General features: G+C 52.0%; 56 protein-coding genes, 1 tRNA gene, 1 other RNA gene, 1 pseudogene, 2 riboswitches and 2 other annotated features (1 of these 63 running past the window's edge). Of the genes and pseudogenes, 43 read left to right on the top strand and 16 right to left on the bottom strand.

The window, feature by feature from the left end; all coding sequences use genetic code 11:
- Both OCV31_RS05115 and OCV31_RS05110 read left to right on the top strand, forming a co-directional pair.
- Window positions 1–140, top strand: the 3' end of a protein-coding gene (locus OCV31_RS05115; RefSeq protein ID WP_267303820.1) for a phosphoglycerate dehydrogenase. The gene continues 1,039 nt to the left of window position 1, outside the view; only the last 140 of its 1,179 coding nucleotides appear in the window; the start codon falls outside the window, past its left edge; it ends in the stop codon at window positions 138–140.
- Window positions 141–148: 8 nt separating this feature from the next.
- Entirely contained in the window at window positions 149–1,378 is a 1,230-nt protein-coding gene (locus tag OCV31_RS05110; protein WP_148473204.1) for a DUF1015 domain-containing protein, read from the top strand.
- Between the two features lie 105 nt (window positions 1,379–1,483).
- Here OCV31_RS05110 and OCV31_RS05105 read toward each other — a convergent pair whose 3' ends face one another.
- From OCV31_RS05105 to OCV31_RS05080, 6 genes are all read right to left on the bottom strand, one after another.
- On the bottom strand, window positions 1,484–2,575 hold the full coding sequence (locus tag OCV31_RS05105) for an AI-2E family transporter (protein ID WP_148473202.1): 1,092 nt from the start codon (window positions 2,573–2,575) through the stop codon (window positions 1,484–1,486).
- A complete protein-coding gene (locus tag OCV31_RS05100) occupies window positions 2,562–3,404 on the bottom strand; it encodes a hydrolase (protein WP_317246789.1) in 843 nt (280 codons plus the stop codon). Before OCV31_RS05100 ends, OCV31_RS05105 begins: the two co-directional genes overlap by 14 nt.
- Window positions 3,405–3,525: 121 nt before the next feature.
- Window positions 3,526–4,404, bottom strand: coding sequence for a MetQ/NlpA family ABC transporter substrate-binding protein (locus tag OCV31_RS05095; protein ID WP_148473200.1), 879 nt, complete (start codon window positions 4,402–4,404; stop codon window positions 3,526–3,528).
- Between the two features lie 157 nt (window positions 4,405–4,561).
- On the bottom strand, window positions 4,562–5,500 hold the full coding sequence (locus tag OCV31_RS05090; RefSeq protein WP_148473197.1) for a MetQ/NlpA family ABC transporter substrate-binding protein: 939 nt from the start codon (window positions 5,498–5,500) through the stop codon (window positions 4,562–4,564).
- Between the two features lie 29 nt (window positions 5,501–5,529).
- The gene (locus OCV31_RS05085; RefSeq protein WP_148473195.1) at window positions 5,530–6,195 is read right to left on the bottom strand and encodes a methionine ABC transporter permease; all 666 of its coding nucleotides are present in this window, start codon (window positions 6,193–6,195) and stop codon (window positions 5,530–5,532) included.
- Window positions 6,195–7,235, bottom strand: coding sequence for a methionine ABC transporter ATP-binding protein (locus OCV31_RS05080; RefSeq protein ID WP_148473193.1), 1,041 nt, complete (start codon window positions 7,233–7,235; stop codon window positions 6,195–6,197). Before OCV31_RS05080 ends, OCV31_RS05085 begins: the two co-directional genes overlap by 1 nt.
- A 56-nt stretch (window positions 7,236–7,291) precedes the next feature.
- Window positions 7,292–7,523: a binding site (T-box leader), on the bottom strand.
- A 111-nt stretch (window positions 7,524–7,634) separates the two neighbouring features.
- Between OCV31_RS05080 and murB the strand changes: the two genes are divergently transcribed.
- From murB to OCV31_RS05015, 13 genes are all read left to right on the top strand, one after another.
- Window positions 7,635–8,522: a UDP-N-acetylmuramate dehydrogenase gene (gene murB / locus OCV31_RS05075; protein WP_148473190.1), complete on the top strand. Its 888-nt coding sequence runs from the start codon at window positions 7,635–7,637 to the stop codon at window positions 8,520–8,522.
- The gene (gene rapZ / locus OCV31_RS05070; protein ID WP_108831764.1) at window positions 8,519–9,355 is read left to right on the top strand and encodes an RNase adapter RapZ; all 837 of its coding nucleotides are present in this window, start codon (window positions 8,519–8,521) and stop codon (window positions 9,353–9,355) included. The genes murB and rapZ overlap by 4 nt, the downstream gene beginning before the upstream one ends.
- A 1-nt stretch (window position 9,356) precedes the next feature.
- The gene (locus OCV31_RS05065) at window positions 9,357–10,367 is read left to right on the top strand and encodes a gluconeogenesis factor YvcK family protein (protein WP_148473188.1); all 1,011 of its coding nucleotides are present in this window, start codon (window positions 9,357–9,359) and stop codon (window positions 10,365–10,367) included.
- 27 nt (window positions 10,368–10,394) lie between these two features.
- Entirely contained in the window at window positions 10,395–11,339 is a 945-nt protein-coding gene (gene whiA, locus OCV31_RS05060) for a DNA-binding protein WhiA (protein ID WP_148473186.1), read from the top strand.
- A 1-nt stretch (window position 11,340) separates the two neighbouring features.
- Window positions 11,341–11,601 carry an HPr family phosphocarrier protein gene (locus tag OCV31_RS05055; protein ID WP_148473183.1) on the top strand — a complete coding sequence of 87 codons (261 nt, stop codon included), beginning with the start codon at window positions 11,341–11,343 and terminating at the stop codon, window positions 11,599–11,601.
- A 48-nt stretch (window positions 11,602–11,649) separates the two neighbouring features.
- Window positions 11,650–15,084 carry a DNA polymerase III subunit alpha gene (locus tag OCV31_RS05050; protein ID WP_148473181.1) on the top strand — a complete coding sequence of 1,145 codons (3,435 nt, stop codon included), beginning with the start codon at window positions 11,650–11,652 and terminating at the stop codon, window positions 15,082–15,084.
- Between the two features lie 3 nt (window positions 15,085–15,087).
- A complete protein-coding gene (locus tag OCV31_RS05045; protein ID WP_148473179.1) occupies window positions 15,088–16,047 on the top strand; it encodes an ATP-dependent 6-phosphofructokinase in 960 nt (319 codons plus the stop codon).
- Window positions 16,048–16,055: 8 nt separating this feature from the next.
- Window positions 16,056–17,801, top strand: coding sequence for a pyruvate kinase (gene pyk / locus OCV31_RS05040; protein ID WP_148473177.1), 1,746 nt, complete (start codon window positions 16,056–16,058; stop codon window positions 17,799–17,801).
- A 40-nt stretch (window positions 17,802–17,841) separates the two neighbouring features.
- A riboswitch (THF riboswitch) is annotated at window positions 17,842–17,937 on the top strand.
- 28 nt (window positions 17,938–17,965) lie between these two features.
- Window positions 17,966–18,478, top strand: a complete 513-nt coding sequence (locus tag OCV31_RS05035) for a folate family ECF transporter S component (protein WP_148473175.1) — start codon at window positions 17,966–17,968, stop codon at window positions 18,476–18,478.
- Window positions 18,479–18,602: 124 nt separating this feature from the next.
- Entirely contained in the window at window positions 18,603–19,397 is a 795-nt protein-coding gene (gene zupT, locus OCV31_RS05030) for a zinc transporter ZupT (protein WP_148473173.1), read from the top strand.
- Between the two features lie 65 nt (window positions 19,398–19,462).
- Window positions 19,463–19,634, top strand: a riboswitch (Lysine riboswitch).
- Window positions 19,635–19,722: 88 nt separating this feature from the next.
- Window positions 19,723–21,336: a Na+/H+ antiporter NhaC family protein gene (locus tag OCV31_RS05025; protein WP_148473171.1), complete on the top strand. Its 1,614-nt coding sequence runs from the start codon at window positions 19,723–19,725 to the stop codon at window positions 21,334–21,336.
- A gap of 127 nt (window positions 21,337–21,463) precedes the next feature.
- Entirely contained in the window at window positions 21,464–21,829 is a 366-nt protein-coding gene (locus OCV31_RS05020) for a metallopeptidase family protein (protein WP_267303819.1), read from the top strand.
- A complete protein-coding gene (locus OCV31_RS05015; protein ID WP_267303818.1) occupies window positions 21,822–22,610 on the top strand; it encodes a J domain-containing protein in 789 nt (262 codons plus the stop codon). Before OCV31_RS05020 ends, OCV31_RS05015 begins: the two co-directional genes overlap by 8 nt.
- A gap of 68 nt (window positions 22,611–22,678) precedes the next feature.
- Here the strand turns inward: OCV31_RS05015 and OCV31_RS05010 are convergent, their stop codons facing one another.
- The gene (locus OCV31_RS05010) at window positions 22,679–23,479 is read right to left on the bottom strand and encodes an NAD(+)/NADH kinase (RefSeq protein ID WP_148473165.1); all 801 of its coding nucleotides are present in this window, start codon (window positions 23,477–23,479) and stop codon (window positions 22,679–22,681) included.
- A gap of 58 nt (window positions 23,480–23,537) precedes the next feature.
- Between OCV31_RS05010 and OCV31_RS05005 the strand changes: the two genes are divergently transcribed.
- Window positions 23,538–24,386: an RluA family pseudouridine synthase gene (locus tag OCV31_RS05005; RefSeq protein WP_148473163.1), complete on the top strand. Its 849-nt coding sequence runs from the start codon at window positions 23,538–23,540 to the stop codon at window positions 24,384–24,386.
- A gap of 61 nt (window positions 24,387–24,447) precedes the next feature.
- A non-coding RNA gene (gene ssrS / locus OCV31_RS05000) (6S RNA) lies at window positions 24,448–24,627 on the top strand.
- A gap of 165 nt (window positions 24,628–24,792) precedes the next feature.
- On the opposite strand, the gene OCV31_RS04995 is transcribed toward ssrS, so the two are convergent.
- The 7 genes from OCV31_RS04995 to OCV31_RS04965 form a co-directional block, all read right to left on the bottom strand.
- Window positions 24,793–26,181: an ABC transporter ATP-binding protein gene (locus OCV31_RS04995; RefSeq protein ID WP_148473161.1), complete on the bottom strand. Its 1,389-nt coding sequence runs from the start codon at window positions 26,179–26,181 to the stop codon at window positions 24,793–24,795.
- Entirely contained in the window at window positions 26,169–26,858 is a 690-nt protein-coding gene (locus OCV31_RS04990) for an energy-coupling factor transporter transmembrane component T (RefSeq protein WP_148473159.1), read from the bottom strand. Before OCV31_RS04990 ends, OCV31_RS04995 begins: the two co-directional genes overlap by 13 nt.
- Window positions 26,858–27,439 carry an MptD family putative ECF transporter S component gene (locus OCV31_RS04985; RefSeq protein WP_148473157.1) on the bottom strand — a complete coding sequence of 194 codons (582 nt, stop codon included), beginning with the start codon at window positions 27,437–27,439 and terminating at the stop codon, window positions 26,858–26,860. The genes OCV31_RS04990 and OCV31_RS04985 overlap by 1 nt, the downstream gene beginning before the upstream one ends.
- Before the next feature lie 8 nt (window positions 27,440–27,447).
- Window positions 27,448–29,166 (bottom strand): ABC transporter ATP-binding protein, encoded by a 1,719-nt coding sequence (locus OCV31_RS04980; protein ID WP_148473155.1) that lies wholly within the window; start codon window positions 29,164–29,166, stop codon window positions 27,448–27,450.
- Window positions 29,150–30,907 (bottom strand): ABC transporter ATP-binding protein, encoded by a 1,758-nt coding sequence (locus OCV31_RS04975; RefSeq protein ID WP_148473153.1) that lies wholly within the window; start codon window positions 30,905–30,907, stop codon window positions 29,150–29,152. Before OCV31_RS04975 ends, OCV31_RS04980 begins: the two co-directional genes overlap by 17 nt.
- A 60-nt stretch (window positions 30,908–30,967) precedes the next feature.
- Window positions 30,968–31,552: a TetR/AcrR family transcriptional regulator gene (locus OCV31_RS04970; protein ID WP_148473151.1), complete on the bottom strand. Its 585-nt coding sequence runs from the start codon at window positions 31,550–31,552 to the stop codon at window positions 30,968–30,970.
- Window positions 31,553–31,760: 208 nt separating this feature from the next.
- The gene (locus tag OCV31_RS04965) at window positions 31,761–32,789 is read right to left on the bottom strand and encodes an endonuclease/exonuclease/phosphatase family protein (protein WP_267303817.1); all 1,029 of its coding nucleotides are present in this window, start codon (window positions 32,787–32,789) and stop codon (window positions 31,761–31,763) included.
- Between the two features lie 270 nt (window positions 32,790–33,059).
- Here OCV31_RS04965 and OCV31_RS04960 point away from each other — a divergent pair, with 270 nt between their 5' ends.
- The 23 genes from OCV31_RS04960 to OCV31_RS04850 all read left to right on the top strand — a co-directional run bounded on the left by OCV31_RS04960 (window position 33,060) and on the right by OCV31_RS04850 (window position 54,299).
- Window positions 33,060–33,719 (top strand): hypothetical protein, encoded by a 660-nt coding sequence (locus tag OCV31_RS04960; RefSeq protein ID WP_148473147.1) that lies wholly within the window; start codon window positions 33,060–33,062, stop codon window positions 33,717–33,719.
- Between the two features lie 222 nt (window positions 33,720–33,941).
- Entirely contained in the window at window positions 33,942–34,862 is a 921-nt protein-coding gene (gene pyrB / locus OCV31_RS04955; protein ID WP_267303816.1) for an aspartate carbamoyltransferase, read from the top strand.
- Window positions 34,846–35,523, top strand: coding sequence for an iron-sulfur cluster-binding protein (locus OCV31_RS04950; protein WP_148473221.1), 678 nt, complete (start codon window positions 34,846–34,848; stop codon window positions 35,521–35,523). Before pyrB ends, OCV31_RS04950 begins: the two co-directional genes overlap by 17 nt.
- On the top strand, window positions 35,516–36,412 hold the full coding sequence (locus OCV31_RS04945; RefSeq protein WP_148473145.1) for a dihydroorotate dehydrogenase: 897 nt from the start codon (window positions 35,516–35,518) through the stop codon (window positions 36,410–36,412). Before OCV31_RS04950 ends, OCV31_RS04945 begins: the two co-directional genes overlap by 8 nt.
- 10 nt (window positions 36,413–36,422) lie before the next feature.
- Window positions 36,423–37,463 carry a carbamoyl phosphate synthase small subunit gene (locus OCV31_RS04940; RefSeq protein WP_148473143.1) on the top strand — a complete coding sequence of 347 codons (1,041 nt, stop codon included), beginning with the start codon at window positions 36,423–36,425 and terminating at the stop codon, window positions 37,461–37,463.
- A gap of 8 nt (window positions 37,464–37,471) precedes the next feature.
- Window positions 37,472–40,696: a carbamoyl-phosphate synthase large subunit gene (carB, locus tag OCV31_RS04935; RefSeq protein ID WP_148473141.1), complete on the top strand. Its 3,225-nt coding sequence runs from the start codon at window positions 37,472–37,474 to the stop codon at window positions 40,694–40,696.
- 47 nt (window positions 40,697–40,743) lie between these two features.
- Complete coding sequence (locus OCV31_RS04930; RefSeq protein ID WP_148473139.1) at window positions 40,744–42,030, top strand: D-alanine--D-alanine ligase family protein; 1,287 nt, start codon at window positions 40,744–40,746, stop codon at window positions 42,028–42,030.
- A 63-nt stretch (window positions 42,031–42,093) separates the two neighbouring features.
- A complete protein-coding gene (locus OCV31_RS04925) occupies window positions 42,094–42,336 on the top strand; it encodes a glutaredoxin domain-containing protein (protein WP_148473137.1) in 243 nt (80 codons plus the stop codon).
- The gene (thiW, locus tag OCV31_RS04920) at window positions 42,329–42,823 is read left to right on the top strand and encodes an energy coupling factor transporter S component ThiW (protein WP_148473135.1); all 495 of its coding nucleotides are present in this window, start codon (window positions 42,329–42,331) and stop codon (window positions 42,821–42,823) included. The genes OCV31_RS04925 and thiW overlap by 8 nt, the downstream gene beginning before the upstream one ends.
- A 55-nt stretch (window positions 42,824–42,878) precedes the next feature.
- Window positions 42,879–43,108 (top strand) — a binding site (T-box leader).
- A gap of 39 nt (window positions 43,109–43,147) precedes the next feature.
- Window positions 43,148–43,654: a tryptophan transporter gene (locus tag OCV31_RS04915; protein WP_148473133.1), complete on the top strand. Its 507-nt coding sequence runs from the start codon at window positions 43,148–43,150 to the stop codon at window positions 43,652–43,654.
- A 119-nt stretch (window positions 43,655–43,773) separates the two neighbouring features.
- Window positions 43,774–44,607: an energy-coupling factor transporter ATPase gene (locus tag OCV31_RS04910; protein ID WP_148473131.1), complete on the top strand. Its 834-nt coding sequence runs from the start codon at window positions 43,774–43,776 to the stop codon at window positions 44,605–44,607.
- Window positions 44,580–45,440, top strand: coding sequence for an energy-coupling factor transporter ATPase (locus tag OCV31_RS04905; protein ID WP_148473129.1), 861 nt, complete (start codon window positions 44,580–44,582; stop codon window positions 45,438–45,440). Before OCV31_RS04910 ends, OCV31_RS04905 begins: the two co-directional genes overlap by 28 nt.
- A complete protein-coding gene (locus tag OCV31_RS04900) occupies window positions 45,433–46,245 on the top strand; it encodes an energy-coupling factor transporter transmembrane component T family protein (RefSeq protein ID WP_148473127.1) in 813 nt (270 codons plus the stop codon). The genes OCV31_RS04905 and OCV31_RS04900 overlap by 8 nt, the downstream gene beginning before the upstream one ends.
- A complete protein-coding gene (gene truA, locus OCV31_RS04895) occupies window positions 46,242–46,985 on the top strand; it encodes a tRNA pseudouridine(38-40) synthase TruA (RefSeq protein WP_148473125.1) in 744 nt (247 codons plus the stop codon). Before OCV31_RS04900 ends, truA begins: the two co-directional genes overlap by 4 nt.
- An 80-nt stretch (window positions 46,986–47,065) precedes the next feature.
- Window positions 47,066–47,923 carry an EamA family transporter RarD gene (gene rarD / locus OCV31_RS04890; protein ID WP_148473124.1) on the top strand — a complete coding sequence of 286 codons (858 nt, stop codon included), beginning with the start codon at window positions 47,066–47,068 and terminating at the stop codon, window positions 47,921–47,923.
- A 114-nt stretch (window positions 47,924–48,037) separates the two neighbouring features.
- Window positions 48,038–48,745, top strand: coding sequence for a lantibiotic protection ABC transporter ATP-binding protein (locus OCV31_RS04885; RefSeq protein ID WP_148473122.1), 708 nt, complete (start codon window positions 48,038–48,040; stop codon window positions 48,743–48,745).
- A complete protein-coding gene (locus tag OCV31_RS04880; protein WP_148473120.1) occupies window positions 48,742–49,482 on the top strand; it encodes a lantibiotic immunity ABC transporter MutE/EpiE family permease subunit in 741 nt (246 codons plus the stop codon). The genes OCV31_RS04885 and OCV31_RS04880 overlap by 4 nt, the downstream gene beginning before the upstream one ends.
- Window positions 49,479–50,219, top strand: coding sequence for a lantibiotic immunity ABC transporter MutG family permease subunit (locus OCV31_RS04875; RefSeq protein ID WP_267303815.1), 741 nt, complete (start codon window positions 49,479–49,481; stop codon window positions 50,217–50,219). The genes OCV31_RS04880 and OCV31_RS04875 overlap by 4 nt, the downstream gene beginning before the upstream one ends.
- 59 nt (window positions 50,220–50,278) lie before the next feature.
- On the top strand, window positions 50,279–50,938 hold the full coding sequence (locus OCV31_RS04870; RefSeq protein WP_148473118.1) for a response regulator transcription factor: 660 nt from the start codon (window positions 50,279–50,281) through the stop codon (window positions 50,936–50,938).
- Between the two features lie 113 nt (window positions 50,939–51,051).
- Complete coding sequence (locus OCV31_RS04865) at window positions 51,052–52,305, top strand: sensor histidine kinase (protein WP_267303814.1); 1,254 nt, start codon at window positions 51,052–51,054, stop codon at window positions 52,303–52,305.
- Window positions 52,306–52,415: 110 nt separating this feature from the next.
- A complete protein-coding gene (locus tag OCV31_RS04860; protein ID WP_267303813.1) occupies window positions 52,416–52,790 on the top strand; it encodes a GntR family transcriptional regulator in 375 nt (124 codons plus the stop codon).
- A complete protein-coding gene (locus tag OCV31_RS04855; RefSeq protein WP_148473112.1) occupies window positions 52,790–53,644 on the top strand; it encodes an ABC transporter ATP-binding protein in 855 nt (284 codons plus the stop codon). The genes OCV31_RS04860 and OCV31_RS04855 overlap by 1 nt, the downstream gene beginning before the upstream one ends.
- A complete protein-coding gene (locus OCV31_RS04850; RefSeq protein ID WP_148473110.1) occupies window positions 53,631–54,299 on the top strand; it encodes an ABC-2 transporter permease in 669 nt (222 codons plus the stop codon). The genes OCV31_RS04855 and OCV31_RS04850 overlap by 14 nt, the downstream gene beginning before the upstream one ends.
- A gap of 47 nt (window positions 54,300–54,346) precedes the next feature.
- On the opposite strand, the gene OCV31_RS04845 is transcribed toward OCV31_RS04850, so the two are convergent.
- Window positions 54,347–54,422: transfer RNA gene (locus tag OCV31_RS04845), tRNA-Thr, on the bottom strand.
- A 168-nt stretch (window positions 54,423–54,590) separates the two neighbouring features.
- Here OCV31_RS04845 and OCV31_RS04840 point away from each other — a divergent pair.
- The 3 genes from OCV31_RS04840 to OCV31_RS04830 all read left to right on the top strand — a co-directional run bounded on the left by OCV31_RS04840 (window position 54,591) and on the right by OCV31_RS04830 (window position 57,456).
- Window positions 54,591–55,409 (top strand): tRNA 2-thiocytidine biosynthesis TtcA family protein, encoded by an 819-nt coding sequence (locus OCV31_RS04840; RefSeq protein ID WP_267303812.1) that lies wholly within the window; start codon window positions 54,591–54,593, stop codon window positions 55,407–55,409.
- Window position 55,410: 1 nt separating this feature from the next.
- Window positions 55,411–56,166 carry an exodeoxyribonuclease III gene (locus OCV31_RS04835; RefSeq protein WP_148473106.1) on the top strand — a complete coding sequence of 252 codons (756 nt, stop codon included), beginning with the start codon at window positions 55,411–55,413 and terminating at the stop codon, window positions 56,164–56,166.
- Window positions 56,167–56,247: 81 nt separating this feature from the next.
- Window positions 56,248–57,456 (top strand): FprA family A-type flavoprotein, encoded by a 1,209-nt coding sequence (locus tag OCV31_RS04830; protein ID WP_148473104.1) that lies wholly within the window; start codon window positions 56,248–56,250, stop codon window positions 57,454–57,456.
- Window positions 57,457–57,548: 92 nt separating this feature from the next.
- On the opposite strand, the pseudogene OCV31_RS04825 reads toward OCV31_RS04830, so the two are convergent.
- A pseudogene (locus OCV31_RS04825) lies at window positions 57,549–57,671 on the bottom strand (IS30 family transposase); the annotation flags it as partial.

Below are 57,671 nucleotides of genomic sequence, written 5' to 3'. Positions count from 1 at the left end.
AAATCAACATCGCCAATCTCCTGAACCGCCACCGGGTGGACTGGGCCTACACCATGATCGACATCGACTCCCCCGTTCACGAAGGCCTTCGGGAAAAGATTTTAAACATCGACGGCGTGGTCCGCGTGCGGTTTTTCTAGGAGCTACTATGGTTACCATTAAAGATTTCAAGGCCCTGCGGCCGAAAAATAATTTCGCAAAAGACGTGGCGGCCCTGCCTTACGACGTGTACTCCACGAAAGAAGCGGCGGAGGAAATAAAAAAACACCCTCGCTCCTTTCTGCAGGTGGATCTGCCTGCCGCCACGGCGGAGGCATTCGACGGGCCCATAAACGATGTGGCGGCGAAAAATTTCGAAGCCATGAAGGCGGCGGGGATTTTCGAGCGGGACGATGCGCGGAATATGTACGTCTACGAGCTGGACGACGGCATGCGCAAACAGCGGGGCCTTATGTGCCTCGCCTCCGTGGACGATTATCTGGGGGACCGCATTAAAAAGCACGAAAAGACCCGCCGGGAAAAAGAAGAAGACAGGGTGGATCACATCGACCGCCTCAATGCCCAGACAGGGCCGATCTTTCTCACCTATCGCGACGACGAAGCCATCGCCGATTTGATTGCAAAGGGCACGGCGGGGGAACCGGAGCTGGATTTCACCACCGACGACAACATGACCCACCGGGTGTGGACTCTCTCCGATCGGGAGATCGTGGACGGGCTTGTGGAAGCATTTAAAAAACAAGATGCCCTTTACATCGCCGACGGCCATCACCGCTCGGCATCGGCGGTGCGGGTGGCGAAGCTGCGCCGGGAACAATTCGGCCCCGGGGATGGGGACACGGAGTACAATTACTTCATGGCCATTCTCTATCCCGCGGATCAGCTCCACGTCTACGACTACAATCGGGTGGTGGCGGATTTAAACGGATTAAGTGAAGAGGAATTTCTCGAAAAGCTCGAGGAAAAATTTGTCGTCACCGAAACGGATGATGCCGTCCGTCCCGAGAAGAAGGGCGAATTCGGCATGTTTCTTACGGATCGTTGGTATCGCCTGAACTTTAAGGGGCAGGTGCCCGACGATGTCATCGAGGCCTTGGACGTGTCCATTCTGCAGGACAATCTCCTCGCGCCCGTCTTGGGCATCGAGGATCCCAGAAGCGATGAGCGCATCGACTTTGTCGGCGGCGTTCGCGGCTTAAAGGAATTGGAGCGGCGGGTGCACGAGGATATGGCCGTGGCCTTTTCCATGTATCCCACGGCCCTCGAGGAGCTCATGGCTGTGGCCGACGGGGGCAAAGTCATGCCGCCGAAATCCACTTGGTTTGAGCCCAAGCCGAGAAGCGGGCTCTTTATCCACGAACTGGACGAAATAAACTAATTAAATTGCATTCATCGGGTAAGCACGCGCTTGCCCGATTTTTTTGCGCAAAAAAGCCCCCGGCATAGCCGAGGGCGAAAGATCACGATTCAAATCAACGATCCTTTATGACTCTGCGCCTTCTTCCTCAGGAATGGCGCATTGGTTTTTGTTGTCAAAGCGTTCGTTGCGAATGCCATTGATGATAATTTTTAAACACATATACAGAGGCGATGCGATGAGGGCGCCGAGGACGCCGAAGAGATTGGCGCAGATCATGACCGCCACGATGACCACGAAGGGATGGATGTCCAATTTGTTGCCCATAATATTGGGGGTAATGACATTGCCTTCCAGCTGTTGCACCAAGATGCTCACGACGATGACTTTCATCACCATGCCGCCGCCCATGGTGAGGCCCACGAGGACCGCCGGTGCGGCGCCTAAAAAGGGGCCGATAAAGGGAATGAAGTTAAAGACCAAGGCGATGGCGGCGAGGGAAAGTTTGTATTTCAGGCCGATGACGGTGTAGCCGATAAACATGAGCACGCCCAAGATGCAGGCGACGAGAATCTGCCCGGAAATGTAGGTTTCCAAGGTGCGGTGGATTTGGCCTAAGATGTCCATGATACGTTCGTAATACTTTCCTCGGGCCAGGTATTGAATGGCCTTCACGGCGTCATCTTCATCCTTTAACAGGTAGAAAAGCCCCAAGACCATGAGGAGAAGGAGGCTTCCCACGGCGCCGATATTGGAAAGGCCCTTGCCTAAGAGGCGGGGAATGTCGCCGGCAAAGCCTTGAAGCCACGCTTCGAATTTCGCGATGTAATCGCCCAGGGGGACGTAGTCGTTGATCTGCTTATAAAAATCCGACTGAGAGTAACTTGCCAGCGCCTTCACGTCGAAATCGGAGAAAAAGCTCGCGGCCTGATCGTAGATCATGGTAAAGGTGACGTAAAAGAGGCCGATGGTAATGGCGATAAAGAGGAGGAAGGTGAGCACGGCGGAAAGGCCGGGCTTCTTCGTCCATTGGGTCAATTTGTCCCGCACGGGCCTGAAGGCGTAGAAAATATAAATGGCCAGGATCAAGGGCACGATCAGGGACATGATGACATTATAAACGGGGCTTAAAAATTTCCGCGTCGTGCTGAAGAGCAGGATGATGAGAAAAATTAAAGCGACGGTAATCAGATTTTCGTTGAGTTTACTTTTCGTCATGGGGAAACTCCGGTTCTATATATTCGATGGAATCGGCGGGGAAGACGAGGTCGCGCTTAAATTCTTCCACGTGGAGATTGGTCGGGTCGTTGGGTTTGTTGCCGCTTTCGACGCTCTTTTCTCTGTAATCTTCCATCATGGTTTTAAACAGCTCCGATGTGGACGGGGGTGTGTAGGTAATGGCATTGGCACCGGCTTGCGTGGTGGCGTGAATCTTGGACTCGTCGTCGCCGCCTGTGGCGATAATAGGAAATTCATTTCCGATAATGCTACGCACATAGGCTACGAGCTCCGCCGTGCGCTTGCCGCCGGACACGTTTAAAATCCGTGCGCCGGCGTTGATCTTGCCGACGAAGTCATCGTGTTTAGAGACCACGGTGGCGATAATGGGAATGTCCAAGACCTCGTACATATCCCGAATGACTTCGTTTTTCATGGGGGTGTTTACCACGACGCCGTAGGCACCTAAAAGTTCGCATTCCAAAGCGATGGAGACGCTTCGGGCACCGGAAGTGGTGCCGCCGCCGACGCCGGCGAAGACGGGAATGGAAGAGCCCTGAATAATGGACTGCACGATGGCCAGCTGGGGCGTAAAAGGATAGACGGCGAAGACAGCCTGGGCGTTTGAATTGCGAATAATGGCGATGTCCGTGGAAAAGATCAGGGACTTGATTCGCGTGCCCTGAATGCGAATGCCGCTGGCATTGTAAATGGCGTTGGGCATGAGCACGGGTTTTTTGCGAAGAGAGGATTCGATTTCCGGAACGTACTTATCTTTGATGATGCGAAACTCTCGCTTGGGAAGCTTGGATTTTTTCGAAATACTCAATGGGCACCTCTTTCTTATTTAGTGCTTTGGCTGTTTTAATCATTATATCATCGGGCTTCTTATAGCACCACGACGGGAACAAAAAAAGCCCCGAAGGGCTTTTTGCGAAAGGAGGATCGGATTACTTGCCGGGGCGATAGGCGGGATCCGCCGTGTTGCCGGCATCGGGAATATCCAGTTCCCAGGCCATGAGCTGGGTCTTTTCGTACAGGCTGTCGTTTAATTCCTTGACTTCCGGCGTGCGGTAGTAGGAAGCGACTTTCTTGTAGAGTTCGTTGTCTTTGTCTTCGGCTCGAGCCACCACGTAGTTAATGTAGGGGGCGGAGTTTTCGTTGACCGGTTCCATGAAGATGGCATCGTCTTTCGGGGAGAGGCCGGCGTCGATGGCAAGGTTCGTGTTGATGACCGCCGCATCCACGTCGGGCAGGGTGCGGGCCACTTGGGCGGCATCCAGCTCGTCGATGGTGATGTTCTTCGGATTTTCCGCGATGTCCGCCTTGGTGGGGCTCACGCCGACGTCGTCTTTTAGTTTAATGAGGCCTGCGGCTTCCAAAAGGAAGAGGGCCCGCCCGCCGTTGGTGGTGTCGTTGGGAATGGATACCTTGCCGCCTTGGGGCACGTCTTTTAAATCCTTGATCTTGTCGGAGTAGGCACCGATGGGGGAAATAAAGGTGCGTCCGATGGGGACGAGATCCGTGTTTTTCGACGCGTTGTAGGCGTCCAGGAAGGCCTTGTGTTGGAAGGCGTTCAGATCCACATCGCCGTTGACCAGAGCGTCGTTGGGGGTGTTGTAGTCGGAGAATTTGACAAATTCGATTTTAATGCCGTCTTTTGCCGCAAGCTCCGCGGCTTTTTCCCAGAGCCGTTGGTCGTCGCCGACGAGGCCGAGTTTGACGGTTTTTTGTTGCGATGCATCCTCTGTTTTCCCGCAAGCGGTAGCGGTAAAGAGGAGGCAGGCGCATAAGAGAACGGCGGTAATGGATTTAAAAATGTGTTTCATTGGTATCATTCCTTTTCTGATTTTTTGGCCGAAGCCGGCGGCAGGTGGTCAGTTGAGCCCTTCACACCCGAGGCCGCCGGAGCGGCCGTCTCGTAAGCGGGTGGAGGGGTAGAGCATTCGCCCTTTCTTTTTCATCACAGACCTTCTTTCTTCAAACTTATTTCGCGTCTTTCGCCCCGCCGTATTGGCCCAGATCTTTCAGATCCAATTTCCATGCGGCGTATTGACTGCCTTTGTAAAGTTCTTGGAGAAGCTCGTCTACATTGTCTTGTTGGTAATAGCTGACGACTTTTTTGTACAGTTCGTTGTCTTTGTCTTCTTCCCGAGCCACGACGTAGTTGATGTAAGGTGCGATGCTTTCGCCCATTTCTTCCACGAAGATCGTGTCTTGTCTCGGATCCAATCCGGCGTCCACGGCCATGTTGCCGTTAATGACGGCGGCGTCCACATCGGGAAGGGAGCGGGCCACTTGGGCGGCGTCCAGTTCGTCGATTGTTACATTCTTGGGATTGTCCTTAATGTCTTTTACCGTGGGCACGAGGCCGGCGTCGTCTTTTAAGGTAATGACGCCCGCTTGCTCGAGCACGATCAGGGCGCGGCCGCCGTTGGTGGCGTCGTTGGGAATGGCGATTTTCGCGCCGTCTTTCAGTTCCTTTAAGTCCTTAATCTTGTCGGAGTAGACGCCGATGGGGGAGAGATAGGTCATGCCGATGGGCACGAGGTTTTGTTTTTTCGCTTCGTTGTAATCGTCTAAGAAGGCCTTGTGTTGGAAGGCGTTTAAGTCGATGTCGCCGTTTGCCAAAGCGTCGTTGGGGGTGTTGTAGTCGTTAAAGACCACGATGTCCAAGGTGACGCCGTCTTTTTCGGCATTTTCTTTTGCCTTTTCCCAGAGGCGTTGGTCGTCGCCGACGACGCCGATTTTTACCACTTGACCGTCTTTTTTCTCGTCGGTTTTTTGTGCGGCGGCGTTGTTTTTCGCGGTGTTGTTTTCGGCGGCATTGTCTTTCGCCCCGTTGTTTCCTCCGCCGGCGCATCCGGTGAGAACCAGGGCCGAGAGAAGGGCGATGGAGGTGACTTTCTTGAATAATTGCTTCATGATGAGCTCCTTTCTTAAAGTGATTTCTTTCAGTGTTGTACTTTCTTTACCCACAGGTTAAAGATGCCCTGGGTAATAAATACCAAGATTAAAATGAGGATGGTGGAAACGATGATGATGTCGTTTTGGTAGCGGTTGTAGCCGCGGGTAATGGCCAGGTTTCCAAGGCCCCCTGCGCCCACGGCGCCGGCCATGGCGGTGAGGCCGATGAGGCTGATGATGGTCATGGCACTGGCCCGCAAGATGGCGGGAAGGCCTTCTTTTAAATAGACGCCGAAGACGATGTTCGCCGGGGAATCCCCCATGGATTTCGCCGCTTCGATGATGCCGCTGTCCACTTCGGCCAAGGCGTTTTCAATTTGCCGGGCGTAGAAGGGGGCGCTCCCTACGACGAGGGGCACGATGGCGGCGGTGTTGCCGATGGTGGTATGCACAATGGCGCGGGTCACGGGGGAGATGAGGGCCAATAATATAATGAAGGGAATGGAGCGGAAGATGTTTACCACTTTATCCAAGACCCAATACACTTTTTGGTTTTCCCACAGGCCGCCTTCTTGGGTGAGTGTCAGAGCCAGGCCGCCTAACATGCCGATGATGCCGGCGATAATCGACGTAACCACGACCATGTAGATGGTGGCGCCTGTCTCCGTAATAAAATCTTGCTTTGATGCGATGGCGTTGGCAAAAAAGTCCATTAAATCACCTCCTTATCGACGACGCGAAGGTCGACGTTTTGATCGATCATGTATTGCTTCGCCTGTTTAATGGCGTCGGGGGATCCTTCAAAGAGCACCACCAGGTTGCCGAAGGGCACATCTTCCAAAAATTCGATGCTCCCGGACAAAATATTGGTCTTGACGTGGAATTTCGTAAACACGTCGTTTAAGACCGGGTTCGTGGCGGAGGCGCCGATGTAGCGCAGGTGGATAAGCTCGCTGGTGGGATCGTCGGCATTGAAGTAGCCGTGGTCCTTGAGCTTGTCGATGGTTTCGTCCCAGTGGCTCGCGGTGTTTACGAACTGTTGGGTAATTTCCTCTTGGGGATTGGCGAAAATGTCGATAAGGGAACCGGATTCCACCACCCGCCCCGATTCCATGACGGCGACTTTGTTGCAAATTTCCTTCACCGCCTGCATTTCGTGGGTGATGAGGACGATGGTTAAGTTCATCTCCTTATTCAGCCGCTTTAATAGATGGAGAATGGATGTGGTGGTGCGAGGGTCCAGGGCCGAGGTGGCTTCGTCGCAGAGGAGAATCTTCGGGTCGTTGGCCAGAGCCCGGGCGATGGCCACCCGCTGTTTCTGTCCGCCGGAAAGTTCCCGGGGATAGCTGTGGGCCTTTTCTTCGATGCCTACCAACCGCAAAAGATCCATGGCTTTTTTCTCCTTCTCCCTGTCGGAGAGCGTGCTGTCTTTCAGGGGGTAGAGCACATTGCCTAAAATGGTGCGGGCGTTCATCAGATTAAAGTGCTGGAAGATCATGCCGATTTTTTTGCGGCGCGTTCTCAGCTCCTTTACGGGAAGCTTGGTTAGGTCTTCGCCGCTCACGATGACCTCTCCGGATGTAGGGGGCTGCAAGAGATTTATGGTGCGAACCAGGGTGGATTTCCCCGCCCCGGAATAGCCGACGATGCCGAAGACATCGCCCTCATCCACCTTGAGGGACACGTCGTCCACCGCCGTGAAGCGCTTGCGGTCTTTTTCGAAGACCACGGAAATATGTTTCAAGTCGATCACGATGAACCTCCTCGTTCAAAATGAAAATAAAAAAACGTCCTTCTTTCCGCATGGGAAAAAAGGACGATAGAAATCGTGTTACCACCTTTATTTATGTAAACCTCGCGATTTACACCTCAACGAGTACCATCATACTCCGGCGCTGTAACAGGCGCACCTGTAAGAATCTCGTATCGACCCTTAGAGTCAGAGGCCATGTTCACTCGAAAACCAAAACGCTTCTCTCACCAAATGAAGCTTCTCTGTAGTTCGATCCCTTCGAGATACTCTCCTCGTCAAACTCGTTGGCACAATTCTAACAAGGACCTCCGCCACTTGTCAACCCCCTTTTTTGAACTTTCTTTGCATTTCTTTGGTACAATAGGTTTACAGAAATAAAAAACAAAGGAGTTTAGATACATGGACGAATTGGTAAGAGAACACATCATCGAGCACTATCCCATGAAGGAAGTGACCAGTTTTCAAATCGGCGGGCCCGTGGATTACTTTATCGAGCCCCGCACCGAAGAAGAGCTTCGCCTAGTGATCGCTGCGGTTCAAAAAGAAAACATGCCTTGGATGGTTATGGGCAAGGGCACCAATATGGTGGTCTCCGACAAAGGGATGCGCGGGGCGGTGATTCGCCTGGAAAATTATTTTTCCGACGTGAAGGTGGACGGCACCCGTGTCATCGCCCAAAGCGGCGCCTCTTTAAGAAAAGTGGCGGAAGCGGCCTGTGGGGCTTCTTTGGAGGGCTTGGAATTTGCCCACGGCATTCCCGGAGCCGTGGGCGGTGCCATGACCATGAACGCCGGCGCCTACGGCGGAGAAATGAAGGATGTGGTGGAATCGGTAAAGGTCATGCACCACGACGGCACCACGGAAGTGATTCCCGGAGATGAAATGGACTTTCGTTACAGAAACAGCCGCGTCTACGACGAAAAGCTCGTGGTTTTAGAGGCCACCTTCGCCTTAAAGCCGGGGGATGAGGCGGCCATTCGAAGCCGCATGGACGAATTGTGGCAACGCCGCCTCTCGAAGCAGCCTCTGGAATATCCCTCGGCGGGGAGCACCTTTAAGCGTCCGGAAGGCTACTTTGCCGGGCAGCTCATCGACCAGGCGGGACTAAGAGGCCTGAAGCACGGCGGCGCCCAAGTGTCCGAAAAGCATTGCGGCTTCGTCATTAACACGGGCGGCGCCACCTGCAAGGACGTGGTGGAGCTCATCCGCACGGTGCAGGAGGCGGTGTACGAAAAACACGGCGTGGAATTGGAGACGGAAGTAAAAGTATTGGGAGAGACGGAATGAAACTTTTAGTTTTGACGGGCCTTTCCGGCGCCGGCAAGAGCCAAGCCTTGAAGGCGGCGGAGGATCTGGGCTACTACTGCGTGGACAATTTGCCGCCGGCCTTATTTCCGAAATTTATCGAAATGGTGGAAGAGGCCCAAATGCCTTTGGTGGCCCTGGTTTTAGACATACGAAGCGGCCTGTTTTTTAACGAGCTGGACGTGGCCATTCAAACCCTGGACAAAGAAGTAGACGATGTCACCGTGATCTATTTAGAGGCGGATCCTCACGTGCTGATTCAGCGCTTCAAGGAACTGCGCCGCCCTCATCCCCTGAGCTCTTCCATCGCCAAGGGCATCGAAGAGGAAAAGCGGCGCATGGAGCCCCTTCGCGCTCGGGCGGATCACATTATTGACACGTCGAAGATGACCAATTATAATTTAAAAATTCGCCTGAAGAGCATTTTAATCGAGGAGCGGGGAAAGCTGGGCATCTCCGTGATCTCCTTCGGCTTTAAAAACGGCATTTTGGAAGAGGCGGATTTGGTTTTCGACATGCGCTTTTTGCCCAATCCTTATTACGTCAGCGAACTGAAGGCGAAAAACGGCCTGAATCCCGAAACCCGCGACTACGTCTTCGGGAAGAAAAAGGCGGAGGACTTCGTCGCCTTTATCGTCAACTACATGAAGACCTTCGGCGACGATTACGTGGCGGAGGGGAAGGAGCATTTGACCATCGGCATCGGATGCACCGGCGGCTTTCACCGCTCCGTGGCCATGACGGAGAGACTGGGTGAGGCTCTGCGCGAGGCGGGCTACGGGGTCATCGTCGGCCACAGGGATTTAGGCGTGTAGCATGAGCGATCCGAAATTTGTAGTCATCGGCGGCGGCACGGGCATCTCCGTTATCTTGCGGGGGATAAAGCGCTTCACAGACGACATTACGGCCATCGTCACCATGGCCGACGACGGCGGGAGCAGCGGCATGCTTCGTAGGGATTACGGCATGTTGCCTCCGGGGGATGTGCGCAACTGTTTGGTGGCCCTCGCCAATGCGGAGCCGTCACTGAAAAACCTCTTGCAGTACCGCTTTCAAGACGGAAATTTGAAAGATCAAAACATGGGCAATTTAATTATTACGGCCCTCACGGATATTTACGGCGGCTTCGCCGAAGGGGTGAAGGAAGCGGCGGAAGTATTAAAGATCACCGGGCGGGTGCTTCCCGTGACGGAAGAATCCATCGCCCTCATCGGCCATTACACCGATGGGGCGAGCATTCGCGGCGAGTCCGCCATTCCCCGCTACGCCTACGAAAACGACGCGGCCATTACCTCCATCGAATTGGCACCGCGGGCACCTCGGGCCAACGGCGATTGCATCGGGGAAATTTTATCGGCGGATCTCTTGGTCCTCGGGCCGGGGAGCTTGTATACGTCTTTGATTCCCAATCTCCTCGTGCCGGAAGTGGCCCGGGCCCTGAACGAATCCCCGGCGCCTTTGGTTTACGTGGCCAATATGATGGAGCAGCACGGCGAGACCGAGGGCATGGGCCTCATCGACCACCTGGACGCATTAAAAGCCCACGGCCTTATGAGGCCGGTGACCTGCATTCTTGCAAACGATTCAAAAACGGATCCGGAGCTTCTCGAAAAGTACGCCCGCAAAGAAGGCGTGCGGCCCATTTATTTAACGGACGAGGAGCGAAAAGTCCTCGCGGCCCGCGGAGTCGACGTGGAGGAAGGGGCCTTTATGGCCACAGGGGGCGAGCTCATTCGCCACGACGGCCTCGCCGTAGCCCAACGACTTTTAAGCTTATGCGACCGTTATCGGGAAATCCATTGCAAGGAAAGAAGAACTGCTCTATAATAGAGAGGGAGTAGAATCGAGGAGACTGTGAGTTTTTCGAAAGATGTAAAAAATGAATTGGCCCGCGTGCCCATGGAAGACATGGCGATTCTTCACGCGGAGCTTGCGGCCTATGTGCGCACCTGCGGCGTGATTCGCCTGAGGGAAGGGCTGAAAATCGATCTTTCCTTCCACACGGAGAATGCCTCCGTGGCCCGGCGCATCCTCTCCGCCATCAAGCGGCTCTTCGGCAGCGACGTGGAAGTGGCGGCGACGCAAAACATGTATTTAAAGAAAAACAAACAGTACCGCATACGCATGACCGACGAAGGATCGGTTCGTGCTCTTCTTATGGATAGCGATTTCCTTCGTCCCGACAATGTTTTTCAAATGCACTACGCCGTGGATCCGGCGCTCTTGCGAGATGCACAGTCGATCCGCGCCTACATTCGCGCCTCCTTTTTAGGGGCGGGGTCCGTGACCAGTCCGTCGAAGAGGTATCATTTGGAGATGATTTCTCACGACAAGACCCACGGTGACGATATAAACAAATGGCTTTCGCGGGTAGGTTTTTCGGCCAAGGGCATTTACAGAAAAGACGATTACATTCTTTACTTAAAAGAGGCGGAAAAAATTTCCGATCTTCTGGCATTTATGGGCGCGAGCCGCTCCGTATTGGAATTCGAATCCACTCGGGTGGTGAAAGACGTCAGGAACAATGTGAACCGCCTGGTGAATTGCGAAACGGCCAATCTTTCCAAGACGGTGAACGCGGCATCGAGGCAGATGAGAGACATCGAGCTGATTCAAAAGACCGTGGGCTTTTCGGCCTTAGACGAGGAGCTCATCCCCGTGGCCACCTGTCGCATGAACCATCCCGAGGCAAGTTTAGCGGAGATCGGCGAAATGATGGAACCGAAAATGTCGAGAAGCGGCGTCAATCACCGCCTGAAAAAAATACACGAGCTGGCGGAAAAGCTGAGAGGAGAATAAATTGAAAGAGTCCAAGGTAATACTTAAAAACAAAGAGGGTCTGCACGCCAGACCGGCGGCCATGTTCGTTCGGGCGGCCAATCAGTACGAATCGGACATTACGATTATTCGCGACGGCGAAGAGGTCAACGGCAAAAGCATTATCGGCATTATGAGCTTGGGTATTTTCTCGGGTCAAGAGATTATCCTGCGGGCCGAAGGCAAGGACGAGGACAAGGCCGTCGAGGGCATGGTTGAATTTGTAGAAAATCAATTAAATTAAAAGAGCTGGCCTTTTCGACAGCTCTTTTTTTATTTAGAGAGGACGACTATGGGATCTTTCGTACACTTGCATTTGCACTCGGAGTATTCGCTATTAGACGGCTTCACGAAAATCGCCGACCTTCCCGAGCGGGTCAAGGCCATGGGCATGGATGCCGTGGCCTTAACGGATCACGGAAATATGTACGGCATGGTGGCCTTTTACAAGGCGGCGAAGGCGGCGGGTGTGAAGCCGATTTTGGGCTGCGAGGTCTACGTCACGAAACAGGATAAATCCGTGACGGACAAGAGCAATCGGCGCTACCACCTGATTCTTCTTGCGGAAAATCAGGTGGGCTGGGAAAATTTAATGGCCATCGTCTCCACGGGCTATGTGGACGGCTTTTACTACAAGCCCCGGGTGGACATGGAGGATTTGAAAAAGCACAGCGAGGGGATTATCGCCACCTCCGCCTGCTTAGGCGGGGAGGTGCAACAGGCCCTTCTCCAAAACGACGAGGCCGAAGCCAAAGCGGCGGCTTTGCGCTACCGAGAAATCTTCGGCGAAGACAATTTCTTTTTGGAGCTTCAGGACCACGGCATGCGGGAGCAGAAAGAAGTGAACAGAAAGCTCCTGCGCCTTTCCAAGGAGACGGGGATCGATCTTGTCGCCACCAACGACTGCCACTACTTAAATAAAGAAGATGCCGACGCCCACGACGCCCTCTTGTGTATTCAAACGGCGTCGATTTTAGACGAAGAGGAGCGCATGCGCTTCCCTTCCGACGAATTTTACGTCAAGAGCCCGGAGGAAATGGCGGAACTTTTCCCCTACGCCCCCGAGGCCTTGGAGAACACGGCGAAAATCGCCGCCCGCTGCCATGTGGAACTGGAATTTCACCACCTGCATTTGCCCCATTTCGAACTGCCGGAGGGCTACACCAACGAAGGCTATTTGCGGGAATTGGTGGAAGAGGGGCTCGTGAAGCGCTACGGCGAAGTGAATGAGGCCGTGCGCAATCGGGTAGAATTTGAATTAGACACGATTTTTTCCATGGGCTACACGGATTACTTCCTTATCGTGTGGGACTTCATCGCCTTCGCCCGCGCTTCCGGCATCGAAGTGGGCCCGGGCAGGGGATCTGCGGCAGGTAGCGTGGTATCTTATGCTCTCGAGATCATCGACGTGGATCCGTTGAAGTTCGGCCTGCTCTTCGAGCGTTTCTTAAATCCCGAGCGGGTGAGCATGCCGGATATCGACGTGGACTTCTGCTACGAGCGCAGAGAAGAGGTCATCGACTACGTCATCGACAAGTACGGGGAAGACCATGTGGCGCAAATCGTCACCTTCGGAACCTTAGGCGCCCGGGCCGCCATTCGCGACGTGGGCCGGGTCATGGATCTGCCCTACGGCCGCGTGGACTTTGTGGCGAAGCAGGTGCCCAACGAATTAAACATCACCTTGAATCGGGCATTGGAAATTTCGCCGTCGCTGAAAAAAGCCTACGACGAAGAAGAGGACGTGCACCGGCTTTTGGATTTGGCCCGTCGCCTGGAAGGGGTGCCCCGGCACACCTCCACCCACGCCGCCGGCGTGGTGATCAGTCAAAACCCCATGACCGACTACGTGCCTCTGACGCGAAACGGCGAGATCATCTCCACCCAATTTAATATGATCGAGCTGGAAGAGCTGGGCCTGTTAAAAATGGACTTTTTGGGCCTAAGGACCCTCACGGTGATTCGCGACGCCCTGGCCTTTATCGAGCGGGACTTTGAGAAGAGAATCGACTTCGATGCCATGGATTACGACGATCCCGAGGTGCTGAAGCTCTTTCAGCGGGCGGAAACCCTTGGCGTGTTTCAATTTGAAAGCGGGGGCATGCGGGCCTTTTTAAAGGAATTAAAGCCCACGAAATTCGCCGACCTCGCCGCGGCCAACGCCCTGTTTCGGCCGGGGCCCATGAATCAGATTCCGAAATTTGTGGAATCGAAACACGATCCCTCGAAGATCACCTATCCCCACGAAGCGGTAAAGGATATTTTGGAAGAAACCTACGGCTGCATCGTGTACCAGGAACAGGTCATGGAAATTGTGCGCCGAGTCGGCGGCTATTCCTTGGGCCGGGCGGACTTGGTGCGCCGGGCCATGAGCAAAAAGAAAATGGCCGTTATGGAACAGGAGCGACAAAACTTTATTTACGGCAGCTTAAACGACGACGGGGAAGTGGACGTGGCCGGCGCCCTGAGAAACGGCGTGGACGAGGCCAGTGCCGACAAGATCTACGATCTCATGATCGACTTCGCCAACTACGCCTTCAACAAATCCCACTCCGTGGCCTACGCCGTGGTGGCCTACCGCACGGCCTGGCTGAAGCGCTACTACCCGGCGCAATTTATGGCGGCCCAGATCACCTCCTTTATGTCCAATACGGATCACATGCGCATGTACATCGAGGAAGTAAAGCGGCTGAACATTTCCCTCCTGCCGCCGGATGTGAACAAGAGCTATTTGAAATTCAATGTGGAAGACGGAGCCATTCGCTTCGGCCTGAAGGGCATTAAAAACGTGGGGGCCAATTTCGTCCGCGCCATAGAAGAGGCCAGGGGCGAAGGACCCTTTACCTCCATGACGGATTTTATTCGCCGGGTGGATAAAGCGGCCCCCGGCGCCATGAACAAGCGCAGCATGGAATCCTTGATTAAGGCCGGCGCCTTCGACAGCCTCGGGGGCAACAGGCCCCAGTACCTGGCCGTATACGACAAGCTCATGGATCAGATTCAGGGAGAAAACAAACGAAACATCCCCGGCCAGGTGAGCTTGTTTCAACAGACGGAAACCGCCATGGACGAAGCGCTTCCGAAGCTCAAGGATTACGATCAGAAGCAGAAGCTGGAATACGAGCGGGACGTGCTGGGCATATACGTCTCGGGCCATCCCCTGGAAGCTTACACGAAGAGCTTAAAGCGCCAAACCAATACGGATACGGCGGATATAAAAGAGGCCCTGGAAACCACGGATGTTTTATTTAATCGCACCTTGGGCGGGATGTTGCGAGAGACGAGAACCTTGGTGACGAAGAAAAATAAAATGATGGCCTTCGGCATTTTGGAAGATCTCTACGGCACCATCGAGCTCGTGGTCTTTCCCCAAGTCTACGCCGCCCTGCCCCCGGGCCTCTTTGAAGAGGGCAAACTCATTACCGTTACGGGCCGCATCGAGGGGAGCGAGGTGGAAGAAGGTAAGGTATTGGTGGAATCCATTCGTCCTCTGGAAGATGTGGAGGCGGAGGAGAAGCTCTTTATCCGCCTGAAAAACCGCGACCTTCAAAAAGACATCGAAGGCGTGCTGGAGAACCACAGAGGAGCCCTTCCCGTGATTTTGTACTTTACCGATGAGCAAAAAGCCCTGGGCCTTCCGAAACGCCTGGCGGTGAACTGCGACGACGAATTGATTCGGGATCTGAGCCGATACGTGGATCCCGAGAAGGATGTAATCAGAAAGTGAGGCATTATGGCCATAGGAGTATTGACAAGCGGCGGCGACGCGCCGGGCATGAACGCAGCCATACGGGCGTTGGTGCGCTCGGCGGTGTACGAAAACAAAGAGGTGCTGGGGATTCGAAACGGCTACACCGGCATTTTTAACGAGGACGCCATGAACATGGACCTGTCTTCCGTGGCCGACATTATTCACAAGGGCGGCACCATTTTGGGCACGAGCCGCTCGGAAAAAATGCGCACGGAAGAAGGGCTAATTGAAGCTAAAAAGCATTTGGACGCCATGAACATCGAGCATTTGGTGGTCATCGGCGGCGACGGCTCCATGCACGGGGCCCTGGCTCTGTCGAAGTTGGGCCAATCGGTGATCACCATTCCCGCCACCATTGACAACGACTTGGGCTACCAACACGGCAGCATCGGCTTTTACACCGCCATCGAAACCATATTGGACGCCATCGGAAAGATTCGCGACACCTCAAGCGCCCACAAGCGGGCCAATATTGTGGAGGTCATGGGCAGGCACTGCGGCGATTTGGCCCTTTACGCGGGCATCGCCGGCGGGGCGGAAAGCGTGATCTTGCCCGAGGTGGATTTCGATTTCGACGGCGTGAAGAAAAAAATGCTCGCCGGCAAGCTTCGCGGCAAGCGCCATCACATTATTCTTCTTACGGAAGACAAGCTTTCCGCCTTCGCCTTAGCGAAAGATCTGGAAGAGGCCACGGGCATCGAGACGCGGGTCACTGTGCTGGGCTATGTCCAGCGGGGCGGCATCCCCACCGGCGCCGACCGCATCAATGCCTCCCGCTTAGGGGCCGAGGCAATCACTTACTGCCGCGGCGATAAGAAATCTTTGGCCCTCGGGTTGATTCACGGGGAGCTCAAGGCCATGGATCTGGAAGAGGCCCTGGCCGTGGAAAAAACCTTCGACCGCGACATGTACCACTTACTGGATAAAATTTCGATTTAGGAGGGACGATGAAAAAGACAAAAATCGTAGCCACCATCGGCCCGGCGTCTTGGGACGAGGCCACCTTGCGGGCCCTCTTCGCCGAGGGCGTCAATGTGTGTCGCTTAAATTTCTCCCACGGCGATCATAAGAGCCACAAGGAAACCATGGATCGGATAAAAAAAGTGCGGGAGGAAATGAATCTGCCCGTCGCCCTCATGCTGGATACGAAGGGACCGGAGATTCGTACTGTCACCTTTAAAGATGGGGAGGCCACTTTAAGCGAAGGGGCGGCCTTCGCCCTTTACGCAGACGAACAAGAAGGAGACGAGACGGGCGTTTCCATTACCTACGACCGTCTTTACAAAGACGTGGCGCCGGGGCAGGTCATCTTGCTGGACGACGGGCTTATGGCCCTTGAAGTTGTGGGCATCGAAAATACGACCATTCACACGAAAGTCTTAAACGGCGGCGTGATTAAGGACCACAAAGGAATCAACGTCCCCGGAGCCTCCATTCAGCTGCCGGCCCTCACGGAAAAAGACGTGGAAGACATTCGCTTCGGCATCGAGGAAGGGGTAGACTTCATCGCCGCCTCCTTTATTCGAAAAAAAGACGACCTCATTGCCATTCGCAATGTCCTGGAAAGCCACGGCGGCGAAAGCATTAAGGTCATCGCGAAAATCGAAAACAAAGAGGGCATCGACAATATGGATGAAATTGCCTCCTTTGCCGACGGCATTATGGTGGCCAGAGGCGACATGGGCGTGGAAATCGAAACGGAGCGGGTGCCCCTGGTGCAGAAGCAATTAATCGAGCGGGCCATCGACGAAGGGATTCCCGTGATCACCGCCACGCAAATGTTGGATTCCATGATTCGAAATCCCCGGCCCACCCGGGCGGAAGTGGGGGATGTAGCCAACGCCATTATCGACGGCACCAGCGCCGTCATGCTCTCGGGAGAAACCGCCGGGGGAAAATACCCGGTGGAAGCCGTGAAGACCATGGCCAAGGTCTGCGCCTTTACGGAAGCCGCCCTGGATTACGAACATATTTTGAACAAGGGCAGCCAGTTTAAGCGAAACACCACCAATGTCATCGTGCGCCATGCCGTAGAAATGGCGGAAGAAATTTCCGCCGATGCCATCGTCATTGCCACGGCCACGGGATACAGCTCGAGAAATCTGGCGAAGTTTCGCCCGAAAGCCGACGTCTTTGCCGTCACCGAAGACGACGCCGTGCTCCGGCAAATGAGCCTGCAGTGGGGCGTCACCGGCGTCAAGGGTGCGATCAATCAACAGCAAATTTTCGAAGAGACGGCGAAAATCGTGAAGCGGGCAGGCTTCATTAAAGAAGGGGATTTAATCGTCATGGTGGCGGGGATTCCCCAAGGGGTGGCCGGCAGCACCAATGTTGTGAAGGTCCATCAAGTGGCCTCGACGCTCCACAAAGGCGTGGGCATCGTCATGGGCCGAAAGACCGCGCGGGCAAGAATCGTCTCCGAAGATGGCGCTTATATGCGGGACTTCACTGACGGAGACATTATCGTGGCGAAAAGCTATGAAAAGGCCCTGGCCCCCTATTTAGCCCGGGCCGGCGGCTTTATCTCCGAAGAAGAAGGCCTCACCTCCCCTTCGGCCATCGCCGGTTTGTCCCTGGGCAAGTGCACCATCGTGGGCTGCAAGGGAATTACCGACGGCCTGAAATCCGGCGACGTCATTACCATGAACGCCGATACCGGGGAAATCTTCTTGGGGAATGTGCGCACGAAGTAGCCTTGCATGAACAGCGGCAAATGATTATAATTGTTTCGTAAGTAGAGTAGACAAAAGGCGTTAAGTGTTGAGAGATGGGAAGTTGCTCTCAAACGAAGAGTGAAGAGGCTCGCTATCTTTTGTCGCATCCGCTGCTGTCCTCTTAAGCAGCTTAAGGAGGAAAAATGAAACAATTAAATACGAAGAAACTAGCCTTTTTGGCGGTGATGGTGGCGCTGCAGATCGTCTTTGCACGCACCTTGGGAATTGATCTGGGCAGTGTGCAGAGAATCAGCTTTTCCTTTATTCCCGTCACCTTGGCTTCGGCGGTCGTGGGACCCATCCCTTCAGGGATTGCGGCAGCTGTGGCCGATATTTTGGGCTTTATTACCAAGCCCACCGGGCCCTATTTTCCGGGATTCACCTTTAACGCCTTTTTAGGCGCATTTATCTACGGCTATTTCTTCTACAAAAAAGAGCTGACATTGAAGCGCATCATCTTGGCCAATGTGGTGGCCACATTGGTGGTGAATGTTTGCCTGGGCACCGTGTGGGTGCACATGCTCACGGGCAGCCCTTACGGGCCCCTGTTTGCGGCAAAACTTCCCTTCCAAGGTCTGATGCTTGTCATAAAAATCGTCGTGCAAGCCTTGATTTTAAAACGGCTCGTCGACGAAGCCGCTCGGCTGTTTCGTTAAATAAGCGCCTCGCCATCGAAAAACGGTGGCGGGCTTTTTTTATGGAAAAGACGGCAAATGTGGTAAAATAATTAGCATTACGATGTCTTTTCGGCGCATGCCGTAAATAGAAATAGGAGTTAGTATGTCCAATGTAACAGTTGCTTTTGTAAGTTCCGCCTTGGCCGGTCTCGCCACCATGTTCGGCGCCCTGATCGTCTTTGTGTCGAAGTCGGACAACAAGAAATTTCTCTCGTCCGCCCTGGGCTTTTCCGCCGGGGTCATGATTTTTATTTCCTTTATGGAAATGATGCCCATGGCGCAGGAAAATTTTATGAAGACCATGGCAGACAAACAGGCTCAGTGGATGGTGCTGGCATCCTTCTTTGGGTCCATGGCCGTCTTCGGCATCATATCCCACTTGGTGCCGGAAGCTGACGAGCCCCACGAAATCAAAACCGAAGAGGAAATGGAAGAGAGGAGCCACGAGCTGGCTCTGGAGAAAGTGGGACTGAAAAGCGCCGTCGCCATCGGGATCCACAACTTTCCCGAGGGGATGGTCACCTTTATGACGAGTCTTATGGACCCTGCCATGGGCCTTTCCATCGCCGTGGCCATTGCCATGCACAACATTCCCGAAGGCATCGGCGTGGCGGCGCCCATTTACTTCGCCACGGGAGATAAGAAGCGGGCCTTGTGGCTTACCTTCTTAAGCGGCGTCTCGGAGCCGGTGGGCGCCCTCTTGGCCTATCTCTTGCTGCGGCCATTTCTCACGCCCACCCTCTTCGGCGTGGTCTTTGGCGCCATTTCGGGCATCATGGTCTTGATCTCCTTCGACGAGCTTTTGCCCGCCTCTCGCGCCTACGGCGAGACCCACCTTTCTTTGTTGGGGCTGATCTTCGGCATGATGGTCATGGGCGCGAGTTTAATTATTTTATAAAAAGAATTTGTTTTTTTCCTTGACATTCCTTTTTGGTGTGCTATACTCATACTCAACAATCGAATCCACATGATAGAGGCGCACTTCACATCAGTAAGGATCATCTCCGGTCAATGGATGATCGTGAAAGGGTGACGTGCCGAGGGTTAGTCGCTTGTGTCCACAAGTCGCTATCACCGGGACGTAGGAGAATATCCTGCGTACTGTCGTTCTACGGAACGGAGAGCTATCGTGCCTTTTGAGTTTTTATTCTCGTGAAATAATCAAGAGTCATGGTAGTATCATGGCTCTTTTTTCGATTGAAAACTCAGAAAGGAAGATTTACATGACGAATCAACGCAATCTCATTATCGCCTTAATTTTAGGCATCGTCGCCATTGGGGCGAGCTTTGCCGTGGCGGCCTCGGGCATGAGCACAGAGGCCACGGCCTGGTCCCTCTTGCCGCCCATCGTAGCCATTACCTTGGCCCTGATTACCAAAGAGGTATTTCCGTCGCTCTTTACCGGGATCTTCGTCGGTGCCATTTTGGCCAGCGGGGGATCCTTTCCCACGACCATGGACCACGTCATCAACGAAGGATTGATCGGCGCCGTATCCGGTACGGCAGGGATTTTTATTTTCCTCGTACTCTTGGGTATGCTCGTCGCCCTCATTAATCGAAGCGGCGGCACCAAGGCCTTCGGTGAGTGGGCCGCGCAACACATTACATCCAGACGGGGCGCGCAAATGGCGGCCTTCTTCCTGGGAATCTTGATCTTTATCGACGACTACTTTAACTGCCTTACCGTGGGCAGCGTTATGCGACCGGTCACCGACCGCTTCAAGATTTCCCACGCCAAGCTCGCCTACATTATCGACGCCACGGCGGCGCCGATCTGCATGATCGCCCCCATTTCCTCTTGGGCGGCAGCCGTATCCGGCTATGCGGAAGGCACGGGCATGAGCGGCATTACTATGTTTGTTCGCGCCATTCCCTACAACTTCTACTCCCTTTTGACTTTGATCTTCGTCATCGTCTTGATCTGGCGCCGCGACGATTACGGTCCCATGCTTCGCTACGAAGAAGCGGCCCTTCAGGGCGACGATATTTCCGCACTGGAACAAGAATTGCAAACGGTAGAAACCGCCGATCACGCCAGCCTTTTCGATCTGGTGGTTCCCATTATTTTCTTGATCATCACCTCCGTCATCGCACTGGTTTACGTCGGCGGCTACTTCGATCCCGCATCGGATTTTACCGGCGACTTCATCGGCGCCTTCGGTAACACCGACGCCACCGTGGCCCTTCCCTGGGGTGCCACCATTACCTTGCTCTTTACCATCGCTTATCTGATCATTCGCCGCGTGCTGAGCTTCAACACTGCCATGAACTGCTTGACCGAAGGTTTTAACTCCATGGTCGCCGCCATTATGATCTTAACCATGGCGACGGCACTGAAGAACATTTCCAACGACCTTTTAGGCAGCGCCGAATTCGTCGGCGGCATGATGGGCAATGTGGCAGGCAGCTTGCAATTGTTCCTCCCCGTGGTCATCTTTATCGTAGCGGCCCTCTTGGCCTTCGCCACCGGCACCAGCTGGGGCACCTTCGGGATTTTAATCCCCATCGTCACCAGCATGTTTACCGTGGACAATCACCTGTTCTTTATCGGCCTGTCCGCCTGCTTGGCCGGTGCCGTCTGTGGCGACCACTGCTCGCCCATTAGCGATACGACCATTATGTCTTCGGCCGGGGCTCAATGCAATCACGTGGTTCACGTGTCCACCCAATTGCCTTACGCCCTAACCGTGGCCGCAATCAGCTCCGTCTGCTACATTATCGCGGGCCTTATCCAAGATCCCTACATCCCCTTAATCGCAGGGGTTGTCATGGTGATCGTCGTCCTTTCTTTCGTGGGACGTCACAACAAGCACCCGGAACTGAGAAATCAACTGTAAACTTTGCGAGGCTTCGGCCTCGCTTTTTTTGTGGGAAAGGGTTCAATTGTGAAGACAAATCGAAGTTTTTCCGAACGGCTTTATAATTGGGCGTCGATCTTCTATAATGAAGGTTCAGGAGGTGGGTATGGAAGATCGATTTGAGGAAATGGCCACGATATTGGACGATTTGGTGGACGAGTTGCCCCAGTATTATTTCCGCGGCCTAAACGGCGGCGTGCTCTTTTCGCGGGAGGAGATGCACGACGAGACCTATCCAGAGCTTTACATTATGGGCCACTACAAATCCGAGCCCATGGGCAAATCCATCGTCTTGTACTACGGCTCTTTTATGGCCCTTTACGGCTACGAATCCCGCGAAGGGATTACGGAGCGGCTGAAAGAAACCCTGTACCACGAACTGACCCATCACTTAGAAACCTTGGCCGGCGAAAACGACCTGGTCCTGGAAGATGCGGCCTTTATGGAGCGACACCGGAGGGAACATGAATAAACTTTACGGAAACTTTTTTAAATACGTGGGAACGATCATCGACTACGTGCTGGAATTTTTTATTACGGTGTTCAGCATGCTTACGGAGCTCTTCCGCTCCTTTCGCAGCCTGCTCTTGTCTCTGTTATTTTTCGGGGGATGCTTGTTCTTCTTCATCTTTTTAATTCCGATGAGCTTTTCCTCCCGAGGCGGCACGAACTGGGGCGGAATTCTGCTTCTCATACTGATCTTTCCCGTCATCGGCTCCTTTGCCGTCAGTCGGCTCAAGTACCTGCAATACATGGTGACGGAATTTTTCTACGAGCGGGCCGACTACTATCTTTTGGGAAAAGATATTACCTACGAAACTATGGGCGACTACGGCAGGCGCTACCAACGGAAAATTGAAGAAGAGCGTCGCCGCCAAGAAGAGGCCCGCGCCCGCATGGAAGAGGAGCTTTTCCGGCAGCGCTTCGAAGCCTTTTTTAATCAGGCCAATTCCTACGGCGGCGCCTACGGCAATTATAATGAAGGCAGCTACAATCAGGGCGGCTACCAAGGAGCCTACGACGGTGGCTTTAAGGAAAAATACGAAGCCGCCATCGAGCGTTTGGGCGTGGACGTAAACGCCGACAAGTACGAAATTCGCCTGGCTTACAAGAAGCTCGCCAAAAAGTACCACCCGGATTTAAATCCCGACAAGGACACGACGCAGATTTTTCAGGAAATCAACGCGGCCAACGACTTTTTAAACGACGAAAACATCGCCCGCTACAAATCCATGTACGGAAAGAAGCAGTAGGCGAGAAGAAAGAGGAGCCGGCGGGCTCTTTTTTCTTGGCATGAAAAAAAGCCCTCGCGGGGCCTTTTTTACAGGAATTTGCTCTTAATGTTTTCCCAATAATTGTTTTCCATGACTAATTTATGAATGCGCTTGTCGGCGAAGCGAATATTGATCCGCTTCATCTGCGTGTAACTGTGTTCCCTGCCGTCGACCAGGACCAGATTGCTGTTGGCGTAGCGCCGTTCCGGGACGAGAGAAATGACGTGTTCGCCGGGAATCACGATGGACGTGGTGAGGGAGCGGTAGCTTTGGGACGATATGGGCGCCATGGGCGTCATGGCCATGGCCTCCACCTTGGGGTGGATCATGCCGCCGCCTAGGGACAGATTGTAGCCGCTGGAGCCGGAAGGCGTGGAGACCAGCATGCCGTCGCCGGAAAATTTCTCCAAATGGTTGCGGTCGATAAAAACGTTCATGTGAATGACCTTTGAATTTTGCGCCTTTAACACGATTTCGTTAATGGCCTGAACGTAAAACTTTTTCTGATTGGTGTAAATTTCCGCGCCTAAAATGGGAAGCGCCTCGATGTGGTAATTTTTGTTTTTGTAATCTTCGATAAAGGCATCCAAGCGATCCGGATTGATCTCCTGATAAAAGCCCAAGTGGCCCGTGTTAATTCCCACGATGGGCGTGGACGAAAAATTCATGCGGTTGACCGCTTTAATAAAGGCGCCGTCGCCGCCGACGGTAATGGTCAGTTCCGCTTTCGGCGAGAGCGTCGTCGTGGGCGTGAAGTGGTGCTGCTTCAATTTCTGAATCAGGCGCTTCGTGGTCTTGCGACTCTCGAAATTCGAGTTCGATATAATATTGATGATGGGACTTGCCACAAGTTCACCTCCTTGTTAAAAACTTCCTTCACATATATGGTAAAACAAAAGGGGAAAAATGAAAAGTACAGACACCATGAAATTTATTACAGAAAAAAATTATGCCCGGGCCGATAGCTTCCTAAAAAGCCTGGGCTTTTCCCACACCCATATTCGCCGCGCCTTTCTCGCGGGCCTGGTCACCGCCAAGGGCGAGGTGATTGTTAAATCCACGCCCCTGGAGGCACGCGCGGCGGTGGCCGTGGCCTTTGCCGACGAAGAGTCGAATCTCGCACCGGCGCCCATGAAACAAAAAATTTGCTACGAAGACGAAGATCTCCTCGTCATCGACAAGGGCGTGATTCCCGCCATGCCCTGCAAAATGTATCCCGATCACACCTTGGCCAACGAGGTGTGGGGCTATTTTCAGTCCAAGGGCATTCGGCGGAAGGTGCGCATGCTCGGGCGGCTGGACAGGGAGACCACCGGGCTTTTGGTGGTGGCAAAAAATCCCTACGCCTACGGCGTCCTCGAAAAGGACCACACGAAAAACAAGACTTATCTCGCTCTGGTGAAGGGGGTAGTGAAGGAAGCTGGAACGGTAAATGCACCCATAGGTGTGGGGGAGAGAAGCCTCGTGCGCGTCGTAAGAGACGACGGCCAAAGCGCCGTGACCCACTATAAGCCCCTTCAAACAGGCGAGGTGAGTCTGCTTGAGATAAAACTCGACACCGGGCGTACCCACCAAATCCGCTGCCATATGGCTCATGTGGGCCATCCCGTCCTCGGCGACGAACTCTACGGCGGCGGATGCGGCGGCGTGCATCTTCACGTGCACAAAATTTCCATCGTCCATCCCCGCACAAAGGCGCCCATGGTCTTTACATCGCCTATGCCAAACGAGTGGGTAAGTTACTTAAGCGAATGACAGGCCCCGGTGGCGATCTTGATTAAGCGGGGCCGTCGTAGTATAATAAAGACAAGTTAAATAACCCCTGCGGGGTTCGATACCTTCTATTAATTCAACCGACAAATCAGACACGGGAAATTGTGTCTAGTTACCTATAACAAGCCTCCACTGAGTGGAAGTTAGACGTAGTTAGCAAATTACCCACCTTTACTTTAAGGGCGGGTCTGAATTATACGAAGCCCGGCCCAGCGGGGGATCCAAAGATCCGGCGAGGTCCGGGTCTTTTTTATTGCCTTGAATAATTAATTGAAGTGCAACAAAAAAAGCAGATCCGAAGTGCACTGACTCCCAAAGGTTGGATTTCCGGGTCCAACTTTATGGGGTCACTCTACTAAGGTTAACCTGCTTTTTTCGTTTAATGCTTTTAAATTCCGAAAGAACCCATGTCGATGATCTCATCTGCCGTACGATTTAAAAATTCCGTATCGTGGGACACGACGATTAAAATCGCTCCGTCTCTCGCCATGGACCGCATAAGCTTTGAAATACTTACCATGTTTTCGAAATCCATTCCGCTTGTCGGCTCGTCAAAACCGATAATTTCCCGATCGCTCAATAAAACCGAAGCAATGGCGACCCGTTGCTTTTCGCCGCCGGACAAACTCATGGGATGGCGCTTTTTCTTATCCAAAAGGTTTAAGCGATCCAATATTCGTTCGCGCCTTTCCTCGTCGATCGTCTTTTGCCCGAGCACGACTTCCCCCGCCACGGTATCACTGAAAAGTTGATGGTTCACATCCTGCATAACCAATGCGGAATGTGCCAGCCGTTTACGTCGCGATAGTGTCGATCCTTTAAACTCGATATCGTCTTTCGCACTATTTTCGATGCCGAGAAGGCTTCTGAGGAATGTGGATTTTCCACAACCATTGGTTCCGACGATGCCGTAAACCTTTCCTTTTGCAAGGCCAATACCTTCTACGGAAAATCCCTTGGCCGATCCCTCAAAAAAATGCTGTAAACAGTGGATTTTGAGATCCGAGCCGTTACACTTTCCCGACTTTTCATTTAACGCCACATGTTGCGTCGAACGTAACCCTTGGGCGTACAACGCTTTTTCGGAAAGATCCAAAAACGCACTTTTATTAAACGTTGTTTTCAGCCTTCCCTTCTCCATAAGATATATTCTATCCACGAGATCCATAAGGTAATAAAGCCGATGTTCGGCAATCACTAATGTGATGCCTTCTCGTTTTAGCACATAAAGCATATCGTGTAAGGTTCGGGTCGCCTTTTCATCTAAATTTGACGACGGTTCGTCGAGCAGGATGATGGGTGCACCGCTTATATAGGCTGCGGCGATACTCAAGACTTGTTTTTCGCCGCCGGATAATTTAAAAATATCACGATTCATTAAATGTTCGATATGGAAAAGAGCGAGCATTTTCTGTAATCGCTCCTTCATTTTTTCGCGACAAAGGCCTATGTTCTCCAAATAAAATACCAGTTCCAAGGTCGTATCCACATTGAAAAAATGGGTCTTGGGATTTTGAAACACGCTGGCTATCATTTGGGACAGATCGGCCATGCTCATTTTTTCAACTGCACGACCGTCGATCAGTATTTCCCCTTCGAGGGATGCCCCGTCGTAAGAAGGGGCGATGCCGTTGATGGCGCGTAAAATGGAAGATTTGCCGGATCCGCTCTTTCCCGCGAGCAAGACGCATTCGCCGTCCGCCACAGAAAAGGTAATGTCGTGTAAGCTTTTTTCGGCCTCGCCATACGTTAAGGACAGATGTTTTATCTCAAGCATAACCAGCCTCCCAATACAAAACCGAACACGCCGAGAAAATACACGAGGTCGACGACGCCGCGTTTCACTTCCCGAAAGCGCGTTTTCTCTCCCTCGATGCCGATTCCCCGCGTTTCCGCCGCCATGGCAATATCATCGGCAATAGTCGACGATAAAATGAGCAACGGAACGCTTACATATTCCCCGTAGCGCAAAGGATTTTTCCACGTAATCCCTCGTATTTTCATCGCCTGCTTAATGTGATGGTGTTCTTCCTTAAAGGAAGGAAAAAAACGAAACATGACGGCGACGGGGATGGCAATGGCTCGTGGCACATGGACGGTATCCATAGAGGTGATAATATCGCCTACGTCAGATGTTTGAATCAGGTATTTCCCCGCCATAAAAGGCAAGTAAAATATTTTAACCACGACGAAAAGGGCGACAAACATTTTTAAAAATCCGGGAAGGGCCATGGCGCCTTCAAAATTCGGCAGGAAATAAAGAAGAGCGAAAACCAAAAAGCTTTGCAATGCTTCTTTTTTAAATCCTCTCAACCAAAAGAACAAACTGATCCACACCATCACACCCCAGGCAAAGAACCCAATGGGGTGTAATACGGTAAAGCTTACGAGCATGGTAACAATAAATTTTGTAATGGGGTTTGGATTAAATGAAACATTTGGCGTTCCATTCATTACGCAATGCCCGCCTTAATGAAGTGTTTTTTAAGCATGGCGCGGCCGATCCACGCGCCGACGATGCCGCCCATAAAAGCTCCTACGTAGACGATGGCCATATGGGGGTAGGTGATAAGTTTTTCAAGGGCTTGAACATAATCCGATCCCATCATGGCGCACATTTCCATGTATTTTTCCTTTACTAAGAGCATTTGCATAAGGGATCCGCAAATCCACATGTTAAAAATACCAAAGGCGATGGCGTTATATTTAAAGGAACGATAATTTCCGCCTCGGCGAATAAATTCGGCGATCAACATTACCACCAATGCGTGGACAGGCACCACGTAAGTATGCCCCATGACAAACATTCCCAGGGGCGTCAACATTCCGAAGATAAAAAGCGCCCAGGGTTTTTGCTCTTTCGCCATAAACAACATGACGATGACGCCGCTAACGATGCCGAGAATGGTCGGATAGATTAAAAATAAAATAGGGATCATGCCGATCATGCCGACGCCGAATATTACAATAGAATAGATAACGTAAAAGATCCCGATGGTAACGAGATCTTTGACCTTTAATTTTTCATTCTTCATACTTCCTCCTAATACACAAAGGCTTCCGCCATTTCAGATTTTTCTATAAGGTTTCGGTAGGTCGGCGAGATCTTCAGCAGTTCGTCATGTCTGCCTTCCCCCTCGACTTTTCCTTTGTTTAAGACGACGATTTTATCCGCTTTTTCCACGCTCTTTAAGCGGTGGGAAATGATGACCACGGTCTTATTTTGAATCAAATGGTTCAGCGATTGTTGAATGGCCCGTTCGTTTTCTACATCCAAGCTGGATGCGATTTCGTCGAGAATTAATATGGGCGCATCTTTTAAGAAGGCGCGGGCGATGGAAAGCCGTTGCCGTTGACCGCCGGAAAGTTCCTGTCCGTTTTCTCCGATGGCCGTATCAAACCCTTCGGGCATTTCGTCGATAAAGTCCATGCAATTGGCCATACGCGCCGCTTCTTTTACTTCCTCGTCGGTGGCATCCAAACGCCCGATGCGGATGTTTTCCATGACGCTCGTATTAAACAGCATCACGTCTTGGAAGACGATGGATGTCTTTTTAAAGAGGGAGTCGGTGGAAACATTTTGAATGTCGTAGTCGTCGATGCGAATGGCGCCGGAATCGTAATCGTAAAGGCGGCTCATGAGTTTTAAGAGGGTACTCTTGCCGCAGCCGCTGGGGCCGACGAGGGCGGTAACGTCCCCTTGGCGAGCGGTGAAGTTCACGCCGTCCAGCACGTTCTTTTCGCCGTATCCGAAGTGAACATCTTCTACATCAATGCTTACGCGACGAAGATCCACGTCTTTTCCCTTTTGGAGGGGCGCATCTTGAATAGAAGCTATATTTTCGACGCGAGGGGTAATGTAGCGAATTTCCAAAGCCGTTTCGTTGGAAAGATCAATTAAATCTTTAAGCTTCATGGCGGCGAGGACATAGCCTACGACATAGAGTAAACTCACTTCCCCTTTGGCGAGAAGGCCGACGCCGACGTAAAGAACGATGCCGAGACTAATGAAAGAGAATAAATTCGACAAAGCTATAATGATGAAGTTAACGCCTTCGGTCTTCATATGGATCTTTTCGCTTTCGTCCATTTTGGTGTAAAGATCCTTTTGAACGTCATCCGTTAAATGGTAGCTCCGGATTTCCTGATGCAGCTCGATGGCCTCTTGAAAATCTTCCGCATTGGCTCGCAGCTGATCGAAGTATTTTTTATTACTCTTAATGCCTTCTCCTTTAAACGCGACGAGGATTAAGAGGCGCAGGGTCATGGGAAGGATGACCGCAAGGCCCAGCTTAACATTCCCTATCAACAGCATGATGCCGAGAATGGGAATGAAGAGGTAGAGCCCGTAAATTTTCGGAATGGCGTGGCTCATGGCGTGTTCCATAGCATCCACGTCGGACATAATGGATTGTGCCAAATCGCTTAAATTGCGTTTTGAGAAAAAGGCCAGAGGCAATTTCGCCAAAGTCTTCCCTAAATTTTCTCGCAAGTTCGCCGATTCTTTGTATGTGGCGTTATACATGCGCTCGTACTCCACGAGGAGAGCGACAAACAATATGACGCAAATGCCGAGAGATAGCGCGAAATAAAGTGTTTGCGAATAGAATGTGCCTTCTAAAATCTGCTGACCCAGCAACATAAGAATCATGACGGGAAACATGGCGATGACGTTGACGATAAAGCTCGCCCATACGGCACGCACCAATCCCTGTGCACCTTCTTCGGTTACATGGAATTTCTTTTTAAAGTGCTCTTTCATCGTTGATCCTCCAATCATTGGCCATGTTATAGCGCAAAAGTTCCCGCTTGTAGTAGCTGTCTTTTGCCATCAGCACGTCGTGGCTTCCTCGCTCCACAACCTTCCCCTTTTCCATGACGAGGATTTCATCTACGTTTCGCACGCTCGTCAAGCGGTGGGCGATCATAATAACGGTTTTGCCCTCCATGAGCTTTTTAAAGGATGCCTGCAATTTGTACTCATTGTCGGCGTCGATGGCGGCGCTGGCTTCGTCCATTACCACGATTTTTGCGTCTTTCAGCATGGCGCGGGCAATGGCGATCCGTTGTTTTTCTCCACCGGAAAGGTACACGCCTTTGGCGCCGATTAAGGTGTGGATGCCCTCGGGCAGGTTTTCGATAATGTCCATGGAGGCGGCGTCTTTCAGCGCCTTCAACACCTCGTCTTCCGTGGCGCCGCCTTTGGCGACGGCGATGTTGTCGAATATGGAGCCGTTAAAGAGTTTCGGATCTTGGAAAATAAAGGCGATGTTTTTCGCCACGGCTTTTTCCGAATAATCGGACAAAGGCGTTCCGCCGATGAAAATGTCGCCGCCGTCGATTTTATAAAATCCGGAAAGGAGTTTGGCGAGGGTGGATTTCCCCGATCCCGACGCGCCGATAAGGGCGTAGGTTTTGCCCCCTTCCAAGTTCAGGTTGAAATCCTTAAAGACGGGCTTGTCCCCGTAACCGAAATCCACGTGGGAAAAGGCGATGTCTTCCCCGTCGAATGTTTCCTTCGTTCCAAAGGCGATTTTATCTTTCAGCATGTCGTCGTACATTTTCTCTAAATTGGAAAGGGCGTAGTTGGCGTTAAAAATATATATGCTGGAATACATGATCCGCATGAGGGATGAAAAGACGACCCCCGAAATAAAGAGGAGCATGATCAGTTCCACGTAGAAAGAACGCATATCGCCTACGCGGTGTAAGTAGAATGACAGGGGAACCATGACGATGGCGATGACGCCGATTAAGAGCCATTGAATCGCCGTGTAGGGCAATTTGCAGGATTTGGAATAGGCGTAGGCGTATTTTGCGTAATCGTGAATGGCGTCGTGAAGTGCTTTAAAGGATTGAACGTCGGCGCCGAAAATTTTGACAACTTGAATGCCCCGAATGTATTCCACCGTTTCGGCACTCATGCGCTTTAAGGCGTCTTGGTAAATTTGAATAAATTTTGTTTCCCCGCCCATCATGGATTTAAAGAGAACACCGCCGACGGCGATAAGGACGACGAGGACGATGCCCAATCGAATGCTCACGTAAAAACCTAAGATCAAACTTAGAATGGGCACGACAAAAGCTTGCCCTAAATCGGGAATCATGTGTGCCACCGATTGGTGCGTTAACCCGGCGTTGTCGTCGATGGTTTTGCGAACGACGCCGCTGGGATTGAGATCGAAAAAGCGGAAGCTGGCTTTTGCCACGCCGTCGATGCCTTTTTTGCGAAGATTGGTTTCCAAGTGAAAACCTAATTTATGGGATGCGAAGCCCGATGCGAAATAAAGCAAACTGCCTACCGTCAAGGTAATCATGGCGCGAATAGAGAGCGCCATGGCGTGGGCGACGTTGCCTTCTTGAATCAACGCCACCATAACGCAGTAGACGAAATAATAGCCCGCCACGAGACCTGCGGCGCTTGCAATGGATAAGAGCAGAGATAAGTAACCGTAACCCTTCGCCTCGGGTACATATGCGAAGATTTTTTTATAAATGGCCATAAGACCTCCTTCCTCGTGATAATAGTTATCACGAAATCTTGTAAAAAAACTTAAACCGACTTAGACTGTCGATTTAAGTATGTTTTGGGTGGCGGCGAGAAGAAGTTGGCGATGCTTTTTAAAATTTTCCCGTGCATCTAAAAGTTCGCTGCCGAGGATCATCGTGTTGATGAAATCCGTGAGCAAATCCAGCATGTCCTCATTCATCTGCACGCCCTCTTTGGAAAATAAAAATGCGTTTAATTCTTCCAGGGTTTGCTCCTTTAATTTTAAAAACAGCTTTTCCAATTTTTCATTGCGACGTTTGGCGAGTAAAAACTGCACGTACACCGGCATATAGGGGTTGTCATCAAGCATTTTCTCTACGATGCTCTCCGCCACAAATTCCGGATCGATCGGGCCGTCATAGCTTGCCGTGGCATCCTTGATAATGTCGTTCCGGTAGCGCATGCCCTCCACCATTAAATCGTAGAGAATGTCGTCGACGCTTTTGTAGTAATGGTACAGGCCGCCCTTGGAAAGCCCCGTCGCCTCTACAACATCTTCCATGGTGACGTGGCTGTAGCCTTTCTCCGTTATGAGTTTTGCCGCCGCAGCTAAAATTTCTTTCTTTCGCGCCTCCGGACGTAAACGCTTTTTAGCCATAACCTCTCCTTCCTTTTTCCATTACCGACGGTTCCGTCGGTAATAATAATGTACAACGGTTTTCGTTTTTCGTCAATCCTTTTCTGCGCTTTTTCGCATTAGAAAACCCCCGGTTAGACCGGGGGTTCCGTTGCACTTCGATTGCAATTTGAACAATAAAAAAGCGACGAAGATATCATTCTAAGTCGCTTGCTTCATAACGTAAATTTTAATTGGTTAACTCCTGTATTTCTGTAAACACACACAAATGGTCTGAGTTGCTATGGGCTTTAAGCTCAATGCTTTTCACACCATACTTATTATTTGGTATTAAAATATGATCTATTCTTGTCCTAAAAGGCGATGGAATATCTATGTTCCATGTTCCCGAATTAAATTTCGATGCATGCTCCAAAGCATCTACATGTGTTTTTATAGTATTAAGACGACCATGCTTCATTGTGGCATTGAAATCTCCAATTATAATCGAATCTTTATTATGCTTAGAAAGGTCTGAAATTAAATCTAAATCATTTTTCCAAATGCCCATTAACCCCGGAAGCGGAGGTGCCGTGTGCAATCCTATAATGGACGGTTTGCCCTTTGTAGTTGGAGATAAATAGACTGTTCCAAATCTCGTCATAGGTGTTTTCTTGTAAAAATTGTAGCGACCGAATGCCCTCTTTATCACGATTGTAACGGGAGCTATACTGCCCTCCGTCGGTTCCGAAACATAGACTTCATACTTTTCGAAATCAATACCGGCTTTTTTGAACAAATTAATGAGCCTGCTATTCGAATGATCCCCTTTTTCATATCCTCCAAGTTCCGGGAACACAGCTATATCAGCGTCAAATTCGCCGAAAATATCTCGGATGTTTGCCTCGTTTATATTGTCAGCTACATTCCATTCAACGAGTCTAATTGTCTGACCATCACGGCTTGTCTCGACTAGTTTATCTGTGCCGGTTCCTCCGAAAATAAAAAGCATTGAAAAAACCATTGATGAAATTAAAATTGAATTTGGCGTATCAAATTTCAATTTAAATCCATTCTTTAACAAGGTAATTGCCACTGCTAATAATGAAAAAAGGAGCATTACAAGGCATATCATGGTAAAAAAAGAATATAAATGGGCAAATCCGAATGTTGTTGTGAGCATTCTATTTAATTTGTACTCCGAGAAAAAAGCATAGCTACATCCAAAAATGGCATAGATCAGAAGAAATAGGCAAAATAAAATGTCTCTCTTTTTCATAGTAAAATCCATTCTCCTTCACTGTATAAAATTGTTGCTCATCCTGTGGCGAGTAGCCTATTTTTAACATATTTCCCTTTATTTTCGTTTTTAAAATTTCGGCTCTTTTTCTTTGACAAAACATCAATTTTTACTCATCTTTTTGTAACCGCGGGAGAGGAGACAAGGCGTATATTAAAATCAGATAGCGGTAGCCAAAAAAGCGTCGAATGCCTTTATAAAGCAGACGTCGGCACCGTACATAGAAAAAAGCATAGAAGGAGGATGAAGATGAAGAAGTTACTTTTAATCGGCGGCGGATTGGCCCTCGTGGCCCTTGTGACGGCTTTTTGCATCGTGCCCTACATGTCCTTTGCGAAAAGCGAGAAAAGCCAGTGGAAGGAGCCCTGCTTGAAGACGGCGCGGAATTTTGTTTTAAACGACTTTTGTGATTTCGCTGAGGATACGGGATTGAGCACGACAAATCTGAGCAAGGACTCGAAGAAGCTTCAACAGTTCATCAAAGACAAACGAGCCATGAATGCGTATCGTTGTGAGGTAGTGGGGCGAAAATACGTCCTTGAAAAGGCGATCTTCGAGGACGAAAAATTTATCGATAACGGCGACGGTACCTACGACGTTACCATGTTCGTGGATTTTTACTTCTACGACGGCAAGGAACACTCCTCTGTGTGCAACTCCTACAAAGTCCATCTCGTCATCGAAGAAGGCGTGCCCAAGGTTTTGGCGGCCATGGCCGGCGACACGGGGGCCTCTTGGTTAATCGACGGGGCCTACGGAAACACGACCGACAAAATGGATTACAGTTGGCAGCTTCCGGGAAAGAAGAATAAGAAGGCCGCCGTGCCTTACGATTTAGAAAAGTCGAAAAAAGAACTGAAAGCCGAGCTCGAAGCACCGCCGTGGCCGGGTGGAAAAGAGGAAGGTTGAAACAATGCTCGAAGGACATTACGCGTCCTTCGGGCTTTTTTATTTCTTCCGTTATTTTTTCTTGACGAACGGCCTCGGGGGGCGTAGACTATTTGGTAGCGAAGATACTTTAATTTAGTGCGAGACACTAAAAAGGTCGCAAAACAGAATACACCTGTCCCGAGGGACGGGTCTCTCTTTGTGCCTTTTACCTTTGTAAAAGCTTTTTTTATAGGAGGCCATATGCTGAAACACTTCATAGAACCGGACGATATGACAGAAAGAGAGTACGACGATTTATTTAGACTGGCGCAAGCAATTGCATCGGATCCCGCAAAATACGCCCACGCGTGTGACGGAAAGATCCTGGCCAGTCTTTTTTTTGAGCCCTCCACGAGAACCCGCATGTCTTTCGACGCGGCCATGTACCGCCTCGGCGGCCAAGTGCTTCACTTAGGCGACGTCAAAGTCTCCAGCATGGCCAAGGGAGAAACGGTGCGCGACACCCTGCACATCGTGGATCAGTACGCGGACATTTGTGCCATGCGCCATCCCCACGCCTACACTCAACACAAGGCCGTGGACGTGCTGAAAAACATGCCTCTCATCAATGCCGGCGACGGGGACCACGCCCACCCGACACAAACCTTGGCGGATATTTTCACCATTCGCAAGCACAAAAAGGCTTGGTCCGGTTTAAAGATCGGTTTTTGCGGCGACTTGCGCTACGGCCGCGCCGTCCACTCCCTGTTTCAGTTTTTAAACCACTACGACAATGAATTCGTCTTTATTTCTCCGGAAGGGTTGAACATGCCGGAAGAGTATTTGGACACGGCCCGCTGCCCCTACGAGGAAGTGGACAATTTAAAGGCGGTCATCGGCGATTTGGACGTGCTGTACATGACGCGGGTGCAAAAGGAGCGCTTCATCAGCGAAGACGAGGCCAAGCGCTACGAAGGTTCCTACTTGCTCAATGCCGAGGTGCTGAATGCGGGAAGTGATGATCTAATCGTGCTCCATCCCCTGCCGCGGGTCGACGAAATCGACGCGGAAATCGACAGCGACCCCCGGGCCCTTTACTTCGAACAGGCGCAAAACGGCATGTACATGCGCATGGCTCTGATTCTGACTTTACTGGAGGCAAAAAATGAAGGTGATCAGTAACAAGGCGCTGGGCGAGGAGCTCTTCGTCCTCACCTTGGCCTATGCGGGCGAGGCGTCGCCGGGGCAATTTTTCATGGTGAAGCCCCGGGACCGGGCGAAGCTTTTGGGCCGGCCCATTTCGATCTTTTCCTTAAAAGACGGCGCCCTTTCCTTCCTTATAAAAAAAGTCGGCGGCGGCACTGAGGATTTGGCGCGGCTCTTGCCCGGCGAGGAGATCGTGGTGGAAGGGCCCTTCGGCCGAGGCTTTCCCGAAATAAAAGAAAAGACTCTCTATATCGGCGGCGGCACGGGCATCGCCCCCTCCCTCCACTTGCTGGAAGGGGACAAAGAAGGGAAGCTTTCCGTGGCCATCGGCCTTCGGGAAGAAAATGAAGCCCTTCAGGCCATTTACTCCCCCTATGGCGATCGGGTAAAATTTTATATCGGCGCCAATATTTTCGACGAACTTGCCATTGCAGATGAAGTGATTTACACCTGCGGGCCGGATCCCATGATGCGAGAAGCGGTGAAGCGGGCGAAGAACAAAATCTACGTCTCCATGGAAAAACACATGGGCTGCGGTTTCGGCGCCTGTTTGGCCTGCACCTGCGAAAGTGAGGGCAAGCGGGTGCGGGTCTGCAAAGACGGCCCGGTCTTCGAAGGGAGGGCAATCTATGCTTAAGACGGAACTTTTGGGATGCACCATGAAAAATCCCCTCATCGGCGCCTCGGGCACCTACGGCTTCGGCGAGGAATACGCCCCCTATTACGATCCGGACATCATCGGCGGCATTTCATCGAAGGGCCTCACATTGAACCCCCGACCGGGCAATACGGGAATCAGAGTGCACGAAACGCCTTCGGGAATCATGAATTCCATCGGCCTGGAGAATCCCGGCGTGAAGCATTTCATCGAGGAAATTTTGCCGGAGATGCGGAAGATGGACACGCTGATCCTGGCCAATCTCGGCGGCCACAGCGTGGAAGATTACTTAATCGCCGCGGAAATGTTAAACGAGGCGGACATCGACATGATCGAGCTGAATATTTCCTGTCCCAATGTGGCTTCGGGCGGCATGGCCTTCGGCCTGCACTGTCAGGATGCGGCGGCCATTACGGCCAAGGTAAAGGAAGTGAGCCGTCACAAAATCCTGGTGAAGCTTTCCCCCAACGGCGACAATCCGGCTGAGCTTGCGAAAGCTTGTGAAGCGGCGGGAGCCGACGGCATCAGCTTGGTCAATACTTTTCAAGCCATGGCCGTGGATGTGAAAAATCGCCGCGCCGTTTTCGACAATGTCTACGCCGGCCTGTCGGGCCCGGGGATTTTCCCCATCGCCCTCAGAATGGTGCGGGACGCGGCTCGGGCGGTGAAGATTCCCGTCGTCGGCATGGGCGGCATTCGCTCGGCGGAAGATGTCATCGCCATGATGATGGTGGGGGCACAGGCCGTGGAAATCGGCACCATGAATTTAGTGGATCCCCACATCGTGCCGAAACTTATCGCCGATTTGGAAACATATATGGAAGAAGAAAACATCGGATCCCTGGACGAGATTCGCGGGATTATTTAAAGGAGCGACTATGTACATTCAATTAGAAGACGGCACCGTCTTTACGGGCAAACAGTTCAGCGGCAAACAGCGCAGAGTAGGCGGTCGCTTTACGGTGCACAGCACCATGATCGGCCACGAAGAAGTGATGACCGATCCTGCCAATTTGGACCGCATCCTGCTCTTCACCTATCCCCTGGTAGGCGGCTACGGCATGAATTTCGAAGACAATCAATCCGACGGCCCGACGATCTCCGCCTTTATTTGCCGCCGCGCCATGGAAAACGCCACGAATTTCCGCAGCGAAATGGATCTGAAAGACTACTTAAACTACTACGACGTGGTGGGTATCGAAGATGTAGACACCCGCGGGCTCATTCGCCACTTAAAGGAAACGGGGATGCAACGAGGCGTGATTACCGATCGCCTCATGACGCCCTCTGAAATGGACGAATACTTCGCCGGACAAAACCCCAACACCATCGAAGAAGTGAGCACCATCGAGGTCACGGAAATCGAAGGGGAAGGCCCCACCGTCGCCCTTTGGGACTTCGGCGTAAAAGACGGGATTTTGGAAGAATTAAACGACGCGGGCTACCGCCTCATCGTCTATCCCGCCATGACCAATTACGAAGCCATTTTAGACGATAATCCGGATCTCTTGTTCTTAAGCTCCGGCCCCGGCGTCGCCGCCCACTATTTGGATTTGGTTCATGACATCGGACAAATGATCGGCAAACTGCCCATTTACGGCATGGGCCTCGGGGCTCAGTTTTTGGGCTTGGCCTTAGGCGGCGATTTGGTGAAACTCGCCTCGCCTCACGCCGGCGCCTCCATCGCCGTAAAAGGCGACGGGGAGCGGGTGTATATGACGAGCCAAAACAGAGAGTACGGCATCGAGCACTTGCCGGAATCCGTGGCCATCAATTACAGAAATGTCGCCGACGGATCCGTGGAAGGCTTTGTCGATAAAGAAAACAACGCCGTGGGCGTGCTCTTCGATCCCTTCGGCCTGCCCGGCGCACGGGATTTGTTAAGCACACAACTGTCCGTCATCAGTGAATTAGCCTAGGAGGAATTATGTCCCGTAATAAAGATATTCAAAAAGTACTCGTCATCGGCAGCGGCCCCATCGTCATCGGTCAGGCGGCGGAATTCGACTACTCCGGCACCCAAGCCTGCGAATCCCTTCGTGAAGAAGGGGTGGAAGTCGTCCTCGTCAATTCCAATCCGGCCACGATTATGACCGACAGGGAAGTGGCAGACAAGGTCTACATCGAGCCCTTGACGGCGGAAGTCATCGAAAAAATCATCGAACGCGAACGCCCCGACGCCCTCATCGCCGGCATGGGCGGGCAAACGGGCCTGAACCTTTCCATCGAGCTCTACGACTCCGGCGTCTTGGAAAAATACGGCGTGGAAATTATCGGCACCTCCATTCCCTCCATTAAAAAGGGCGAAGACCGGGAAGAATTCCGTCAACTCATGGAAGAAATCGGTGAGCCCATTATTGAATCGAAAACCGTGGAAACCGTGGAAGACGCCGTGGCCTATGCAAAAATCATCGGCTATCCCGTGGTTGTGCGCCCGGCCTTTACCTTAGGCGGCACCGGCGGCGGCATCTGCGATACGGAAGCGGAACTGAAGACCATCGCCCACGCCGGGATCCATCTTTCCCGCGTCGGTCAGGTCTTAATCGAAAAGTGCATTACCGGCTGGAAGGAAATCGAATACGAAGTGATTCGCGATTCCAAGGGCAGCTGCATCTGCGTCTGCAATATGGAAAACATCGACCCGGTGGGCGTGCACACCGGCGACTCCATGGTGGTGGCGCCGACACAAACCTTGACGGACATCGAACACGGCATGCTTCGGGAAGCGGCTTTTCGCATCATCGAAGGCGTGGGCATCGAAGGGGGCTGCAATGTGCAGTTCGCCGTGGAACCCAACAGTTTGCAATACGCTGTCATCGAAATCAATCCCCGTGTGAGCCGCTCCTCGGCCCTGGCCTCGAAAGCCACGGGCTATCCCATCGCCCGCGTGGCGGCAAAAATCGCCTTGGGCTTAGGCCTGGACGAAATCGAAAACAAAATCACCGGCACCCGCTCCATGGCCTTCGAGCCTTCCATCGACTACGTGGTCATGAAGATTCCCAAGTGGCCCTTCGACAAATTCTTTAACGCCGATCGAAACCTCGGCACGAAAATGATGGCCACCGGCGAAGTCATGGCCATCGGCCCCACCTTTGAAGTGGCCCTTCTAAAAGGCCTGCGCTCCTTGGAAATCGGCGCATTCAGCCTCCTTCATCCCCGCTTCAAAACCATGGACATCGCCACATTAAAGGAAAACGTCAAGCGGCCCAACGACGAGCGCCTCTTCTATCTGGCGGCTCTGTTGAACACGGGCTACGACATTAACCGCCTTTCCAGAGAAACGGGCATGGACGCTTACTTCCTCAGGATCATTAAGCGCATCGTCTGCGTGGAAGCGGAATTGGAAGTCATGAAGAAGGAAGATCTGACGGAAGACAAGCTCCGCGAAATGAAACGCTTGGGCTTCAGCGACGAAATCATCGCCAATCGCTTAAACGTCAGCGAAAAATTCATTCGCGAGCTGAGAAAGCTCTTCGGCATCGAGGCCAAGTACAGAAAAGTGGACACCCAAGGAGGCCTGGCAGATGCCGAGGCCAATTACCTCTACTCCAATTACGAAGGGGAAGATGAATCCCCGGTTCACGAAGACAAGCGCCGCATCATCGTCATCGGCAGCGGCCCCATCCGCATCGGCCAAGGGGTGGAATTCGACTACGCCTCCGTGCACTGCGTCAAGACCCTGCGCCGAGAAGGCTACGAAACCATTATCATTAACAACAATCCCGAGACCGTCTCCACGGACTTCGACATTTCCGACAAACTTTACTTCGAGCCCCTCACGGCGGAAGATACATTAAACATTATCGAAAAAGAAAAACCCGAAGGCGTCATCCTCCAGTTTGGCGGCCAAACCGCCATTAAGCTCGCCGGCGTCTTTAAAGAAGAAGGCATTCCCATTTTAGGCACGGATCCCACGGCCATCGACCGAGCGGAAGATCGGGAAAAATTCGACGCCATGTTGGAAGAGCTGAACCTCATTCGCCCGAAAGGCGTCGGCGTTCACGGCGTGGAAGAAGGCATGGAAAAGGCGGAAAGCCTGGGCTACCCCGTTCTCGTGCGCCCCTCCTACGTCCTCGGCGGCCAAGGCATGGAAATCTGCACCGCCGATGAAGATCTGCGCTACTATCTGGAAGAATCCTTCGCCATGGATCCCGAGCGCACGGTGCTGATCGACCAATACATTCAAGGCATGGAATGTGAAGTGGATGCCATTTCCGACGGCACCGACGTGTTCCTGCCGGGGATTATGGAACACTTGGAGCGGGCCGGGGTACACAGCGGCGACTCCATCAGCATCTATCCCAGTCGCCACATCTCGAAAGAAATGGACGATGCCATTTTAGAGGCCACGAAGAAAGTGGCACTGGAGCTGGGCGTTATGGGCATGATCAATATTCAATTCATTATTAAAGACGAGACTCTCTACATGATCGAAGTCAACCCGAGAAGCTCCCGCACCGTGCCCTATCTCTCGAAAGTCACGGGCATGAACATTACGGAAATCGCGACGAAAGTCATGCTGGGCGACAGCTTAAAATCCATGGGTTACGGCACGGGCATCGGCCCCGTTTCCCCCACGACCTGCGTGAAGATCCCCGTCTTCAGTACGGAAAAACTCCACCGGGTGGAAGCTTCCCTCGGGCCCGAAATGCGCTCCACCGGCGAAGTCTTAGGTGTGGGCCGCACGGAAGAAGAAGCCATGGCCAAGGGCTTTTTAGCCGCGGGCACGGACATTGCGCCGAAGAGCCGCCGCGCCCTTTGCACCATTCGCGACCGGGACAAAGAGGAATTTTTGCCCATCGCCAAGTCCCTGGCGGAAGACGGCGTCATTTTCTACGCAACCAAGGGCACCAAGGCCTTCTTAAACAAACACGGCATCGACGCGGAAGAAGTGCGCCGCATCGGCGAGGAAGCCCCCACCATGATCGACTTGATCCAAGAAGGCAAGATCGATCTCGTCTTCAACACCCCCACCAAGGGCAACGACTCCAAGCGCGACGGCTTTTTAATTCGCCGAAACGCCATCGAATGCGACGTGGAACTCTTCACCAATCTGGACAAGGCCAAGGTTTACGCCGAAACCTTAAAGAACAATCCTTTGAAAGACGATCTGAGAATTTACGAAATCGGCGACTATAACGCCGAGTGCTGATTGCCCCATCGCTCATTGGGGTAGAATCCCATAAAGGAGTGTGACCTATGGGAATCGGAATTGTCAGTGACTTATTAAATAAATCGGGAAAATCCAAAATTGATCGCCGGCTGCAAGTGGCCGCCGCGCGAAAAGAAGCAGACGCTCTGGAGGCGATGTTGGCGAAAAAAACCGACGTAGCCCAATACGTGATCCACGAATCCCTCGTGGCGAAATTAAAATGGGACAAGATCGACCTGGTCTTTCCCCTGGTAGAAGACGGCGATGCCGCCAAGGGCCTGGCGTCCATGTTGACCTCAGAAGGCATTCCCTTCGTCGGCGCCGGCGTCATGGGCCTGGGAATCGCGGAAGATCCCGTGCTCGTCGCCGCCATTTTAAAGCAACAGGGCATGGATTTTCGCCCGGTACACGCCGCAGAAAGCGTGGTGGATTTGGCTCAGATCGAGCTCGCCTACCCCGTGATCGTAACGGCAAAAGGGGAAGAATCCGTGTTTGTGGCCGATGAAGAGGCCCTTTACGAAGAGGCCAAGCACCTTCTGGATGTGGCCCCGATCATCTACCTCAGGGAGCCGTCAAAGGGCAAGAAAGTTCACGTGGCCCTTCTCGGAAACGGCGACGAAGTCAGCGTCTTTACGAAGGCCGTCGGCGGAGAGCTAAACGAAAAAGAAGAGGATCTCGTAAGGAATACGGCGAAAAAAGCCTTCGAGCTCTTTCAATTGAAGGACATGGGCTTTTTCGTCATGGAAGCGGACGGGGAGAAGGCCTACGTCATCGACGCCCGGGCTTCCGCCGATTTTCGTGCCGAGAGCGATTTTATGGCGGTATTAAGTGAAAAGGGCTTTCGTCCGGAAACTGCCGTCGACGCCATCGTCAATGCGGCAATCGACCGCACCGGGGCGGAAGTCAAGGCGAAAAGCGACGCCTTTCTCGCCACCGCCGCCACGCGAAGAAACGACATCGACATCCTCTTGAAGGAAGAACAATCCCGCCTCACCGAGGAGAAGATCGGCCGCTTCCGCGAAGAGACGAAGGAAATGCGCCGCAATGTGGAAGAAGGCGCGGAAAAAATGGAAGCCGGCGCCGAAGAAGCGGCGAGAGAAGCCAAGGGCCGCCTCCGTCAAGTGGAAAGAGGCGCCCGGGAGACCTGGTCCAAGGCCAAGCGCTACGCCAAGGAGCGGGTGGATGAAGCCCAAAGAGATGCGCGGATTGCTCAAGACGTGGTTACGGAAACCATGGACGACGAGGATATTCGCGAGCTGAAGCTGCGCTACGCCGCCCTGGAGCAAAGGGTCTACGCCTTGGAAGAGCGCATTCGCTTTTTGGAAAACCGATAAAATCAGACAAAATCATAAGAACGAAAAGCCGGCAGTTCATGCCGGTTTTTATTGGGAGGAAAAATGAAAATTTACGGAACCGACCTTTGCCCCGATTGCTTGGCGGCAAAAAAGGTTTTAGACGAAAGAAAGATTCCCTACGACTACGTGGACATCACGAAAGACATCGCCGATTTAAAGGCTTTTCTGCGCCTAAGAGACACTTCGCCCGCTTTCGACGAAGTGAAAAAAGCGGGAAACATCGGCGTGCCCGCCTTCGTTTCGGAAGACGGCGCCATTGCATTCGAGGTGAGCGAAAATGAATAACAAGACCCGCCTCTTAACGGCCACTGCCATTCTCTGCGCCCTCTCCGTCACCTTGTCTACCTTGGTCGTCTTTCCCAATATGGCCCCCTTTCAACACGCCATCAATGTCATCGGCGCCGTGGTCCTCGGGCCTTGGTATAATTTCCTCTGCGCCCTGTTAACCGGGCTTATTCGCATGGGCACGGGCCGTCCCATTACCTCCGTCACCGGTGCCGTGGTCGGCGCTCTCCTCTCGGGCCTCGTCTACAAAAAAACCGCCTCCCTTCCCGCCACCTGGGCGGGGGAAGTCTTTGGCACGGGGATCTTAAGCGCCATCTTGTCCTATCCCTTTATGAAATACCTCTACGGATTGGATCTGGGCAGCCCCTTCTACTACATTCCCTTTTTCCTGCCCTCCACCATGGTGGGCGCATCCATCGGCATTCTGGTCCTCCTGTCCCTGAAGCGGGCGGGCAAACTTTCCGATTTAGAGCTCTGGAAAAAATAAAAAAGCAATTGCATTTTCCTTTTTTTCTGCTATACTGTTAGTAATCCTAACAAATATGAAAACGTCGAGCAGAAGCAAGTAGCTTCAGGTGCCCTTCTCAGAGAGTCGGTGGTTGGTGTGAACCGATGAAGTTCCCTGTTGTGAATGGGTCTGTGAGTGCGAGGTGAAAAAAAGTAGCCGAGCCGGTTCTCCCGTTACAGAGATAGGATATGTTAGTATCTAAAATGAGATGCGTCCTTTGGGCGCAACTAGGATGGCACCGCGAATTCACCATTTGCTCCTATATGAGCAAATGGTTTTTTTGTGCCGAGAAAAGGAGTTATTATGAACACGAAGACATTAGTACAGGGCGCTATTTTTATTGCATTGGGCACGATTTTACACACCATCGTCCCCGGATTTTTCAACGGCATGAAGCCGGACTTTATGCTTTTCTGCCTCATCGCCTACATTATGCTGAATCCGAAGCCCCTGCCCACCCTGGCCATGGGCGTGGCCACCGGCGTTATGGCGGCATTAACCACCCAATTCCCCGGCGGTCAGCTTCCGAACATCTGCGATAAAATCATCGCCGCATTTTCCGTCCTGCTTATGATTCGTGCAATTCCCGGCGACGGCACCGTAAAAAAAGCCATTATTTATTTCATCACCACCATTATCAGCGGCTCCGTGTTCCTGGGCACGGCCATGCTCCTCGTAGGTCTTCCCGGCGGCGCGCCCTTTACGGCCATGTTCGTCGCCGTCGTCCTTCCCACGGCAGCCATGACGGCGGTATTAGGCGTCATTTACGAAAGAGTCATCGCCGTCAACTACAAACGAAATCGAGCGTAGCGAAAGGAGCGAGGCGACCTTGCCCTCGCTCTTTTTCTATGTTCCGTAAATTGAGCGAGGGCCGCGGGCCTGTGGTATAATACATGGGTTAAGGCAACAGTTGAAGCGAAGGAGCGCTTATGATCGAGATCAAAAATTTAGTCTATTCATATGAAGAAGCCGTGAAATCGGCGGTGGACGATGTGAGCCTTTCCATCGAGAAGGGCGAATTTATCGCCGTCTTGGGCCACAACGGCAGCGGCAAATCCACCTTGGCCAAGTGTTTAAACGGCCTCTTTCAGCCCACTTCCGGCGATGTCATCGTCGACGGGATGAACACGAAAGAAGACGAGGACATTTGGAAGATTCGCGCCCGTGCCGGCATGGTCTTTCAAAATCCCGACAACCAAATCGTCGCCACGGTGGTGGAAGAGGACGTGGCCTTCGGGGCGGAAAATTTGGCCGTGGAACAATCGGAGCTACGAAAGCGCGTCGACGACGCCTTGGCGGCAGTGGAAATGACGGAATACAAAGACGACCAGCCCCACAAGCTTTCCGGCGGACAGAAACAGCGGGTGGCCATTGCGGGCATTCTCGCCATGAACCCCGACTACATTATTTTAGACGAGCCCACGGCCATGTTGGATCCCGTGGGGCGCCAGGAAGTCATGAACACGATTCTGCGCCTGAATATAGAAGAGGGCAAGACCATTATCCTCATCACCCACTTTATGAACGAAGCCGTGCAGGCGGATCGCGTGGCGGTCATGGAAGAGGGGAAACTCATTCTCGAGGGGCCGCCCCGGGACGTGTTTAATCAAGTGGACACCATGAAATCCCTGGGCCTCGACGTGCCCCAAGTCACGGAGCTCGCCGCCCGGTTAAAAGCCGTGGGCGTGCCTCTGCCCGACGGAATTTTAGACAGAGAGGAGTTTGTCGACGCCTTATGCCGAGCATCAGCATCCGAAATGTAAGCTACATTTATAATGAAGGCCTGCCCTTTGAAAAGCGGGCCCTTGACGACGTCAGCCTGAACATTGGCGAAGGCGAATTTATCGCCCTGGTGGGCCACACGGGAAGCGGCAAGTCTACCTTGGTCCAACACTTAAACGGCCTGATGGAGCCCACGGAAGGGGAAATCCTCTACGACGGCGTCGATTACAGAAAAAAGGGAAACATCGCCACCTTGCGCCAAAAGGTGGGACTGGTGTTTCAATACCCGGAGTACCAGCTTTTTGAAGAAACCATCGCCAAAGACATCGCCTACGGGCCGAAAAACTTGGGCCTAAGCGACGAGGAAGTGGAAGAGAGGGTGCGCCGAGCCATGGGGAAAGTCGGCCTGGACTACGATGAAAAGGGAGAACAGAGTCCCTTCGCCCTCTCCGGCGGACAAAAGCGGCGGGTGGCCATCGCGGGCATTCTGGCCATGGAGCCGGAGGTCTTGGTTCTGGATGAGCCCACGGCGGGCCTGGATCCCCGAGGGAGCCGCGAAATTCTCGAGGAGATTCGCGGAATTTTCGAATCCACAGGCACCACCATCGTCCTCGTCTCCCACAGCATGGAAGAAGTGGCGCGATTGGCGAGCCGCGTCATCGTCATGGATCGAGGGCGGGTGCATATGGACGGCACCCCGCGGGAAATATTCGCAAGGGAGAAGGAACTTCGCGCCATCGGCCTGGGCGTGCCCCAAGTGCGCCGCACCATGACCGATTTGGTCGCGAAGGGATTCGACATTAAGGAAGACTGCATTACCGTCGACGAAGCGTTCGACGCATTAAAGACATGGTGGGAGGGACGACGTGCTTAAAGACATTACAATCGGCCAGTATTTTCCCGCCAAATCCCCGGTCCATTCCCTGGATCCCCGGTACAAAATTCTCATTATGACGATTTTTATCGTGAGCCTGTTTTTCATCAACGCCTTTTGGCCCTACATCTTTATTTTCGCCTGGCTCTTTTTCACCATTGCCGCGGCAAAAATTCCCGTAGGCATGGTGGTGAAGGGACTCAAGCCCCTCAGGCTCATCTTGATCTTCACCTTCGTGATGAATGTGTTCTTCATTCCCGGCGAAGTGCTCTTTAAACTGGGCTTTTTAACCATCTCGAGAGAAGGGCTCACCCAGGCCATCTTTATGGCCATTCGCTTGGTGCTCCTCGTCATGGGCACGAGCCTTCTCACCTTAACCACCTCGCCTTTGGCCCTGACCGAAGGCATTGAAAAGCTCATGAACCCCTTGAAGCGCGTCGGCTTTCCGGCCCACGCCATCGCCATGATGATTACCATCGCCCTGCGCTTCATCCCCACCCTAATCGACGAGGCGGACAAGATCATGAAGGCGCAAATGGCCCGCGGCGCCGATTTCGAATCGGGGAACGTGCTGAACCGGGCGAAAAATCTCGTGCCCCTTTTGGTGCCCCTAATCCTCAACGCCCTGCGCCGGGCGGAAGAGCTGGCCACGGCCATGGAAAGCCGCTGCTACCGCGGCGACGAGCACCGCACGAAATTAAACCCCCTCCAACTGACGGGTACGGACCATCTCCTGTTTACCGTGAACATGATCTTCTTTATTCTGGTTTCCGCCACCCGCTGGATGCACGTGCCCCTGCCATGAGAAACATTTTAATCACCGTGGCCTACGACGGCACGAACTTTCACGGCTACCAGGATCAGGGGCCGAAAAAGCTCCGCACCGTGGAGACCCTTCTGAAGGCGGCACTGGAAAAGACCGTGGGCCACGACGTGGCTCTGCAATCGGCGGGACGCACAGACAAAGGCGTCCACGCCCTGGGGCAGAAGGCCAACTTCCTCTCCGATACGCCCATCGATTTGGGCAACTTCCCCCGCGTGGTGAACTACCATCTGCCTCGGGATCTAAGCATCGTCGAGGCCGTGGAGGTGCCCGCGGATTTTCACGCCCGCTACGGCGCCAAGAAAAAGCATTACAAGTACCGCATCTACAACACGAAACACAGAAACGGCATGTTGGATCGTTTTGCCGTCCACGCCCCCTTTCCTCTGGATGTGGAGCGCATGGCGCGGGCCCTGAAACAAATCGAAGGCTTTCACGACTTTTCCGCCTTTATCGGCCGCTACGCATCCCCGGCCAATCCCAAACGGGCCATCGACGAAATCACCGTCACCCGGTCGGGAGAGATCATCGAGGTGGATTTTTTCGGCAAAAGCTTTTTAAAAAACCAGATCCGCATCATTATGGGCTGTGCCATGGAAATCGGCCGCGGCCTCATGCCCGAAGATCAATTGTTAAAAGCCACAAAGACCCTGGACCGAAAAGACCTGGGCCCGACGGCTGCGGCCAACGGACTCATCCTTATGTCCATCGACTACGAATAGCACGGAAAACGTGCTATTTTTTTACTCAAAAACAATCTTCCATGATAAGATGAAAGACAATACATAGAAAGAGGTGTATTATGCCCGGAAGTTTAAAAGTATTGGCCTGTTACCTAATGTGGGCCTTCCTCGTTTTGTATTGGCCCCTCTTCGGCGCCATGGATCCCTTGGCCGTCTTGTCCTTTCGAATCATCTTTTCCATGCTCTTTTGTTTGATCGTCATGCTTATTCTGGGACAGGGCCTCGCCATCCTCGCCCTTATGAAAGACAAGCGGCAGATGCTCTTTTTGCTCTTGGCGGGCATCACCATTACCGTTAACTGGGGCGGCTACATTATCGCCGTCATGACCGGCCGCGTCATCGACGCCTCCTTGGCCTATTACATGTATCCCATCTTCTCCATCGTGTTGGGCTTTTTCATTTACAACGAACGGCTCAGGCCCCTGCAGTGGGTGGCCTTCGCCCTGGCCGTACTCGGCGTTACCGTCCCCATTATCGCCTACGGCCAAGTGCCCGTCTTTGCCATCATCATCGGCACGAGCTTCGCCTTTTACGGTGCCATAAAAAAACAAATCACCGCCTCGGGCATGTTGAGTATCTTCATGGAGACCCTTATGGTCGTGCCCATCGCCCTGATTTACCTCGTGGCCTTTAGCCATTTAGAAGGCCTTACCCCGCGAGATATTCTCCTGATCCCCACCATGGGCGTCGTCACCACGGTGCCGCTGCTCTTTTTTGCCGTCGGCATGAAAGACACGAGCCTATCCCTCGCCGGCGTCTTAATGTACATCAACCCCACCATCCAACTCCTTCTCGGCGTCTTCATTATGGGGGAAGAATTTACCACCATCCACGCCTGGATGTTCGCCTTCGTGTGGTCCGGCGTGGCACTGTTTCTGGCGGACGGATTCCGGGAGAGGAAGAAGACGCAGCTATAGAATAAATGTACCCGGCGATTTGTGCCATGGCTATCGCCGGTTTTTTGTTGAATCCTTATAAAATCCTTAAATTTGTTCCGTATACTCTCCTTAGAAAAAGAGGAGGAACAGGCAATGGAAAAATACATTTTAGAGACGAAGGGGTTAACCAAGGTATTTAAAGAGCAAACCGCCGTGAATCATCTGGATTTGAAGGTGGAAAAAAACACCGTTTACGGATTGCTTGGGCCAAATGGTGCGGGAAAATCGACGACTTTAAAGATGATTGCGGGCATGCTTCACAAGACATCGGGAGATATTTTATTTGATGGACATCCTTGGAGCCGCAACGATTTAGCGGCGATCGGTGCGCTCATCGAAACGCCGCCTTTGTACGATAATTTAAGCGCTGAAGAAAATCTGAAGGTGAGAACCCTGTTATTGGGATTGGGCGACGAACGAATCGAGGAAGTTTTGGACATCGTCGATTTAAAGGATACGGGGAAAAAGAAGGCGGGACAATTTTCCATGGGAATGAAGCAACGGCTGGGCATTGCCATCGCCTTGGTGAACCGACCAAAGCTATTAATTTTAGACGAGCCGACCAATGGTCTGGATCCTGAGGGCATTCGGGATTTGCGTGATTTAATTCGGAGTTTCCCGAAAAAAGGCATGACAGTCATTTTATCCAGTCACATTTTAGGAGAAGTGGCGCAATCGGTCGACCACGTGGGAATTATCGTCGGCGGTGAATTAAAGTACCAAGAAAAAATTGCAGAAAACGACGATTTAGAGTCGCGCTACATGACGGTCGTCAATGGAAGCGAGGGGTGGCGTGAATGAAAAAATATATTCTCGCTGAGCATTTAAAGCAGAAGCATACCTTTTTAAAAACATTCGTTGTTATCATGTCCCTAATGCCCCTCGCCATGGCTTTCGTACTTATGCCGCCCTACTTTTCTGTCAATGCCTACAACTGGTGGTATGTGATTCTATTGCCGGCGACCTTCGCTTTGGTACCGGCCATGGTGCATCGGAGAGATGATCGAAAATTGGATTACTGCGCCATTTTTTCTCTTCACATCGATCTAAAAAAAGTGTGGCTTGCAAAAGTACTTGTGGCTTCAGTGTATCTTTTATTCGCCTCTGCCATCCACATGACGGGTGTCGGAATCCTACAATCTTTTCTGGGTAGTCAACTGACGCCGAATCTGGGGTGGGACATCCTACTTTTTGCCAGTGGTGTATTATTTTTTGTAAACCTGTGGCAAGTGCCTTTGTGTCTATTTCTGGCGAAGAAGTTCGGCTTATCGGCCGCCGTGTCCATCAACATCTTGTTGGGCGCGGCATTGGGGGTTATGTTCGCTGATACGTCCATGTGGCTCCTTTGTCCCTACGCGTGGGGTGCGCGTTTAATGGTACCGATTCTGCACCTCCTGCCCAACGGTCTTGTGGCGGAAGTTGCCGAACCCATGATCGAAAACACGTCGATCATCATTCCCTGCGCGCTATCTCTTGGGATTTTTATCTTATTGTCCGGGATAACGGCTCGATGGTTTGCGACCCAGGAGGTAAAATGATGGGTAGAGTTTTAAAAGCAGAGCTTTATAAAATTAAACACACGTGGACTCTTTGGATCCATGGTATTTTACCGGTACTCTACGCCCTAGCCTTCTATGCGGCATGTCAATTTACCGGCATAAAAAATTTTATGCCCGATGAGACGATTCAGATCTATTTCACGCTTTTAGGCGCGGCAGTGCCCATCGTAGTCGGTGTTTTGATATCCAAAGTGGCGGATATGGAAAGCGGCGCAGGACATTTTCAACTGTTGCTTTCGGCGCCGTCAAGGACGAGGGCTTATTTGGGAAAAGCGGGGGCCATGTTTCTTGGATTCATTTGGGCGGCGTCCGTAGCCGTCGGCGTCTTTGGAGGGCTTTTCGGTCACCAAACACTTGCTGTTTGGTTTGCGGCGCTGTTGCTTCTTTTAGCCGCATCCGTTGCCGTCTACTTGATTCACTTGTGGGTGGCATTGGCACTGGGTTCGGTCCCGTCCATGGGTCTTGGTGTTGTAGAAACACTCATCGCCCTTCTCGCTATCACCGGATTAGGCGATAAGCTTTGGTATTTCGTCCCCTGCACCTGGCCCGCACGCTTGCCGGGGACCTATATTTTAGCCAGTGCGCACCAAAACCATTCCCTTCTAACGGCGGAGATGGCGAAGTGGGGATTTTCGGCCCTTCCCATGACGGCAGTGATCTTTATCGGCTCCGTCATTTGGTTTAATCGGTGGGACGGAGGACAATGGGGCGATTGAAATCCTATAAATAATCAATTAAGAAGAAAAAGCGCTAGATGCATAGCGGAGGTGATTTTGTGGCGACGATACTTGTCGTCGACGACGAAGAGGATATGCTCGTGTTAATCGAAAATATTCTAAAAAAGAATGGCCATTGCATTCATGCGGTTCAAAATCCGTTGGAATTAGACGAAAACAGTTTGCGAAAATACGATTTGATTTTGCTGGATGTCATGATGCCTGGGATGGACGGCATGACTTTCTGTAAAAAAATTCGTCGCATCGTGGACTGTCCCATCCTTTTTTTAACGGCAAAGACAACGGAAGCGGATGTCGTAAAAGGCCTTTTAAGCGGCGGAGACGACTATATAACAAAGCCTTTCGGCGTACAGGAATTGCTCGCGCGGGTGGAGGCGCACTTAAGGAGAGAGCAGAGAGAAAAACATGCCGGATTCAACCTTGGATCGATTCGCTTTGATCTGTCTTCAAAAAGCATTTTTGTAGAAGAAGAAAAAGTACCTTTGACGAAATCCGAGTACCGGATTTGTGTGCTTCTGGCTGAAAGAAAGGGGCAGGTCTTCTCGAAAGAGCAGATTTATGAACAGGTTTTCGGCTACGAGGGGGAAGGCGAACCATCGGCGGTTTCCGAGCACGTAAAAAACATTCGGGCGAAGTTTCAACGGGTCGGCGAAAAGCCCATTGCGACTGTGTGGGGGATTGGCTATAAATGGAATTAAACAGAAAAGGACAATCCCTTCAACTCGTTTTTCTCAAATATTTACTCAGTGTCGCCCTTGGGCTTGCGGTATCCGCGGGCCTTGCACTCTTTCTTTTTACGATGGCGTATCGATTGAACGGAATCGTACCGGCTGATGCGACGGAACAGTTCATCCTTCGAAACAAGGCGAAAATCGCCCAGGCAGAGCCATTTGATCCCACTTTGATTCCTGAGAACGTAGGTTATGTGTATCTCGCAGACGACGGGCGCTTGCTCGCGTCCAATATGTCGGCGGTGGAGAGGAAAAAAGCAATGGCCTTTCTCCGGGGGCAGGTAATGTCCACGTCGTCTTCCGCTTATATGGAGATCGAGCGCCGGGAGGGCGTGGTGGTAGCCCACTACACCCTGAAGCCTCGCTATTCCAATCCCTGGATGGAGGCCCACTTCCCTCCCGTAAATTATTTGTTTTCCGCCCTCATGGTAAGTTTATGCTTTATAAGCGCCATGACCATTACCCTGATTTGGGCGAGACGTTTGACGAAGCAGTTGATGCCCATGATCGAAGCGTCGGAAGAAATCGCGAAACAGAATTTAGATTTTGAAATAGGGACATCGACGATCAAAGAATTTAACGGCGTATTAAATGCTTTTGAAAAGATGAAAATCGCATTGAGTCGATCTCTAAGAGAAAAATGGACGGAAGAGGCGAATAGGAAAAACCAAATTTCCTCTCTGGCTCACGACCTAAAGACGCCTGTCGCCATTATCCATGGGAACGCGGAATTGTTGAAAGAGACGAAATTATCCGATGAGCAAAGAAGCTACGTTGATTTCATTGCAAAAAACTCTACGCGGATTTCGACCTATGCCCACGCCCTTATGGAAGTGAATCAGTTCGGTGTTTCCGAGGAATTGGATTTAAAAAGATTGCATATTTCTGTTGTCGCGGAAAAAATAGCGGCCCTGGCTCGGGAAATAGCGAATACTTATAGGTGCCCCATCGAGGAATCCTTGGATGTCGGAAACAGCTATGTGTCGGTGGATTTAAAACAATTGGAGCGAGGGGTGCAGAATCTACTCATGAATGCCATTCACTATGCGCCCGAGGCATCGGCTGTGGAACTGCTTATTTCAACAGGAGAAAACACTCTCGAAATGACCGTTGGCGATTACGGCCCCGGATTTTCCGACGAGGATTTAAAGCGAGCTTCGGAACCCTTTTATCGCGGCGATAAGAGTCGTCACAGCTCGACCCATTACGGCTTGGGGCTTTACACGGCGAAAACCGTCGCCGAATTGCATCATGGCAGCTTGCGACTGACGAATCGCTCATCGGGGCAGGGAGCGATGGTTACTTTGATGCTGCCTCTTGAGAATAATGCGTAAGGAAATGGCGGAACGAAGGCCCTTTCTAATCCCATCGAGATTAGAAAGGGCTTCTTTATATTGACAAGTGTTCAACGCTGTTATACACTGTTATAGAAATGAGGGATACCATGGACATCATCATTGACAATTCCGCATCGGTTCCCATTTACGAACAGTTGCGGAATCAAATTCGCGATCAAATTATAAACGACGTGTTGGCATACGACGAGCAGCTTCCTTCCATTCGCGTCCTCGCCAAGGACCTTTCCATCAGCATTATGACGGTAAAAAAAGCCTACGATGCGCTGGAGGCGGATGGATTTATCGTGACGCGGCAGGGGAAGGGATCTTTTGTCGCCGAGAAAAACGAAAATGTGGCCCGGGAAATCCTGCAAAAGGAAATCGAAGGGCACATGGAAGCGGTCGTGGCCATTGCCAAGGATCACGGCATCGCCAAGAAAGATATCGTGGCCATGCTGGATGTGTTATTCGGAGGTGAATAATGGATCGAATCGCATTAAAAGAGATTCGCAAAGAATACAGCGCCTTTACCCTAAATGGGATCAGTTTTCCCGTGAAAGAGGGATATATTACGGGCTTTATCGGTCCCAACGGTTCGGGCAAGACGACGACGATTCGCGCGATTTTAAATCTCAACCATTTAAACGGGGGCGAGGTCTTGTACCGCGGCGCGCCGCCGGAAGACAACGACTACCTGCAGGATGTGGGCATCGTCCTCGACGAATCCTATTTTCCGCCAGATTGGTCTGTGGAAGATGTAAACAATGTCTTGTCTGTGGGCTATAAAAGTTGGAAGGTTGCGGAATTTTTTAAGCGGGTGGAAAATTACGGAATCGATCCGAAATTAAATGTGAAGAGCCTTTCCCGTGGCATGACGACGAAGCTTATGCTCGCCGCCGCTCTTTCTCACGGCGCCAAAACCTTGGTCTTGGACGAGCCCACCAGCGGGCTGGATCCCCGCTCTCGCGACGAATTTCGCGACACTATTCAGCGCTACATGGCGGAGGATGAGGAAAACACCGTGCTCTTTTCCACCCACATTACGGAGGATTTGGAAGCCATCGCCGATTACATCGCCTTTATAATGGATGGCGAACTGGCCTTTTACGGCACGAAAGACGATTTTCTGGAGGCTTACCGCATCGTCAAGTGTCGTGAGGCGGATTTCAAAGCCGCGGATCCGAAGGTGATTTTGGGCAAGAAAAAAACCTCCACCCACGTGGAAGTGTTGGTTGAGGCAAATATGGCCGACGCTTTCGGCGAAAACACCGTGGTGGAGAAGCCTTCCATCGACCGGATTATGACGTTCTACCATCGAGGTGATGACGATGTTTAAAACCTGCAAAATGGATTTTTTGGGCATTCGCCCTTATATCACTTGGAAACCCATCGCTTTTTTCATCCTGTTTTCCGTGGGCTTTACTTATTTTACGGATCTTTCTTTTTTCCCCATGGTCTTCGCCATGACCATGTCTTTGATGATCATGACCTATCCCTTCGTCACGGGAGAAGATTCCGGGACGGAACGGCTCTACCGCATGATCGGCATGGAAGATGAGGACACGGTGCGGGGGCGCTACCTTTATTCTTTCGTGGTATTTCTCGTCACGACGCTTGTCGCCCTCGTCATTATGAACGGCGTGAATCTGGCGAAAAGCGGCGCGCTTATTATCGGCGAAAGCTTGGCCGTCGGCGGGGGTTATCTCGTCATGTACATCCTTTTTATGGACATCAATGTGCCGATTTTCTTTGCCGTGGGTCACAAAAAAGCCAAGGCAGTGGCCGGGGCTGCCCTCATCGCCGCGACATTAATTGTCGTCGGCATATCCGGCTTTGCCACCTCGGCCTTTCCCAAGGAAGTCAAGGCCCTGTACCTGTGGGCGAGCAGCCATGTACTTTTAATCGTGCTACTCGGCATCGTGTTCTTGGCTTTCATGACCATGCTTTCTTATTCCGTGGCGTTGAAAAAGTTCAAGAAGCGGGATTTGTAATCGCCTGCGAAAAAAGGCCATAAAAAAAGACGCCCGTAGGCGTCATTTGGAGCTAACGAGGGGATTTGAACCCCTGACCTGCTGATTACGAATCAGCTGCTCTACCATCTGAGCCACGTTAGCGAATACTTCTATTATTTTAGGCCATACGGGCGGAAAATGCAAGGGCCATGTAAAAATTATTTCAGCGAGGCAGGCGGCGATTGAAACGGCCTGCCTTTTATAGTACCATAGAAGCGGTATGGTATGATCCCGGGGAGCCGGGATTTTTTATATAGAGAGGACGCGATTATGTCCGTTGCAGAAATTGAACGAAGCATTATAAAAAAATATCGAAAGACCATCTGGCGCCGCTTTATTAAAGGCATCAACGACTACGATTTAATCGAAGACGGGGACGTCATCGCCGTGGCCATTAGCGGCGGCAAGGATTCCTTGCTTCTGGCGAAGCTCTTACAGGAACTGAAGCGCCACGGCAAGAAGCAGTTTGAGCTCTTGTTTTTAACCATGGATCCCGGTTATTTGCCCGCCATTCGCAAACAGGTGGAGGACACGGCGGCGGCCATGGGGATCCCCCTTCAAATCTACGACAGCAATGTCTTTGAAGTGGCGGAGGACATGGGCGGGGAAAAGCCCTGCTACATGTGCGCCCGCATGCGCCGGGGGAGTCTTTACGACAAGGCGAAGTCCTTGGGGGCCAACAAGCTGGCTTTAGGCCACCACTTCGACGATGTGATCGAAACGGTGATGATGAATGTGCTCTTCGGGGGCAGCTACAAGACCATGATGCCGAAGCTTCATTCCACGAATTTCGAGGGAATGGAGCTGATTCGGCCCATGATTTTTATTCGGGAATCGGACATTCGCCAGTGGGTGAAGTGTAACGACCTCACCCCCATCGACTGCGCCTGCACGGTAACGGCCAAGGAAAATTTCGGCGCTCGGGCCTATGTGAAAAACCTCATCGAAACCATCGCAGAGGAAAATCCCAATGTGGCCATGTCCATTTACCGCTCGGCTGAAAATGTGGAGCTCGGGGCGATTTTAGGTTATAAAGACGGCGAGGGAAAGAAGCACAGCTTTTTGGAACATTACGAAAGGAGAGAGTAGTATGCGACTGATTTCATGGAATGTGAACGGCATTCGCGCCGCCATAAAGAAGGGCTTTATGGATTTTTTCGACGACGTGGACGCGGACATTTTCTGTTTGCAGGAAACCAAGCTTTCCGACGGCCAGTTGGATTTGGAGCTTGAAGGCTACCATCAATACTGGAACTATGCGGAGAAAAAAGGTTACAGCGGCACGGCGGTCTTTACGAAGGAAGAGCCGATCCACGTGTCCTACGGCATCGACATGGAAGAACACGACAAGGAAGGGCGAGTCATTACCTGCGAATACGAGGATTTCTTCCTGGTGACCTGCTACACCCCCAATTCCCAACGGGGCCTGGCCCGCTTGGATTACCGCATGGAATGGGAAGAGGATTTTCGCAAGTACCTGAACATGTTGGATCAGGTGAAGCCTGTGGTGCTCTGCGGGGATTTAAACGTGGCCCACAAGGAAATCGACTTGAAAAATCCCGCGGCCAATCGTAAAAATGCGGGCTTTTCCGACGAAGAGCGCAGCCAATTTCAAAATCTCTTGGACGCCGGATACACGGACACCTTCCGCCACCTCTACCCGGATGCGGCGGATCGCTACAGCTGGTGGAGCTACATCACCAAGGCCCGGGAAAGGAACGCCGGTTGGCGCATCGACTACTTTGTGGTGAGCGACCGTTTGGCCGATTCCATCGTGGAGGCGGACATTCGCGACGACATTTTCGGCAGCGACCACTGCCCGGTCTATTTAGAATTGGATCTTTAGAGAATCCATTGAAAAATAGCGGGCAACAGGGTAAAATCTATTGTGGTATATGAAATAAATTTTTAAAAGAAAGGTGATACAATGGCAGCAACGCGTTTTGTTAAAATCAATGAACACGTACACTACATCGGTGTAAACGACCGCTACACCCATTTATTCGAAGGCATGTGGCCCCTGCCCGACGGCATCAGCTACAACTCCTACCTCTTCGACGGCGGCAGCAAGACCTGTCTTTTGGACTGCGTCCGCATCGACTCCGTGTCGGAGTTTTTCGTAAAATTAGACGACGCTCTCGACGGCAGAAAACTCGACTACGTCGTGGTCAATCACATGGAACCGGACCACACCTCGTCCTTAAAGAGCGTGTTGGAACGCTACCCGGAATGCAAGGTCATTACCAATAAAAAAGCCGTCACCATGATGGAAAACTTCTATTCCATCGGCGAAGACCGCGCCATTCTCGTGGCAGACGGCGAAACCATCGACATCGGCGAAAGGAAGCTCACCTTCTACACCACGCCCATGGTACACTGGCCCGAATCCATGGTCTGCTTCGAAGAAGAAACCGGCATCCTCTTCAGCCAAGACGCTTTCGGCGGCTTCGGCACCTTAGACGGCGCCATTTTCGACGACCAAGTGGACTGGGAAAAATACCGCGAAGAAACCATTCGCTACTACACCAACATCGTCGGTAAGTACAGCGTGCAAGTTATTCGCGCCCTGAAGAAATTAGGCGGATTGGACATTAAGATGATCTGCCCGGACCACGGTCCCGTATGGCGCGACAACATCGGCCGCATTGTAGGCCTGTACAGCGATTTAAGCGAACAAAAAACCGAAGACGGCGTACTCATCGTCTACGGCTCCATGTACGGTAACACGGAACAAGTCGCCGAAGCCATTGCCCGCTCCTTAACGGAAGAAGGCGTGCGCAACATTCGCATTCGCGACGTATCCAAGACCCACATCAGCTATTTAATCAGCGAAACCTGGAACTACAAGGGCATTATCTTGGGCTGCCCCACCTACAATGTGGATCTGTTCCCGCCCATGGCCAATTTAGTCGAAGTGCTGAAGAAACAAAAGATGAAAAACCACATCTTAGGCACCTTCACCAACTATACCTGGGGCGGCGGCGCGGAAAAAGCTTTTGCCGCCTTCGCAGAAGAAAGCAAATGGGAAGTGCTCCCCACCACCGTGGACGTCATGGGCGCTCCGAAACAAGAAGATTTAGACAAATGTGCACAATTGGCCAAGGAAATGGCCGAAGCCTTAAAGGCAAGCAAATAATAAGCGAAGCGTCGGGAAACCGGCGCTTTTTTTAGGCTCTATAATATCCATTGGGGAGTAAGCTCCTCAATGGATATTTTTGTCTTGAATTGTCAAGTCAAGTGCAACTCTACTGAATGGTAAACCTCATAAGGCGTTTTCCAGTTTAAACATTTACGCGGGCGACGATTGATCTCTTCTATTTTCGCTTCAATGTAGCTATCCGATTGGTCAAT

Source organism: Aedoeadaptatus acetigenes, from assembly GCF_025566985.1.
Classification (GTDB): Bacteria; Bacillota; Clostridia; order Tissierellales; family Peptoniphilaceae; genus Aedoeadaptatus; species Aedoeadaptatus acetigenes.
The sequence above is the reverse complement of the archived record's forward strand: the minus strand, read 5'-3'. Positions and strand labels throughout refer to the sequence as shown.

Coding starts and splice junctions, on each gene's coding strand:
- OCV31_RS05110 (WP_148473204.1), top strand. CDS start 149: ATGGTTACCATTAAAGATTTCAAGGCCCTGCGGCCGAAAAATAATTTC.
- OCV31_RS05105 (WP_148473202.1), bottom strand. CDS start 2,575: ATGACGAAAAGTAAACTCAACGAAAATCTGATTACCGTCGCTTTAATT.
- OCV31_RS05095 (WP_148473200.1), bottom strand. CDS start 4,404: ATGAAACACATTTTTAAATCCATTACCGCCGTTCTCTTATGCGCCTGC.
- OCV31_RS05090 (WP_148473197.1), bottom strand. CDS start 5,500: ATGAAGCAATTATTCAAGAAAGTCACCTCCATCGCCCTTCTCTCGGCC.
- OCV31_RS05085 (WP_148473195.1), bottom strand. CDS start 6,195: ATGGACTTTTTTGCCAACGCCATCGCATCAAAGCAAGATTTTATTACG.
- murB (WP_148473190.1), top strand. CDS start 7,635: ATGGACGAATTGGTAAGAGAACACATCATCGAGCACTATCCCATGAAG.
- rapZ (WP_108831764.1), top strand. CDS start 8,519: ATGAAACTTTTAGTTTTGACGGGCCTTTCCGGCGCCGGCAAGAGCCAA.
- OCV31_RS05065 (WP_148473188.1), top strand. CDS start 9,357: ATGAGCGATCCGAAATTTGTAGTCATCGGCGGCGGCACGGGCATCTCC.
- OCV31_RS05050 (WP_148473181.1), top strand. CDS start 11,650: ATGGGATCTTTCGTACACTTGCATTTGCACTCGGAGTATTCGCTATTA.
- pyk (WP_148473177.1), top strand. CDS start 16,056: ATGAAAAAGACAAAAATCGTAGCCACCATCGGCCCGGCGTCTTGGGAC.
- OCV31_RS05035 (WP_148473175.1), top strand. CDS start 17,966: ATGAAACAATTAAATACGAAGAAACTAGCCTTTTTGGCGGTGATGGTG.
- zupT (WP_148473173.1), top strand. CDS start 18,603: ATGTCCAATGTAACAGTTGCTTTTGTAAGTTCCGCCTTGGCCGGTCTC.
- OCV31_RS05025 (WP_148473171.1), top strand. CDS start 19,723: ATGACGAATCAACGCAATCTCATTATCGCCTTAATTTTAGGCATCGTC.
- OCV31_RS05020 (WP_267303819.1), top strand. CDS start 21,464: ATGGAAGATCGATTTGAGGAAATGGCCACGATATTGGACGATTTGGTG.
- OCV31_RS05015 (WP_267303818.1), top strand. CDS start 21,822: ATGAATAAACTTTACGGAAACTTTTTTAAATACGTGGGAACGATCATC.
- OCV31_RS05005 (WP_148473163.1), top strand. CDS start 23,538: ATGAAAAGTACAGACACCATGAAATTTATTACAGAAAAAAATTATGCC.
- OCV31_RS04995 (WP_148473161.1), bottom strand. CDS start 26,181: ATGCTTGAGATAAAACATCTGTCCTTAACGTATGGCGAGGCCGAAAAA.
- OCV31_RS04990 (WP_148473159.1), bottom strand. CDS start 26,858: ATGAATGGAACGCCAAATGTTTCATTTAATCCAAACCCCATTACAAAA.
- OCV31_RS04985 (WP_148473157.1), bottom strand. CDS start 27,439: ATGAAGAATGAAAAATTAAAGGTCAAAGATCTCGTTACCATCGGGATC.
- OCV31_RS04980 (WP_148473155.1), bottom strand. CDS start 29,166: ATGAAAGAGCACTTTAAAAAGAAATTCCATGTAACCGAAGAAGGTGCA.
- OCV31_RS04975 (WP_148473153.1), bottom strand. CDS start 30,907: ATGGCCATTTATAAAAAAATCTTCGCATATGTACCCGAGGCGAAGGGT.
- OCV31_RS04970 (WP_148473151.1), bottom strand. CDS start 31,552: ATGGCTAAAAAGCGTTTACGTCCGGAGGCGCGAAAGAAAGAAATTTTA.
- OCV31_RS04965 (WP_267303817.1), bottom strand. CDS start 32,789: ATGAAAAAGAGAGACATTTTATTTTGCCTATTTCTTCTGATCTATGCC.
- OCV31_RS04960 (WP_148473147.1), top strand. CDS start 33,060: ATGAAGAAGTTACTTTTAATCGGCGGCGGATTGGCCCTCGTGGCCCTT.
- pyrB (WP_267303816.1), top strand. CDS start 33,942: ATGCTGAAACACTTCATAGAACCGGACGATATGACAGAAAGAGAGTAC.
- OCV31_RS04950 (WP_148473221.1), top strand. CDS start 34,846: ATGAAGGTGATCAGTAACAAGGCGCTGGGCGAGGAGCTCTTCGTCCTC.
- OCV31_RS04945 (WP_148473145.1), top strand. CDS start 35,516: ATGCTTAAGACGGAACTTTTGGGATGCACCATGAAAAATCCCCTCATC.
- OCV31_RS04940 (WP_148473143.1), top strand. CDS start 36,423: ATGTACATTCAATTAGAAGACGGCACCGTCTTTACGGGCAAACAGTTC.
- carB (WP_148473141.1), top strand. CDS start 37,472: ATGTCCCGTAATAAAGATATTCAAAAAGTACTCGTCATCGGCAGCGGC.
- OCV31_RS04930 (WP_148473139.1), top strand. CDS start 40,744: ATGGGAATCGGAATTGTCAGTGACTTATTAAATAAATCGGGAAAATCC.
- OCV31_RS04925 (WP_148473137.1), top strand. CDS start 42,094: ATGAAAATTTACGGAACCGACCTTTGCCCCGATTGCTTGGCGGCAAAA.
- thiW (WP_148473135.1), top strand. CDS start 42,329: ATGAATAACAAGACCCGCCTCTTAACGGCCACTGCCATTCTCTGCGCC.
- OCV31_RS04915 (WP_148473133.1), top strand. CDS start 43,148: ATGAACACGAAGACATTAGTACAGGGCGCTATTTTTATTGCATTGGGC.
- OCV31_RS04910 (WP_148473131.1), top strand. CDS start 43,774: ATGATCGAGATCAAAAATTTAGTCTATTCATATGAAGAAGCCGTGAAA.
- OCV31_RS04905 (WP_148473129.1), top strand. CDS start 44,580: ATGCCGAGCATCAGCATCCGAAATGTAAGCTACATTTATAATGAAGGC.
- truA (WP_148473125.1), top strand. CDS start 46,242: ATGAGAAACATTTTAATCACCGTGGCCTACGACGGCACGAACTTTCAC.
- rarD (WP_148473124.1), top strand. CDS start 47,066: ATGCCCGGAAGTTTAAAAGTATTGGCCTGTTACCTAATGTGGGCCTTC.
- OCV31_RS04885 (WP_148473122.1), top strand. CDS start 48,038: ATGGAAAAATACATTTTAGAGACGAAGGGGTTAACCAAGGTATTTAAA.
- OCV31_RS04880 (WP_148473120.1), top strand. CDS start 48,742: ATGAAAAAATATATTCTCGCTGAGCATTTAAAGCAGAAGCATACCTTT.
- OCV31_RS04875 (WP_267303815.1), top strand. CDS start 49,479: ATGATGGGTAGAGTTTTAAAAGCAGAGCTTTATAAAATTAAACACACG.
- OCV31_RS04860 (WP_267303813.1), top strand. CDS start 52,416: ATGGACATCATCATTGACAATTCCGCATCGGTTCCCATTTACGAACAG.
- OCV31_RS04855 (WP_148473112.1), top strand. CDS start 52,790: ATGGATCGAATCGCATTAAAAGAGATTCGCAAAGAATACAGCGCCTTT.
- OCV31_RS04850 (WP_148473110.1), top strand. CDS start 53,631: ATGACGATGTTTAAAACCTGCAAAATGGATTTTTTGGGCATTCGCCCT.
- OCV31_RS04840 (WP_267303812.1), top strand. CDS start 54,591: ATGTCCGTTGCAGAAATTGAACGAAGCATTATAAAAAAATATCGAAAG.
- OCV31_RS04835 (WP_148473106.1), top strand. CDS start 55,411: ATGCGACTGATTTCATGGAATGTGAACGGCATTCGCGCCGCCATAAAG.
- OCV31_RS04830 (WP_148473104.1), top strand. CDS start 56,248: ATGGCAGCAACGCGTTTTGTTAAAATCAATGAACACGTACACTACATC.